At 59.5% G+C, this 56,232-nt stretch carries 56 protein-coding genes, 2 tRNA genes and 3 pseudogenes (2 of these 61 cut by a window edge); 35 read left to right on the top strand and 26 right to left on the bottom strand.

Features of this window, described 5'->3' with window-relative positions:
• Positions 1–545, top strand: the 3' portion of a protein-coding gene (locus LOY36_RS29090) for a methyl-accepting chemotaxis protein (protein ID WP_370695251.1). The gene continues 298 nt to the left of window position 1, outside the view; only the last 545 of its 843 coding nucleotides appear in the window; its start codon lies off the left edge, out of view; its stop codon occupies positions 543–545.
• A 22-nt stretch (positions 546–567) separates the two neighbouring features.
• Here the strand turns inward: LOY36_RS29090 and LOY36_RS04310 are convergent, their stop codons facing one another.
• From LOY36_RS04310 to LOY36_RS04300, 3 genes are read right to left on the bottom strand one after another with little or no spacing between them, the layout of a single operon-like run.
• Positions 568–1,191: an SOS response-associated peptidase gene (locus LOY36_RS04310; protein WP_007939796.1), complete on the bottom strand. Its 624-nt coding sequence runs from the start codon at positions 1,189–1,191 to the stop codon at positions 568–570.
• 35 nt (positions 1,192–1,226) lie between these two features.
• Positions 1,227–1,487, bottom strand: a complete 261-nt coding sequence (locus LOY36_RS04305) for a putative signal transducing protein (RefSeq protein ID WP_007939795.1) — start codon at positions 1,485–1,487, stop codon at positions 1,227–1,229.
• A 12-nt stretch (positions 1,488–1,499) separates the two neighbouring features.
• Entirely contained in the window at positions 1,500–1,682 is a 183-nt protein-coding gene (locus LOY36_RS04300) for a CPXCG motif-containing cysteine-rich protein (RefSeq protein WP_018929594.1), read from the bottom strand.
• 138 nt (positions 1,683–1,820) lie between these two features.
• Here LOY36_RS04300 and LOY36_RS04295 point away from each other — a divergent pair, with 138 nt between their 5' ends.
• Positions 1,821–2,987 carry a 1-acyl-sn-glycerol-3-phosphate acyltransferase gene (locus tag LOY36_RS04295; RefSeq protein ID WP_033047169.1) on the top strand — a complete coding sequence of 389 codons (1,167 nt, stop codon included), beginning with the start codon at positions 1,821–1,823 and terminating at the stop codon, positions 2,985–2,987.
• A 232-nt stretch (positions 2,988–3,219) separates the two neighbouring features.
• Here the strand turns inward: LOY36_RS04295 and LOY36_RS04290 are convergent, their stop codons facing one another.
• Positions 3,220–3,498, bottom strand: a complete 279-nt coding sequence (locus LOY36_RS04290; protein WP_007939791.1) for a hypothetical protein — start codon at positions 3,496–3,498, stop codon at positions 3,220–3,222.
• 194 nt (positions 3,499–3,692) lie between these two features.
• Between LOY36_RS04290 and LOY36_RS04285 the strand changes: the two genes are divergently transcribed.
• A complete protein-coding gene (locus tag LOY36_RS04285) occupies positions 3,693–3,899 on the top strand; it encodes a hypothetical protein (RefSeq protein ID WP_018929592.1) in 207 nt (68 codons plus the stop codon).
• Positions 3,900–3,978: 79 nt separating this feature from the next.
• Here the strand turns inward: LOY36_RS04285 and LOY36_RS04280 are convergent, their stop codons facing one another.
• Entirely contained in the window at positions 3,979–4,563 is a 585-nt protein-coding gene (locus LOY36_RS04280) for a YajG family lipoprotein (protein WP_007939787.1), read from the bottom strand.
• A 185-nt stretch (positions 4,564–4,748) separates the two neighbouring features.
• Between LOY36_RS04280 and LOY36_RS04275 the strand changes: the two genes are divergently transcribed.
• Both LOY36_RS04275 and mqo read left to right on the top strand, forming a co-directional pair.
• Positions 4,749–4,982, top strand: coding sequence for a hypothetical protein (locus LOY36_RS04275; protein WP_019651165.1), 234 nt, complete (start codon positions 4,749–4,751; stop codon positions 4,980–4,982).
• 741 nt (positions 4,983–5,723) lie between these two features.
• The gene (gene mqo, locus LOY36_RS04270) at positions 5,724–7,232 is read left to right on the top strand and encodes a malate dehydrogenase (quinone) (protein ID WP_018929589.1); all 1,509 of its coding nucleotides are present in this window, start codon (positions 5,724–5,726) and stop codon (positions 7,230–7,232) included.
• 155 nt (positions 7,233–7,387) lie between these two features.
• On the opposite strand, the gene LOY36_RS04265 is transcribed toward mqo, so the two are convergent.
• Complete coding sequence (locus LOY36_RS04265; RefSeq protein WP_019651164.1) at positions 7,388–7,675, bottom strand: PA4642 family protein; 288 nt, start codon at positions 7,673–7,675, stop codon at positions 7,388–7,390.
• A gap of 63 nt (positions 7,676–7,738) precedes the next feature.
• On the bottom strand, positions 7,739–8,224 hold the full coding sequence (locus tag LOY36_RS04260; protein WP_019651163.1) for a hypothetical protein: 486 nt from the start codon (positions 8,222–8,224) through the stop codon (positions 7,739–7,741).
• A gap of 151 nt (positions 8,225–8,375) precedes the next feature.
• Between LOY36_RS04260 and dauA the strand changes: the two genes are divergently transcribed.
• A complete protein-coding gene (gene dauA / locus LOY36_RS04255) occupies positions 8,376–10,097 on the top strand; it encodes a C4-dicarboxylic acid transporter DauA (protein WP_258672381.1) in 1,722 nt (573 codons plus the stop codon).
• Between the two features lie 101 nt (positions 10,098–10,198).
• Here dauA and LOY36_RS04250 read toward each other — a convergent pair whose 3' ends face one another.
• Positions 10,199–10,756 carry a hypoxanthine-guanine phosphoribosyltransferase gene (locus LOY36_RS04250; RefSeq protein WP_007939779.1) on the bottom strand — a complete coding sequence of 186 codons (558 nt, stop codon included), beginning with the start codon at positions 10,754–10,756 and terminating at the stop codon, positions 10,199–10,201.
• A gap of 176 nt (positions 10,757–10,932) precedes the next feature.
• On the opposite strand from LOY36_RS04250, the gene upp reads away from it, so the two are divergent.
• Positions 10,933–11,571: a uracil phosphoribosyltransferase gene (gene upp, locus LOY36_RS04245; RefSeq protein WP_007939777.1), complete on the top strand. Its 639-nt coding sequence runs from the start codon at positions 10,933–10,935 to the stop codon at positions 11,569–11,571.
• 2 nt (positions 11,572–11,573) lie between these two features.
• Complete coding sequence (locus LOY36_RS04240; RefSeq protein ID WP_018929585.1) at positions 11,574–12,848, top strand: uracil-xanthine permease family protein; 1,275 nt, start codon at positions 11,574–11,576, stop codon at positions 12,846–12,848.
• 177 nt (positions 12,849–13,025) lie between these two features.
• On the opposite strand, the gene hemH is transcribed toward LOY36_RS04240, so the two are convergent.
• Both hemH and LOY36_RS04230 read right to left on the bottom strand, forming a co-directional pair.
• Positions 13,026–14,048: a ferrochelatase gene (gene hemH / locus LOY36_RS04235; RefSeq protein WP_258672380.1), complete on the bottom strand. Its 1,023-nt coding sequence runs from the start codon at positions 14,046–14,048 to the stop codon at positions 13,026–13,028.
• A gap of 13 nt (positions 14,049–14,061) precedes the next feature.
• Entirely contained in the window at positions 14,062–14,964 is a 903-nt protein-coding gene (locus LOY36_RS04230; protein ID WP_026346026.1) for a TIGR01777 family oxidoreductase, read from the bottom strand.
• Positions 14,965–15,160: 196 nt separating this feature from the next.
• Here LOY36_RS04230 and LOY36_RS04225 point away from each other — a divergent pair, with 196 nt between their 5' ends.
• The 6 genes from LOY36_RS04225 (at position 15,161) to LOY36_RS04200 (ending at position 20,894) form a co-directional block, all read left to right on the top strand.
• On the top strand, positions 15,161–16,147 hold the full coding sequence (locus LOY36_RS04225; RefSeq protein WP_019582382.1) for an NAD(P)/FAD-dependent oxidoreductase: 987 nt from the start codon (positions 15,161–15,163) through the stop codon (positions 16,145–16,147).
• A gap of 154 nt (positions 16,148–16,301) precedes the next feature.
• Complete coding sequence (locus LOY36_RS04220) at positions 16,302–17,264, top strand: DUF523 and DUF1722 domain-containing protein (protein ID WP_019651158.1); 963 nt, start codon at positions 16,302–16,304, stop codon at positions 17,262–17,264.
• The gene (locus LOY36_RS04215; RefSeq protein ID WP_258613129.1) at positions 17,264–18,205 is read left to right on the top strand and encodes a MerR family transcriptional regulator; all 942 of its coding nucleotides are present in this window, start codon (positions 17,264–17,266) and stop codon (positions 18,203–18,205) included. Before LOY36_RS04220 ends, LOY36_RS04215 begins: the two co-directional genes overlap by 1 nt.
• Before the next feature lie 34 nt (positions 18,206–18,239).
• On the top strand, positions 18,240–19,688 hold the full coding sequence (gene phrB, locus LOY36_RS04210; RefSeq protein ID WP_258672378.1) for a deoxyribodipyrimidine photo-lyase: 1,449 nt from the start codon (positions 18,240–18,242) through the stop codon (positions 19,686–19,688).
• A 66-nt stretch (positions 19,689–19,754) separates the two neighbouring features.
• Positions 19,755–20,528 carry an SDR family oxidoreductase gene (locus tag LOY36_RS04205; protein WP_258672377.1) on the top strand — a complete coding sequence of 258 codons (774 nt, stop codon included), beginning with the start codon at positions 19,755–19,757 and terminating at the stop codon, positions 20,526–20,528.
• Positions 20,529–20,588: 60 nt separating this feature from the next.
• Complete coding sequence (locus LOY36_RS04200) at positions 20,589–20,894, top strand: YkgJ family cysteine cluster protein (RefSeq protein WP_018929577.1); 306 nt, start codon at positions 20,589–20,591, stop codon at positions 20,892–20,894.
• Between the two features lie 69 nt (positions 20,895–20,963).
• Here LOY36_RS04200 and LOY36_RS04195 read toward each other — a convergent pair whose 3' ends face one another.
• From LOY36_RS04195 to hemA, 6 genes are all read right to left on the bottom strand, one after another.
• On the bottom strand, positions 20,964–21,482 hold the full coding sequence (locus tag LOY36_RS04195; protein WP_258672376.1) for an acyloxyacyl hydrolase: 519 nt from the start codon (positions 21,480–21,482) through the stop codon (positions 20,964–20,966).
• A gap of 116 nt (positions 21,483–21,598) precedes the next feature.
• Entirely contained in the window at positions 21,599–22,390 is a 792-nt protein-coding gene (gene murI / locus LOY36_RS04190) for a glutamate racemase (RefSeq protein WP_019651153.1), read from the bottom strand.
• The gene (locus LOY36_RS04185) at positions 22,383–23,138 is read right to left on the bottom strand and encodes a molybdopterin-synthase adenylyltransferase MoeB (RefSeq protein ID WP_258672374.1); all 756 of its coding nucleotides are present in this window, start codon (positions 23,136–23,138) and stop codon (positions 22,383–22,385) included. Before LOY36_RS04185 ends, murI begins: the two co-directional genes overlap by 8 nt.
• Positions 23,132–23,962 (bottom strand): peptide chain release factor N(5)-glutamine methyltransferase, encoded by an 831-nt coding sequence (gene prmC / locus LOY36_RS04180; RefSeq protein ID WP_019651151.1) that lies wholly within the window; start codon positions 23,960–23,962, stop codon positions 23,132–23,134. The genes LOY36_RS04185 and prmC overlap by 7 nt, the downstream gene beginning before the upstream one ends.
• Positions 23,963–25,045 (bottom strand): peptide chain release factor 1, encoded by a 1,083-nt coding sequence (prfA, locus tag LOY36_RS04175; RefSeq protein WP_007939759.1) that lies wholly within the window; start codon positions 25,043–25,045, stop codon positions 23,963–23,965.
• Positions 25,042–26,331 carry a glutamyl-tRNA reductase gene (gene hemA, locus LOY36_RS04170; protein WP_026346024.1) on the bottom strand — a complete coding sequence of 430 codons (1,290 nt, stop codon included), beginning with the start codon at positions 26,329–26,331 and terminating at the stop codon, positions 25,042–25,044. The genes prfA and hemA overlap by 4 nt, the downstream gene beginning before the upstream one ends.
• Positions 26,332–26,565: 234 nt before the next feature.
• Here hemA and LOY36_RS04165 point away from each other — a divergent pair, with 234 nt between their 5' ends.
• The 9 genes and pseudogenes from LOY36_RS04165 to LOY36_RS04125 all read left to right on the top strand — a co-directional run.
• Positions 26,566–28,290 carry a tetratricopeptide repeat protein gene (locus tag LOY36_RS04165; protein ID WP_258672372.1) on the top strand — a complete coding sequence of 575 codons (1,725 nt, stop codon included), beginning with the start codon at positions 26,566–26,568 and terminating at the stop codon, positions 28,288–28,290.
• 4 nt (positions 28,291–28,294) lie between these two features.
• Positions 28,295–28,912, top strand: a complete 618-nt coding sequence (lolB, locus tag LOY36_RS04160) for a lipoprotein insertase outer membrane protein LolB (protein ID WP_018929569.1) — start codon at positions 28,295–28,297, stop codon at positions 28,910–28,912.
• A gap of 2 nt (positions 28,913–28,914) precedes the next feature.
• Positions 28,915–29,766: a 4-(cytidine 5'-diphospho)-2-C-methyl-D-erythritol kinase gene (ispE, locus tag LOY36_RS04155; RefSeq protein WP_258672371.1), complete on the top strand. Its 852-nt coding sequence runs from the start codon at positions 28,915–28,917 to the stop codon at positions 29,764–29,766.
• A 37-nt stretch (positions 29,767–29,803) separates the two neighbouring features.
• Positions 29,804–29,878: transfer RNA gene (locus LOY36_RS04150), tRNA-Gln, on the top strand.
• Between the two features lie 46 nt (positions 29,879–29,924).
• Positions 29,925–30,866 (top strand): ribose-phosphate pyrophosphokinase, encoded by a 942-nt coding sequence (locus tag LOY36_RS04145; RefSeq protein ID WP_003171603.1) that lies wholly within the window; start codon positions 29,925–29,927, stop codon positions 30,864–30,866.
• 142 nt (positions 30,867–31,008) lie between these two features.
• Positions 31,009–31,608 (top strand): 50S ribosomal protein L25/general stress protein Ctc, encoded by a 600-nt coding sequence (locus LOY36_RS04140; protein WP_018929567.1) that lies wholly within the window; start codon positions 31,009–31,011, stop codon positions 31,606–31,608.
• Positions 31,609–31,777: 169 nt separating this feature from the next.
• Positions 31,778–32,362, top strand: a complete 585-nt coding sequence (gene pth / locus LOY36_RS04135) for an aminoacyl-tRNA hydrolase (protein WP_019651146.1) — start codon at positions 31,778–31,780, stop codon at positions 32,360–32,362.
• 22 nt (positions 32,363–32,384) lie between these two features.
• Positions 32,385–33,485 (top strand): redox-regulated ATPase YchF, encoded by a 1,101-nt coding sequence (gene ychF / locus LOY36_RS04130; protein ID WP_018929566.1) that lies wholly within the window; start codon positions 32,385–32,387, stop codon positions 33,483–33,485.
• 159 nt (positions 33,486–33,644) lie between these two features.
• Positions 33,645–34,030 (top strand): annotated as a pseudogene (locus LOY36_RS04125) (pyridoxal-phosphate dependent enzyme); the annotation flags it as partial.
• 112 nt (positions 34,031–34,142) lie between these two features.
• On the opposite strand, the gene LOY36_RS04115 reads toward LOY36_RS04125, so the two are convergent.
• The 3 genes from LOY36_RS04115 to LOY36_RS04105 all read right to left on the bottom strand — a co-directional run bounded on the left by LOY36_RS04115 (position 34,143) and on the right by LOY36_RS04105 (position 36,192).
• A complete protein-coding gene (locus LOY36_RS04115; protein ID WP_019651144.1) occupies positions 34,143–34,376 on the bottom strand; it encodes a hypothetical protein in 234 nt (77 codons plus the stop codon).
• Between the two features lie 4 nt (positions 34,377–34,380).
• Complete coding sequence (locus LOY36_RS04110; protein WP_258672370.1) at positions 34,381–34,872, bottom strand: hypothetical protein; 492 nt, start codon at positions 34,870–34,872, stop codon at positions 34,381–34,383.
• 102 nt (positions 34,873–34,974) lie between these two features.
• Entirely contained in the window at positions 34,975–36,192 is a 1,218-nt protein-coding gene (locus LOY36_RS04105) for an MFS transporter (RefSeq protein ID WP_019651142.1), read from the bottom strand.
• A 319-nt stretch (positions 36,193–36,511) separates the two neighbouring features.
• Between LOY36_RS04105 and LOY36_RS04100 the strand changes: the two genes are divergently transcribed.
• The 5 genes from LOY36_RS04100 (at position 36,512) to LOY36_RS04080 (ending at position 41,690) form a co-directional block, all read left to right on the top strand.
• Complete coding sequence (locus tag LOY36_RS04100) at positions 36,512–38,569, top strand: methyl-accepting chemotaxis protein (RefSeq protein WP_019651141.1); 2,058 nt, start codon at positions 36,512–36,514, stop codon at positions 38,567–38,569.
• 116 nt (positions 38,570–38,685) lie between these two features.
• Positions 38,686–38,762, top strand: a tRNA-Met gene (locus LOY36_RS04095).
• 129 nt (positions 38,763–38,891) lie between these two features.
• Complete coding sequence (gene ggt / locus LOY36_RS04090) at positions 38,892–40,736, top strand: gamma-glutamyltransferase (RefSeq protein ID WP_258672369.1); 1,845 nt, start codon at positions 38,892–38,894, stop codon at positions 40,734–40,736.
• Between the two features lie 276 nt (positions 40,737–41,012).
• A complete protein-coding gene (locus LOY36_RS04085) occupies positions 41,013–41,315 on the top strand; it encodes a type II toxin-antitoxin system HigB family toxin (RefSeq protein ID WP_019651139.1) in 303 nt (100 codons plus the stop codon).
• Between the two features lie 3 nt (positions 41,316–41,318).
• Positions 41,319–41,690, top strand: coding sequence for a type II toxin-antitoxin system HigA family antitoxin (locus LOY36_RS04080; protein WP_026346021.1), 372 nt, complete (start codon positions 41,319–41,321; stop codon positions 41,688–41,690).
• 33 nt (positions 41,691–41,723) lie between these two features.
• Here LOY36_RS04080 and LOY36_RS29085 read toward each other — a convergent pair.
• The 3 genes and pseudogenes from LOY36_RS29085 to LOY36_RS04070 form a co-directional block, all read right to left on the bottom strand.
• A pseudogene (locus LOY36_RS29085) lies at positions 41,724–42,161 on the bottom strand (methyl-accepting chemotaxis protein); the annotation flags it as partial.
• A 102-nt stretch (positions 42,162–42,263) separates the two neighbouring features.
• A pseudogene (locus tag LOY36_RS29080) lies at positions 42,264–42,950 on the bottom strand (PAS domain-containing protein); the annotation flags it as partial.
• A gap of 208 nt (positions 42,951–43,158) precedes the next feature.
• Positions 43,159–44,472 carry an MFS transporter gene (locus tag LOY36_RS04070; protein WP_026346020.1) on the bottom strand — a complete coding sequence of 438 codons (1,314 nt, stop codon included), beginning with the start codon at positions 44,470–44,472 and terminating at the stop codon, positions 43,159–43,161.
• 335 nt (positions 44,473–44,807) lie between these two features.
• Here LOY36_RS04070 and LOY36_RS04065 point away from each other — a divergent pair, with 335 nt between their 5' ends.
• The 3 genes from LOY36_RS04065 to LOY36_RS04055 all read left to right on the top strand — a co-directional run bounded on the left by LOY36_RS04065 (position 44,808) and on the right by LOY36_RS04055 (position 48,500).
• The gene (locus LOY36_RS04065) at positions 44,808–46,505 is read left to right on the top strand and encodes an acid phosphatase (RefSeq protein ID WP_258672368.1); all 1,698 of its coding nucleotides are present in this window, start codon (positions 44,808–44,810) and stop codon (positions 46,503–46,505) included.
• Between the two features lie 116 nt (positions 46,506–46,621).
• Positions 46,622–47,794, top strand: a complete 1,173-nt coding sequence (locus tag LOY36_RS04060; protein ID WP_019651135.1) for a hypothetical protein — start codon at positions 46,622–46,624, stop codon at positions 47,792–47,794.
• A gap of 181 nt (positions 47,795–47,975) precedes the next feature.
• Positions 47,976–48,500 (top strand): SET domain-containing protein-lysine N-methyltransferase, encoded by a 525-nt coding sequence (locus LOY36_RS04055; protein ID WP_026346019.1) that lies wholly within the window; start codon positions 47,976–47,978, stop codon positions 48,498–48,500.
• 7 nt (positions 48,501–48,507) lie between these two features.
• Here LOY36_RS04055 and can read toward each other — a convergent pair whose 3' ends face one another.
• Positions 48,508–49,152, bottom strand: a complete 645-nt coding sequence (can, locus tag LOY36_RS04050) for a carbonate dehydratase (protein WP_007939732.1) — start codon at positions 49,150–49,152, stop codon at positions 48,508–48,510.
• Between the two features lie 183 nt (positions 49,153–49,335).
• Here can and LOY36_RS04045 point away from each other — a divergent pair, with 183 nt between their 5' ends.
• Entirely contained in the window at positions 49,336–49,737 is a 402-nt protein-coding gene (locus LOY36_RS04045) for a serine kinase/phosphatase (protein WP_258672367.1), read from the top strand.
• 119 nt (positions 49,738–49,856) lie between these two features.
• Here the strand turns inward: LOY36_RS04045 and rimI are convergent, their stop codons facing one another.
• Together rimI and LOY36_RS04035 are read right to left on the bottom strand one after the other, a co-directional pair.
• Positions 49,857–50,309, bottom strand: coding sequence for a ribosomal protein S18-alanine N-acetyltransferase (gene rimI / locus LOY36_RS04040; protein ID WP_018929537.1), 453 nt, complete (start codon positions 50,307–50,309; stop codon positions 49,857–49,859).
• Complete coding sequence (locus tag LOY36_RS04035) at positions 50,302–51,048, bottom strand: energy transducer TonB (RefSeq protein ID WP_258674136.1); 747 nt, start codon at positions 51,046–51,048, stop codon at positions 50,302–50,304. Before LOY36_RS04035 ends, rimI begins: the two co-directional genes overlap by 8 nt.
• A 220-nt stretch (positions 51,049–51,268) precedes the next feature.
• Here LOY36_RS04035 and mksB point away from each other — a divergent pair, with 220 nt between their 5' ends.
• From mksB to mksF, 3 genes are read left to right on the top strand one after another with little or no spacing between them, the layout of a single operon-like run.
• Positions 51,269–52,546, top strand: a complete 1,278-nt coding sequence (gene mksB, locus LOY36_RS04030; protein ID WP_026286675.1) for an Mks condensin complex protein MksB — start codon at positions 51,269–51,271, stop codon at positions 52,544–52,546.
• Positions 52,536–53,237 carry an Mks condensin complex protein MksE gene (gene mksE, locus LOY36_RS04025; protein WP_019651131.1) on the top strand — a complete coding sequence of 234 codons (702 nt, stop codon included), beginning with the start codon at positions 52,536–52,538 and terminating at the stop codon, positions 53,235–53,237. Before mksB ends, mksE begins: the two co-directional genes overlap by 11 nt.
• Positions 53,234–56,074, top strand: a complete 2,841-nt coding sequence (mksF, locus tag LOY36_RS04020) for an Mks condensin complex protein MksF (protein WP_019651130.1) — start codon at positions 53,234–53,236, stop codon at positions 56,072–56,074. Before mksE ends, mksF begins: the two co-directional genes overlap by 4 nt.
• 117 nt (positions 56,075–56,191) lie before the next feature.
• Here mksF and garD read toward each other — a convergent pair whose 3' ends face one another.
• Positions 56,192–56,232 carry the 3' portion of a galactarate dehydratase gene (gene garD / locus LOY36_RS04015; protein WP_018929532.1) on the bottom strand. It continues 1,513 nt past the right edge of the window, so 41 of the gene's 1,554 nt are visible here — the last part of the coding sequence; the start codon falls outside the window, past its right edge — the gene reads right to left on this strand; the stop codon is at positions 56,192–56,194.

The following is a 56,232-nucleotide window of genomic DNA, read 5'->3' as shown; positions in this document are numbered from 1 at the left end:
TGCAGACCCTGGCCAAGGACAGCGAAAACATCAACGCGATCCTGACGGCCATTCGCGGCATCGCCGAGCAGACCAACCTGCTGGCCTTGAACGCGGCCATCGAAGCGGCGCGCGCCGGTGAACAGGGTCGAGGATTTGCGGTGGTGGCCGATGAAGTGCGCAACCTGGCGCAGAAAACCCAGAAGGCCACGGAAGAAATCCAGACCATGATCCAGCAACTGCAACAAGGCACCCGCGATGTGGTGCGGGTCATGGAAGACAGTCAGAACCGCACCGATGAAAGCGTGCAGCACGCGGCGAAAGCGGCCGAAGCGCTGGAAACCATTACCCAAGCGGTGTCGGTGATCAACGACATGAACACCCAGATCGCCAGCGCCGCCGAAGAACAGAGCGCGGTGGCCGATGACATCAACCGCAACGTGATCAACATCGGGCAAGTAGCCAATGAAGTGGCTGGCGGTGCGGATGAATCGAGCGCAGCGAGTGCGGATTTGACCAAGTTGGCGGAACAGCAGCGGCGGTTGATCAATCAGTTCAAGGTTTAGGGCTAAAAAGCCAAGGCATCACTTAGCCCGGGGTCAAACACTCCGGCCCATTGAGCTTCGGATCATTCACCATGTTCGCCAGCACCCGCTCGCGCAGCGCCGCGGGTTCGCTGGCCAGCAACGCCTGCAAGGCATGTAGCGGGGTTTCAGGATTGAGCCAGGCTTCCTGCCCCGCTGCATCGAGTATCAACGGCCGACGCTGACTCGAAGCAGGTTGGGTGATCACCGCCGTACTCAGCCATACCTGCTCTTGTACTGGATACGCCTCCCAGATCGCCGCGAAGTACAGCGTCGAGCCCTCCCCCGGCGTCAGCCAGTACGGACGTTTGCGCGTAGTGCCGCGCCACTCGTAAAAACCATTGGCCGGCAGCAGACAACGGCGCAGGCGCAAGGCTTCGCGAAACATCGGCTGTTCGGCAACGGTTTCGGCACGGGCATGGGCCGGTGTGCGCGACAGGTCGGTCAGCCACGGCGGCGTCAGGCCCCAGCGGGCGCGGGCCAACTCACGCTGCCCGTCTGCACCGGCACGCAGCATCAACACCGAATCGTTGGGAGAAATATTCCACTGGGCCTGCTGATCGGCGGGAAATCCGGGCAGGGCTGCGAAGGCGGGGTTCCAGCGAAACAGGGCATAACGTCCACACATGGGGCAATACGACTCTTGATCAAACGAACGTCAGCCTAACAGACCAGCGTGCCGGGAAAGCTGTCCGGTTCATCGCCGGACAGCGGCAGCGCGGCATTGTACGCGGCGATCAGTTCCCGCGCGTATTGCGCCTGGTCGTTATCGACCGATACACCCAGCAGGCCGAATATCGGCAATTCCCCGGTACCGCCGATCAAATCCCGGCCCACCAGATGCGCCTCGATGCCTTCACTGGCCAGCATGCTCAACAGCAATTCGCCTTCCATCAGGTTTTCCGGCTCGTAGATACGCTGCATGGGCGAACCCCTTCATTCGTTTTCGCTGTAGACGTCGAGATGCCATTCCTCGCCGTGAACCTGCAAGACAAAGGTAATGGGACGACAACACACCGGACAGTCCTCGATATAGGTCTGATCACCGCCAGACAAATCCAGAACAGCCTCGACTTCTTCACCGCAATACGGACATTCATACTGCGCAGTTTCCAGCATCGCGGTCTCCCAGGTGACTTGTGCGTATAATCGCCGGTCTATTTGCAGGGCTATTTTTGTCTGACTACCTTTCAGACCGTGCCCCGTTGGTTTTCGATCAATACCTTTACTTACCCTAGCCGTTTCTAACAAGAGAGCATGATGGGCGAATTCGATGCCATCCGACCTTACGACGACAGCGAAGTCCCAGCGGTGCTGGCACGGCTGCTCGGCGACAAGGCGTTTCTAGATATCCTCACCCACTTCCGCTTCCCGCGTTTTGCCGGTGCATTCGGCTGGATGCTCAAACCTCTTATAGCGCATCGGCTGCGCCGTGAGTTCGCCGACGTCACGTCGGTGGCCACGTTGCAGGACAAAGTCGAGTTTTACGTCGACCACACCATCGAGCGCGCCACGGACGGGGTGACCTACACCGGCGTGGAGCAATTCAAGTCCGGCAGTGCCTACCTGTTCATCGCCAACCACCGCGACATCGTGATGGACCCGGCCTTCGTCAACTACGCCGTGTACCACGCCGGCCTGCCGACCCCACGCATCGCCATTGGCGATAACCTGCTGCAGAAGCCTTTTGTCAGCGACCTGATGCGCCTGAACAAGAGCTTCATCGTGCACCGTTCGATCACCGGTCGACGCGAGAAAATGGCGGCGTATCAATTGTTGTCGGCCTACATCAATCACTCGATCCGCAACGATTGCGCCTCGATCTGGATTGCTCAGGCTGAAGGCCGGGCCAAGGACGGCGACGACCGCACCGAGTCGGCGATCCTCAAGATGTTCCACATGAGCCGCAAGGACGAGCCGTTCGGCGAAGTCATCCGCTCGCTGAACCTCACCCCGGTGTCGATCAGCTACGAGTACGACCCCTGCGACCAGGCCAAGGCCCGCGAGCTGTACATTCGCGCCACTACCGGCACCTACACCAAGGCGCCGGGCGAGGATGACGTGAGCATCGCCAAGGGCATCACCGGTTACAAAGGCCGGGTCCACGTGAACTTCGCCGCGCCGATCACCGAACTGTTCGAAGACACCAAGCAATTGGCGATCGAAATGGACAGGCAGATTCTGGGCGGTTACCGGTTATTCCCGGTGCATTACCTGGCGTATGCGCAGTGGAAAGACGCCGACCCGCAATTGCAGGTGCCGAAAGCGGCCGAGCTGTTTGCGGCAGATGAACTGGCCAAGGCTCAGGAAGAATGGCAGCGTCGGCTGGAAGCTTGCCCTGAGGAACATCGCCCGTTCCTGGTGCTGCAATATGCGATGCCGGTGCGTAATCAGTATCGGGTCAAGGCCGGGTTACCTCTTTAGGGTAATGGCTGGATACGACAACGGCGCCCTCGGGCGCCGTTTTTTTGTCTTGATGCAGCAGGTCAGTCAGTCACTGTAACTGTGGCGAGGGAGCTTGCTCCCGCTGGGCTGCGAAGCGGCCCCAAATGCAGCCATCCCCACTGTATCAGACACACTGCGAGCATAGGCTTTACGACTGCTGCGCAGCCGAGCGGGAGCAAGCTCCCTCGCCACAGGGTCTTGTGTCAGGACTTCAGACCCGAGTACTGACCCACGACACCAGCAGCGCCATCCCAAGGCAGGCAAAACCGAAGCGATAGAAAAACCGGTTCATGCGCAAGGTCGCCCAATCGAGCGTCGGCTCTTCGCTGGGCCGGCTCTGGCGCTGGGCTTCGATACTGGCCATCGCGCGCTGTTCACGACGACGGGTGGCGTGCAGCAACCAGCCGCCCGGGCAGGCGAACAGCAAGGCCAGCAGGTTGATCAGTTTGGCGGGATGAGCGGTAAAGAGCGAAATCAATTGCAGCGACATCACAAACCTCAGGCAGAACCAGTGTGGCAGACGCCCAACCGACGACCGCGGCGCGAATTCTACCGAAAGCGCTCCGGCCTGCCCCGGCTTTCCGACAAATAACGAAACCATTTGACCGATAGCTGTCCTGTGTCACGGCGCCGTCATCTGAATCCGCCAGTCTGTCGCCCCTCGAAACCGACACGGACCGCGTCATGCTCCACGCCGAAAACCAGGATCGTCTTTACCTCATTGCCCAAAGCGACGAACAACAAACCTTAGTCGGCAGCCTCGCCTTCAATGTACAGGACCGGCATTGGCTGGTGTATTGCGCGTTGGGCGGGCATCAACATGCGGATTTGCCGGAGACGGATTTGCTGACCGGGGTGAGTGTTCTGGACTTCTATTCGCAAGCGGCTTGATTTCCCTTGCTGGAACGGCAGGCACAAAAAAACCCGGCGCCATCACTGGCGCCGGGTTCTTTAAACAAGCTACAAACCGTTACTCGCCAAGCACCTGACCAATCGTCGGGTCCTTGAACAAGCGGGTCAACGCATCACTCAGCACATCACTGACCAGCTTGGTATTGGTTTCCTGATTCGGCGCCATGCCAAAACGCTGATCCAGCGACGCGCCGTAGCGACCGCTGTAACGACGGTTGGCATTCTGCACATCGGAACGGAACGTCGCGCCAATTGTTGCTTCAGTCACATACAAACCTTCTTTGGGCGACTGATACTTCAGCTCGGCCAGGGTCACCGTCAATTGCGGCGCATTCAGCGCATTGGCCGTCGGCGTGAAGCCCAGCAACCGCACGGCTGCTTCAGCCTGAGCCTGCAGCTTCGGCAGAATCTGCGCGCCCTGCACCGTGATCGCACTGGTCTCCGGGTACAGACCGCCACGGGTCCCCAGGGTTGGCGATGGACGACCATCCACCACACGCACCACCACCGGCTGACCGTGGCCGATCGGCGCCAGCTGAGCCGTCAGCTTGGGTTCCGGGTTCAGTTGTTGCGGGCTGTGGGCGCAGCCGACGAGGGTCAAACTGGTCACAGTGATCAAACCGAACAACAGGCGTTGCAACATGCTCTTCTCTCCAGAATCAGGCAACTAACAATGCCCGCAGTATAGCGGTGCGCCACTGCGGCGAACTAGCTTCGCGCAACGATTACTGAAATCTCTGACAAACCCGGCGCAGCGCGGTTCCTGTCACACCTTTGTCACCGCCCGCTGGCAACCTTTATGGCAGTCATCCCAGTAGGTACGTTGCCATGCGTTTTCTCATCTCGCTGTTCGCGCCACGCCCGCTGCACCGCAGCTTCGCCCTGCTCGACCGCAATGGCCACTGCCAGGCCTTCAAGCAGTGCAGCCTCCAGCCTATGGGCGATGGCTGGGTCGAAATCGAAGAAATTCGCCTCAACTGGCTGCACCATCCCCTGCCCGCCAGCGCCCTTGTCAGCCAGCACCAACCACGTGCACGTGCGCAGCAACTGCTGACCACCTGACCGGACGCCTAATAAAAGTCATTAAACACGACCATTTCCCTGCGTTTCTTCGTTACAATCTCCCCCCGATTATAAGGACGTCTCCTGATCGGGCCTCGCAGCATCGTTCAATGCCTCGGTATTGACACCCCGAACCGCCCACAGAGAGCCGCCCACACAGATCGAGTGAAGCTGGCGCGCTTGCTGTTTCTCAAGCAAAACCCCCACTTTTCGCGAATCTGCAGAGCTGTCATAACGCTCGGTCACTGAGCTGTTTGCCCGTTTTTGCCGCCCATGCACCCCATGGCGGCAATCCATCCGGGCGCGGTGCCAGGCTGGGACAGCCCTTTTTTGAGGTTCACGTCTTCAAAAGAGCGTGAAAAAAACGGGTTTTCACAACTTCACAAGAGTGTGGCGAGCAAATGAATAGTTTTGCGTCTGAACATGCACCATTAGCGTCTACAACAGCCCAACGACACAGGACCGAGTACTCCTCGAACACCGGAGCCTGAAGCCTGTCCGCTACGGATTTGGTTGCACAAACGGATGTCTCGACCATAAGTCGAATTGCCAGCCGCGCGCCGAAATGAGTTCATGTGACTCTTGAAGCCAGGCCGCATGCATCCGTCGAAGTTGCGAAAAATTGCGAAGATTCGGACATGGCGATCCTGGCCATGGGTACCTGGGGCATCACTGACACGCCCCGTCACTCCTGGCAGCTATGCCGACAATTTGGTGCTGCAGATTTTGGAGACGCGTTAAATGGCGCATAACGAAGCAGTCGACGTAGTACTGGTTGGGGCCGGCATCATGAGTGCCACCCTTGCGGTACTGCTCAAAGAGCTCGACCCCGCGATCAAGCTGGAAGTCGTCGAGCTGATGGATTCCGGTGCCGCGGAGAGTTCCAATCCGTGGAACAACGCCGGTACCGGTCACGCCGGGCTGTGTGAGCTGAACTACACGCCGCAGGCCGCTGACGGCACCGTCGACATCAAGAAAGCCGTGCACATCAACACCCAGTTCGAGGTGTCGAAGCAGTTCTGGTCCTACCTGACCAAGAAAGGCACCTTCGGTTCGTGCAAATCGTTCATCAGCCCGGTGCCGCACCTGAGCTTCGTGCAGGGTGAGAATGGCGTGTCCTTCCTCAAGGAACGCTTCAAGACCCTGAGCAAGCACCATGCCTTCTCGGACATGGAATACACCGAAGACAAAGCCAAGATGGCCGAGTGGATGCCGCTGATGATGCCGGGCCGTCCGGCTGACGAGGTCCTCGCCGCCACCCGCGTGATGAACGGCACCGACGTCAACTTCGGCGCCCTGACCAACCAACTGCTCAAGCACCTGACCAGCGCGCCCGATGCCCAGGTCAAGTACTGCAAGCGCGTCACCGGCCTGAAGCGTAACAACGGCGGCTGGACCGTCAGCATCAAGGACGTCAACAGCGGCAATACCCGCGAAGTCGACGCCAAATTCGTCTTCCTTGGCGCCGGCGGCGCGGCACTGCCGCTGCTGCAAGCGTCGGGCATCGAAGAAAGCAAAGGCTTCGGCGGCTTCCCGATCAGCGGCCAGTGGCTGCGTTGCGACAACCCGGAAGTGGTCAAGCACCACCAGGCCAAGGTCTACAGCCAGGCCGCGGTCGGTTCGCCACCAATGTCCGTGCCGCACCTGGACACCCGTGTGGTCGATGGCAAAAAGTCCCTGCTGTTCGGACCTTATGCCGGTTTCACCACCAAGTTCCTCAAGCACGGTTCGTTCATGGACCTGCCGATGTCGGTCCGCGCCGGCAACATCGGTCCAATGCTGGCCGTGGCCAAAAACAACATGGACCTGACCAAGTATCTGGTCAGCGAAGTGATGCAGTCGATGGAGCAGCGCCTGGAATCCCTGCGTCGCTTCTACCCTGAAGCGAAAGCCGAAGACTGGCGCCTGGAAGTGGCCGGCCAACGGGTGCAGATCATCAAGAAAGACCCGAAGAAAGGCGGCGTTCTGCAGTTCGGTACCGAACTGGTCGCGGCCAAGGACGGTTCCCTTGCCGCTCTGCTCGGCGCCTCGCCAGGCGCCTCGGTGACCGTGTCGATCATGCTGGAATTGATCGAGAAATGCTTCCCGAACAAGGCCAAGGGCGAGTGGGCTGCCAAACTGGCGGAAATCTTCCCGGCTCGGGAGAAAGTCCTGGAAACCGACGCTGCGCTGTATCGCAAGATCAATGCGCAGAACAACGTCGCACTGGAACTGGTTGAAGCAAGCAGCGAAACCCAAAGCTACGCTTGATTCAGCCGCATAAAAAACGCCCCGTCCTCATTGAGGGCGGGGCGTTTTTTTATGCCGTTAAAGGATCGCAGCCTCGCTTCGCTCGACAGCTCCTACAAATGGATTGCTACACCTGTAGGAGCTGTCGAGCGAAGCGAGGCTGCGATCTTTTGATCTTAACCGCGAGCTTTTTCGATCAGCTCGATGTACTCGGCCGCGTTGCGCTGATCCTGGATCAGGGCCACGAAGTTATTGCCGTGCTCATCCTTGCCGTCCAGATCGTAGCCGGCTTCGACAAAGAACGTCAGAAAACGCTCGAAGTCATCGATGCGCAGGCCGCGGTACGCCTTGATCAGTTTGTGCAACGACGGTGAAGTGGCGTCGACCGGCTCGAAATCGAGGAACAGTTTGATCTGCGCATCGCCGATCTCGTCACCAATCACTTGCTTCTTATCTTTACGCATTGCCGACTCCAGCTCGCAGACATTTCACAGGGCGGGCAGTTTACCCCTGCCTTGATGCCGGGCTCAACGCGGACGAACGCTACCGGTGTGCAGATCGGCCCAGATATGGCCGTTGGCGTAACTCAGAAACTGGCAATACACCGTGTCGTTGCGCAGCAAGTCGATCACCACGCGGTACTGGGCCAGCGGGTAATAGAGGGTCAGGGTTTTGCTTTTGTTGTCGTAGATCGGCTTTTTCAGGCTTTTGCTTTCACCATCGAAGTTGACCAGCACCTGGCTGATGGTCGCGCCCTTGTTCAAGGGTTTGCCCTTGAGGCGGATCAGCAACGGTGAGGTGACCGGGATCGGTTGTTGGTTTGACTGACGCTGGCTGCCGAGGACCACCGAATACTCGGTGACCTGCAACAGTTGTTGCTGTTCGGGTTCGGCTTCACGCAGGGTCAGGTCGTCCGGGGGTAAAAACTGCACGTGCATCGGTGCCGGGGCAGCGGCCAGGGGTAGGCTGAAGACCAACATCAGGGCGGCGCAGCTGCGGATCAAAAGACTCATGACAGGCTCCAGGGACGAGGCCGAGCACTCTAGCATGATGATCAATCGGGCGAATAACCGATCCAGATCAATACTCTCAAAGACAACGCTGGGCATACTGAAAGAGCCTTCAGCCCTATCTCGACGGCGTGCCGTCTACTGTGGAGTTCCTATGCCATTCTCCATCCCCCCGTTATTCGCCGCCTGGCGTCAAACCCTGCGTGCAGGTTATAGCCTCAGACGATTGCGCGGCGACATCAGTGCCGGGGTGACGGTAGGGATTATCGCCATTCCCCTGGCCATGGCCCTGGCGATTGCGGTGGGAGTAGCGCCCCAGCAAGGTTTGTATACGGTGCTGATCGCGGCCCCGCTGATCGCCCTGACGGGAGGCTCGCGTTTCAATGTCAGCGGGCCGACAGCCGCGTTCGTGGTGATACTGCTGCCGATCACCCAACAATATGGCCTGGGTGGCCTGCTGCTTTGCACCATGCTCGCAGGGGCAATCCTGATTGCCTTGGGGCTGATTCGGGCCGGGCGGCTGATTCAGTACATTCCTTATCCGGTGACCCTGGGCTTTACCGCCGGGATCGGCATTGTCATCGCCACACTCCAACTAAAGGATTTGCTGGGCCTGAGTACCACCGGGCATGCCGAACATTACATCGAGCAATTAGGTGCGCTGCTCCAGGCATTGCCCAGCGCCCGTCTGGGGGACGGGATCATCGGTGTCATGTGCCTGGCAGTTCTGATCGTCTGGCCGCGGTTTGTGCCAAGGGTTCCGGGGCATCTGGTGGCGCTGGCCGTCGGCGCAATGTTGGGGCTGGCGCTGGAAAGCGGCGGGTTACCGATTGCGACGCTGGGCGAGCGCTTCAGCTATATCGTCGACGGCGTCAGCCACCCCGGCATTCCGCCGTTTCTGCCGAGCTTCGACTGGCCGTGGAATTTGCCGGGGCCCAATGGTCAGCCGCTGCATTTGTCTTATGACCTGATCCGCCAATTAATGGCGCCAGCGTTCGCCATTGCCATGCTCGGTGCCATCGAATCGCTGTTGTGCGCGGTGGTGGCCGATGGCATGACGGGCAGCAAACATGACCCCAACGCCGAACTCCTGGGTCAAGGCATTGGTAACCTGGTCGCACCGTTGTTCGGCGGTATTACCGCCACCGCGGCGATTGCCCGCAGCGCCACCAACGTACGCAGCGGGGCGTTTTCGCCATTGGCGGCAATTATCCACAGTGCGGTGGTGCTGCTGGCGATACTCGCCCTCGCCCCGCTGTTCAGCTACTTGCCGATGGCCGCACTGGCAGCATTGCTTGTGATGGTGGCGTGGAACATGAGCGAGGCCCGGCATGTCGTGCACACCTTGCGCATCGCACCACGCAGCGATGTGTTGGTCTTGCTGACCTGCCTGAGCCTGACAGTGCTGTTCGACATGGTGCTCGCCGTTGCCGTAGGGCTGTTGCTGGCCGCCGGGTTGTTCGTCAAGCGCATGAGCGACCTCACGGACACCGCCGAACTGCCTCGAGAGTTCCATCAAGCCTTACAGGATTTGCCGGAGCATGTTCGTTGCTATGCGATACGCGGGCCGTTGTTTTTCGGTGCGGCGGAAAAAGCCCTGGGCGTGCTGCGCAAATTCAGCCCGGAGGTCAAAGTGGTAATTGTCGAGATGAGTGCCGTGTCCATGCTGGACATGACGGCGTTGGCAGCCTTCGACAATATCCTCAGGGATTACCGCACCGACGGCATCGGCCTGATTCTGGTCGGGACGGCTGCGCGCGTGCGCCTGAAACTCAGGCGCGCGGGCATCCATCGGGAGCAGCGTCAGTTGGCTTACGTGAACAACCTGGAACAGGCTCGACGCAAAAGTGAATGCTGGCTCGTCGGGCAGGACTGAACGCGCGGTTCAAGCGAACTGCGCACGCATTCGGATGGGAGATCTGCCTTCAAGCATCAACGTGTCTGGCGGCTGAAGCCGCCCCCAGACAGTCACCCTGCTTACAGGCCTTTAACGGCAAAAATCCCGTTGGCGTTACGCCAGTAGCCTTTGTAGTCCATGCCATAACCGAAGATGTAACGGTCAATGCACGGCAGGCCGACGAAATCGGCCTTCAGGTCCGGGCGAGCCTTGCGGTCGTGGTCCTTGTCGATCAGCACGGCGGTGTGCACTTTGCGGGCGCCGGCGTGTTTGCAGAAATCGATGATCGCGCCCAGGGTGTGACCTTCGTCGAGGATGTCGTCGATGATCAGCACGTCACGGTCGATGAACGAAACTTCCGGCTTGGCTTTCCAGAACAGCTCGCCGCCGCTGGTTTCGTTGCGATAGCGGGTGGCGTGCAGGTAGGACGCTTCCAGCGGGAATTGCAGATGGGTGAGCAGCTTGCCGGCGAAAATCAGGCCGCCGTTCATCACACAGAACACCACCGGATTGCTTTCAGCCAGTTGTTCGTTGATATGTGCACCGACGCGGGCGATGGCCGCCTCGACTTCAGCTTCGGTGTACAGGCAGTCAGCCTCTCGCATGATTTGACGGATATGCTCGAGATCAGCGGACATGGCGCTCTCCAAGGGGTTTGAGGGGGAGGGACGGATTCGGAAAAGCGGGCAAAGGTACGCATCCCGCACGGCCAGATCAAGCGTTTGTGGACTAACGTACTGTATGTCTATAGGACAACACCCTCGGATAGATTAATCTAGGCCGGTTTTTTTGCCCGCCGCCGGAGCCTTTCCCCATGCCCATCCGTGAGATCCGCCATCCGCTGATCCGTCATAAACTTGGCCTTATGCGCCGCGCCGACATCAGCACGAAGAATTTCCGTGAGCTCGCTCAGGAAGTCGGCGCCCTGCTGACCTATGAAGCCACCAAAGACCTGCCGCTGGAAAGCTACGACATCGAAGGCTGGTGCGGCACGGTGTCGGTGGAGAAAATCGCCGGCAAGAAAATTACCGTGGTGCCGATCCTGCGTGCCGGTATCGGCATGCTCGAAGGCGTGCTGAGCCTGATCCCGGGCGCCAAAGTCAGCGCCGTGGGCGTGGCCCGTAACGAGGAAACCCTCGAAGCCCACACCTATCTGGAAAAACTGGTGCCGGAAATCGACGAGCGCCTGGCGATGATCATCGACCCGATGCTGGCCACCGGCGGCTCGATGGTCGCCACCATCGATTTGCTGAAGAAGGCCGGCTGCAAGGACATCCGCGCGATGGTCCTGGTGGCCGCTCCCGAAGGTATCGCCGCAGTGGAGAAGGCTCACCCGGACGTGACCATCTACACCGCTTCCATTGACCAGAAACTGAACGAACACGGTTACATCATCCCAGGCTTGGGCGATGCCGGTGACAAGATCTTCGGCACCAAGCAGAAGGACGCGTGACCATGCAGCAAGAGTTCAACGATCCGCTCTGGCGCACGGTACTGTCCGGCGCGCAGATGCTGTTCGTGGCCTTCGGCGCCCTGGTGTTGATGCCGCTGATTACCGGCCTCGATCCGAACGTGGCGCTGTTCACCGCAGGCTTAGGGACGATCCTGTTCCAGATCGTCACCGGGCGTCAGGTGCCGGTGTTCCTGGCGTCGAGCTTCGCCTTCATCACCCCGATCATTCTCGCCAAGGGCCAATTTGGCCTGGCGGCGACCATGGGCGGTGTGATGGCGGCCGGGTTCGTCTACACCTTCCTCGGCCTTGCGGTGAAGATCAAAGGCACCGGGTTTATCGACCGTTTGCTGCCTCCGGTGGTGATTGGCCCGGTGATCATCTCCATCGGCCTGGCCATGGCGCCGATTGCCGCCAACATGGCGATGGGCAAGGCGGGCGACGGCACTGAGCTGATTCATTACCAAACGGCGATGATGATTTCGATGCCGGCGCTGCTGACCACCCTGATCGTCGCGGTGTTCGGCAGAGGTATTTTCCGCCTGGTGCCGATTATCTCCGGTGTGCTGGTGGGTTTTGCCATGGCGTTTTATTTCGGCGTGGTCGATACCGCGAAGATTGCCGTGGCACCGTGGTTCGCGATTCCACACTTCACCGCGCCGGAATTCAACTGGCAGGCGATTCTGTTCATCGTTCCGGTGGCCCTGGCCCCGGCCATCGAGCACATCGGTGGCGTGATTGCCGTGGGTAGCGTGACCGGTCGCGACTACCTGAAAAAGCCCGGTCTGCACCGCACCCTGCTCGGCGATGGCATTGCCACCACCGCGGCCGGTCTGTTCGGCGGCCCACCCAACACCACTTACGCCGAAGTGACTGGTGCGGTGATGCTGACCAAGAACTACAACCCGAAAATCATGACCTGGGCGGCGATCTTCGCCATCAGCCTGGCGTTCATCGGCAAATTCGGCGCGCTGCTGCAAAGCATCCCGGTGCCAGTGATGGGCGGGATTCTCTGCCTGTTGTTCGGTTCGATTGCCGCGGTGGGCATGAACACCATGATCCGCCACAAGATCGACCTGGGCGAAGCACGCAACCTGGTAATTGTCTCGGTGACGCTGGTGTTCGGGATTGGCGGCATGCTGGTCGGCACCGGTACCGGCCAGAACGATTTCGGCCTCAAAGGCATCGCGCTGTGCGCGGTGGTGGCGATTGCACTGAACCTGTTGCTGCCGGGCAATGACAGCTGGAAGCACAAGAAGGCGGATGAGCCGCTGTTGTAAGCAGGCGACTCAATCCCCTGTGGCGAGGGAGCTTGCTCCCGCTTGACCGGGCTGGCGCACCAGTGCGCAGCACTCACAAAATCTTCATTGACTGCAAAGATTTTGGGGCCGCTTCGCGACCCAGCGGGAGCGAGCTCCCTCGCCACAACCAGCCCGCCTTCACTTCAATGTATGCTCCTACAAAACCAATGGCGCCCTTTCGCACAAGGCGCTCAGCGCCCGCGCCCACTGTGGCTCATCGTTGAGGCAAGGCACCAGCACCAACTCCTCCCCTCCCGCCTCGCGGAATTGCTCCTTCCCGCGATCACCGATCTCCTCCAGCGTCTCGATGCAATCGGCAACGAACGCCGGGCACATCACCAGGACTTTCTTCACGCCGCTTTTGGCCAACTCGTCGAGGCGAGCTTCAGTGTAGGGTTCTATCCACTTGGCCCGACCCAGACGCGACTGAAACGATACCGACCACTTGCCGTCCGGTAGGCCCACACGCTTGGCAAACTCTGCGGCCGTGCGCAGGCACTGACCGCGGTAGCAGGTCGCGACCACTTCCGGTGGCGCACCGGCGCAGCAATCGCCGCCACCCTCGAAGCTGTGCCCGGGATTGAGCTTTTTCAGGTGACGTTCCGGCAAACCGTGGAAGCTCAGCAGCAGATGATCGAAATCCTGTTGCAGATAAGGCCTGACACTAGCCACCAACGCATCGAGGTATTCCGGTTGATCGTAGAACGGCTGAAGAACCGAGAACTGCATGTCGAGCTTTTTGTCGCGCACCACGCGCTTGGCTTCTTCGATCACCGTGGTCACGGTGCTGTCGGCGAATTGCGGATAGAGCGGTGCCAGGGTCACTTTCTTATGCCCCTGGGCAGCCAGCCGCAGCAGCGCGGACTCAATGGACGGCTCGCCGTACCGCATCGCCAGCTCAACAGGCCCGTGAGTCCACTGCCGGGTCATGGCCTGCTGCAGGCGACGGCTGAGCACCACCAGTGGCGAGCCCTCCTCCCACCAGATCGACGCGTAAGCGTGAGCCGATTGTTCCGGGCGCTTGATCAGAATCAACGACACCAGCAAACGCCGCACCGGCCAAGGCAGGTCGATCACGTACGGGTCCATCAGAAATTGATTGAGGTAACTGCGCACATCCGCCACCGAGGTGGAGGCAGGTGAACCCAGGTTGACCAGAAGCAACGCGTGATCGGTCATGCAACGTCCTATTTCAGAGGCGGCCGGACAGATCGTCCAATGCCGCGCGCAAATCAGTGAACCGGAAAGTGAAACCCGCTTCCAGCAAGCGAGCCGGCATCGCCTTCTGCCCCCCCAGCAACAACAATGACAACTCGCCCAGGCCGACCTTCAAGACGAGAGTCGGCATGGGCATGAACGCGGGACGATGCAACACGTCACCCAACGTTTTGGCGAACTCGCGATTGCGCACCGGTTTGGGCGCGCAGGCATTATAGGGACCGCTGGCCCCATTACGATGCAGAAGAAAATCAATCAGGGCGATTTGATCTTCGATATGAATCCACGACATCCACTGCCGACCGCTGCCGATCGGCCCGCCCAGCCCCAGCTTGAACGGCAACAACAGCCGCGACAAAAAGCCGCCCTCGGCGGACAACACCAACCCGGTACGGATGAGAACCACGCGAATGCCCAAGGCCTCGGCACGTTGCGCGGTTTCTTCCCAGGCGATGCACAACTGGCTGGCGAAATCATCGATGACCGGTGGCGATTGCTCAGTCAACTCCCGCTCGCCGCCGTCGCCGTACCAACCGATCGCTGAGCCGGAGATCAGCACCTGCGGTTTCTGCTCCCGACTTTCGAGCCAGGCCAACAGGGTTTCAGTCAGGGTGATCCGGCTACTCCACAACAGCGCTTTGCGTTTGTGGGTCCAGAGCCGATCGGCGATCGGCGCCCCCGCAAGGTTGACAATTGCATCCACCGGTTCTGGCCCAAAATCCTCAAGCCGTGCGATTCCCCGTACCTGAGTGCCGCAGATTTTGGCGACTTTAGCGGGCGTGCGACTCCAGACCGTGAGGTGATGTCCCTGACTCAACCAGTGTCGGCAGAGCTGACGTCCTATCAAACCAGTACCGCCGGTCAGCAATATGTGCATGACATCTTCCTCGCGTGGCGTTTTACCCGGATCACTAGTCTATTTTTATAAGCAGGGATCTTTGGTATCGGGCAGGTTCTGTGTTTAACAATAGGCCAAGCTCTCAGAACGAGAACGCTAAAAGTTATACCAAAAAACAATATTGTACAGGTTTGAACCACGGCGTAGTCTGTACAGAAAGGCAAACGAGGCCCCTATGACTGTACCTATCGCAATCATCGGCACCGGCATCGCCGGACTCTCAGCCGCCCAGGCCCTTACGGAGGCCGGGCATGTCGTTCATCTGTTCGATAAAAGCCGCGGCAGTGGCGGACGCATGTCAAGCAAGCGCAGCGATGCGGGTGCTCTGGACATGGGCGCGCAATATTTCACTGCCCGCGACCGTCGCTTCGTTACCGAAGTCCAGCGCTGGCAAGCCAACGGTTGGGTTGCCGTGTGGACACCGCAGCTCTATACCTACCACGGCGGCCAACTCAGCCCCTCGCCGGACGAACAGACACGCTGGGTTGGCACGCCGCGCATGAGCGCCATCACCCGTGCGCTGCTCGGTGACCTGGAAGTGCAGTTCAGCTGCCGGATCACCGAGGTCTATCGCGGTGAAGAGCACTGGCATCTGCAAGACGCCGAAGGCTTCACCCACGGGCCGTTCAGTCATGTGGTGATTGCCACGCCAGCCCCTCAGGCGACCGCGCTGCTGCCCGCCGCGCCGAAACTCGCCGGGGCCGCCGCCGGGGTAAAAATGGAGCCGACCTGGGCGGTCGCCCTGGCTTTCGACACGCCACTGGATACCCCGATCGAAGGCTGCTTCGTGCAGGACAGCCCCCTCGACTGGCTGGCGCGCAATCGTAGCAAACCGGGACGCGACAACACCCTCGACACGTGGGTGCTGCACGCCACCAGCGCCTGGAGCCGGCAACATATCGATCTGTCCAAGGAAGCGGTGATCGAGCAATTGCATGGTGCCTTTGCCGAACTGCTGCACGACGCCATGCCTGCACCGACTTTCAGCCTCGCTCACCGCTGGCTTTACGCTCGTCCGGCCAGCAGCCATGAGTGGGGTGCCCTGGCTGATGCTGATCTGGGCTTGTATGTATGCGGCGACTGGTGCCTGTCCGGCCGTGTCGAAGGCGCCTGGCTCAGTGGCCAGGAAGCGGCCCGCCGTCTGCACGAACACCTGCAGTGAACCGCCTCGATTCGAGCACATTGCTGCTGTCGACACGGACAGCAGCCCTGAAAAAACCTATACAAAAAAATTGACTTGTACACCTTTGAATCTATGCTGAGCAGATGTTGTACAGATTTAGTAATCCGTACAGGTCTGGATTCGAGGTGCTCCGATGCCTGCACAATCAGCGACCCCACCCAAAATCGCCATCAGCGCCTGCCTGATGGGGGCCGAGGTGCGCTATAACGGCGGGCACAAGACGTCACGGCTGTGCAGCAGCATCCTTTCCGATTATTTCGATTTCGTCCCGGTGTGCCCGGAAGTTGCCATCGGCCTGGGAATCCCTCGCGAACCGATCCGACTGGTCGGCAACCCTGAACATCCGCAGGCGGTCGGCACGGTCAATCCTGAAAACAACGTCACCCGGCCGCTGGCCGAATATGCTCGGAAAATGGCTTTGGAACTGGGCGACATCTGCGGCTATATCTTCATGCAGAAATCCCCTTCGTGCGGTCTGGAGCGGGTCAAGGTCTACCACGCCAACGGCGCGCCGGTGGACGGCGGTAGCCGTGGCATTTACGCCCGGACCTTCTGCGCGCTGCATCCCGATTTGCCGGTGGAGGAAGAAGGCCGGCTCAACGATCCGGTGCTGCGGGAAAACTTCCTTACCCGCGTATTCGCCTACAGCGCCTGGCAGCAGTTGCTGCAAACCGGCCTGACCCGGCGCGGCCTCACGGATTTTCACTCGCGCTACAAATACCTGTTAATGGCCCACAACCCGGTGCAATACAAAACCCTGGGAAACCTGCTCGGCAACATGGGCCGGACCGCTCCTGAAGTCATCGGCCCGCGCTATTTCAGCGAACTGATGGCGGCCTTGAAAAAATGCGCCACGCGCCGCACCCACACCAACGTCCTGCAACACCTCAGCGGCTATCTCAAACAGGCCATCAGCACTGAAGACAAACAGGAAGTGCAGCATGTGATCAGCCAGTATCGTCACGGCATCGTGCCGCTGGTGGTACCGCTGACGTTGCTCAAACACTACTTTCGCCAGCACCCGGATCCATACATTGCGCAACAGGTTTACCTGCAACCGCACCCGGAAAACCTCAGCCTGCGAAACGCAATCTAATGAAAACCCCACCGGACACCAGCGCCAGCGAAGACCTCGGCACCGACTTCAAAAAGGCCCTGGACGCAGGCTGGCTGCCCATCCGTGAAGTGGCCCGGCAGACCGGAGTCAACGCCGTCACCTTGCGCGCCTGGGAACGGCGCTATGGGCTGATCGTGCCTCAGCGTACTCCCAAGGGGCATCGGCTGTTCTGTGCCGAACACGTTCAACGCATCCTGACGATCCTCACTTGGCTCAATCGCGGCGTGGCGGTCGGTCAGGTCAAGCAACTGCTCGACACGCCTCAGGTACTTGCCGAGCCCGTCGGAAACGATTGGCTGGTGTTGCGCCAGACACTGCTACAAGCCGTTACCCAACTGGCCGAACGCACCCTCGATGACACCGTAAACCAGGCGATGGCGCTGTATCCGCCACGCACCTTGTGTGAACACCTGTTGATGCCGTGGCTGGCGGAACTGGAACAACGCTGGCAAGGTCAGTTCGGCGCGCAGATGGAGCGGGTGTTTGTCTATTCCTGGTTGCGCAGCAAATTCGGCGCGAGGATTTACCACAACAACCGCCAGTTACGTACTGCGCCGCTGTTGCTGATCAATCAATCGGACCTGCCTCTGGAACCTCATCTATGGCTCACCGCCTGGCTGATCAGCAGCACCGATTGCCCGGTGGAAGTTTTCGACTGGCCACTCCCGGCCGGCGAACTGACGCTGGCGGTCGATCACCTGCAAGCCCGCGGCGTCCTGCTGTATTCCAGCAAAGCCATGAATCTTGCAAAATTGTCGAAACTTTTGAATGGCGTCAGTTGCCCAAAAATGATCGCCGGACCAACGGTGTGCATCCACCACGCCGATTTGTCCGCAAAAAACACCGCCATTGCTGATTTGATCCTGGCCGATAACCCGTTATCGGCCCATCTGGACCTGATACAGCGCGGGCTCATTTAATGGCGCTTTTTTGATGAATCGTACGGATACGACCATGCAATTGATCTGGCTGCGCAGCGACCTGCGTCTACACGACAACACCGCCCTCTCGGCCGCCGCAGCCCGTGGCCCGTGTGTGGCGGTGTATTTGCCGAGCCCGCAGCAGTGGCTTGCGCACGACGACGCGCCGTGCAAAGTGGACTTCTGGTTGCGCAACCTCGCCGAATTACGACGCGCGCTGGACGCCCTGAACATCCCGCTACTGATTCGCCAGGCGTCCCGCTGGGATGAAGCGCCCAAGGTTCTGCTCGAACTGTGCCAGCAGTTGAAGATCGACGCGGTGCACGTCAACGAGGAATACGGCATACATGAGACTCGCCGTGATGCGGCGGTGGCCCACGCGCTGAAAGCCCGGGGCATCGACTTTTACAGCCACCTCGATCAGCTGCTGTTCAAGCCAGGCACCGTGCTCACCAGAACCGGAACCTACTTCCAGGTCTTCAGCCAGTTTCGCAAGGTCTGCTACGAACGCCTGCACGCTTCATTACCCGGATTGGTCGCTGCACCCGCCCTTCAGGCTCCATTGCATATCAGCAGCGACGAACCGCCCTCCCGTGTCGAGGGTTTCGCTTCTCCCAACGACAGCTTGCGCGCCCTCTGGCCAGCCGGTGAAACCGAAGCCCGGCGCCGCCTCGACACCTTTGTCGACGCCCAGATCGACTATTACCACAGCGAACGCGACTTCCCGGCAAAACCCGGCACCAGCCAGCTCTCGGCCTATCTCACCGCCGGGGTGATTTCCCCTCGTCAGTGCCTGCACGCCGCGTTGCGAAGCAATCAGGGCGAGTTCGAAAGCGGCAAGGTCGGCGCCGTCACCTGGATCAACGAGCTGCTGTGGCGCGAGTTCTACAAACACATATTGGTGGGCTACCCACGTGTATCCCGGCACCGCGCCTTCCGTCCGGAAACCGAAGCCCTGGTCTGGCGTGACGCCCCGCAAGAACTCGAGGCCTGGCAGCAAGGCCGCACCGGCCTGCCGATCATCGATGCCGCCATGCGCCAATTGCTGGAAACCGGCTGGATGCACAACCGCCTGCGCATGGTGGTGGCGATGTTCCTGACCAAGAACCTGCTGATCGACTGGCGTGAAGGCGAGCGCTTCTTCATGCGGCACCTGATTGATGGCGACCTGGCGGCGAACAATGGTGGCTGGCAGTGGAGTTCGTCCACCGGCACCGATTCGGCGCCCTACTTCCGGATTTTCAACCCGCTGAGCCAGTCGGAAAAGTTCGATGCCGAAGGGGTGTTCATCAAGCACTGGGTGCCGGAGCTCAACGAATTGAATAGAGAAGACCTGCACAACCCGGCAAATCTCGACGGACTGTTCGGCGTGAGGAATTATCCGTCGCCCATCGTCAATCTGAGTGCTTCCCGTGAACGGGCCCTGGCCGCGTTCAAGAACCTGCCATCACGACAGGGTTTATCGCCACCGTCATTAAATTGATGCTGAGCGTTGCGTCATGAACACGGAATTGAGCCAGGGAAATATTGGGTAAATAAGGGGATTGGGATGAGTCGTACACCTCCAAGGCGATACTGGTTGACCGGCGCCAGCAACGGTATTGGCGCTGCGCTGGCTGAAGAAATACTGAAAAGCGGTGCCCATCTGGCGGTCAGCTCCCGCTCGGTGGCGTCACTGAAAGACCTGTCTGAGCGCTATCCCGGTCAGGTGCTGGTGGTCGCGGGCGATTTGACCAACGGGCAAAGAGTGCGTGAAATCGGCGAGCATATTGCGCAGGAATGGGATTCTCTGGACACCATGATCCTTAACGCCGGCACCTGCGAATACGTCGACGCCAATCAGTTAGACTCGTCAATCATCGAGCACATCGTGCGTACCAACTTGCTTGCCAGCAGCTATTGCATCGCAGCCGCCCGGCCTTTGCTGCAGGCGGGCACTGCGCCGCATCTAGTGGGCATTGCCAGTTCGGTGACCTGGTTACCCCTGCCGTGGACCGAATCCTATGGCGATTCAAAGGCCGGGTTGCGTCATCTATTCGAGTCATTGCGCATCGACATGGCGCCGGAAAACATCGAAATGACCGTGGTCAGCCCAGGACTTATCAATACGCCTCTGAACAACGGCGTCCCGATACATCTCGACTGGTCGGCAGGCCAAGCCGCGCGATACCTCCTCGACATGATCAAGAATCGTCCACTGGAATTCTCCTTGCCGGAGCTGCTCATGCCTGTTCTTTGGCCCCTGCCGCAACAACCCGACCGGGCGGGACTGGCAATCGACGAACAAGCGCGAAACAAGCCGCCGATCGAGGGTCTGCCGTGAAGCCTGAGCGTCTGTCAGGCCTTTTACACAGCGTGGGCTCACTGCCTTACACTGCGCGCCATGAAAACCATTCCCCACACGCAAGTCGCCGAGCCTGCGGTCACCTGCTCGACCTGCGCAGCCTGCTGCTGCCAGCTTGAAGTGATGCTGATCACTGACACCGGCGTGCCCGAACGTTTTATCGATACCGATGATTGGGGTGGTGAAGTCATGCTGCGACTGGATGACGGCTGGTGCGCCGCACTGGATCGCAACAGCATGATGTGCACCATCTATGAAAAGCGTCCGCTGATCTGCCGGGAGTTCGAAATGGGCGCACCGGAATGCATCACCGAACGCCAGGGGATTGCGACAGCGTATCGGTGAGATCGAAGTCACCCGGTGCCATGTGAGAGCCCCCGCCACAGGTAGCTCCCACATCCAAACATTGCAGGCTTACAACGGCATCGTGTAATGCAATGCGTAGCTTTCTACACCGTCGTTCGGGTTACTGATCCCGGCATTGGAGTAGTGGGTGGCGCGAATCCCGACTTCATGTCCGCCGGCAAAGCGCAGACCAAACCCGAAACGGTCTTCGAACTGAAAGGCACTGCCGAGCTTGTTATCTTCGTATTCGGTGTTGGCAAACACCGCGATACCGATACCCGCTTCGACGTAGGGCTTGATGTTCTGACCGGCAAACTCGTACACCAGTACCGGCGAGAACGACAAACTGTGATTGCTCGCCGTTTTGTCGCCATCCCAGTAGGTGTAAGCGCCGCTCCAGTAGCCGGTCAAGCGGCCAACATCACTCTGCAACCAGCTCTTGTCCCAATCGAACTGCATGCCCAGTCGGTAGGTCATGGTCGAATCGCTGGTCTGGCCGACCCCGAACTCCACCCCTGCCGCCTGCGCGGAAAAACTGTGCCCCATCAATGCGGTCGCAATCGCGGCCAAACAGAATAGTCGCTTCATTAGAAACATCCTTTTCCGAACAATTTAGTATGATTTTTATGCTGCAAAACAAACAAAGCTATAGAAGTCACCGTTTAATCAGAAGCTCACCCCAATTATTCGTTTGCTACGCGTCTCTATCTTTCGAAGCTTCGCACAACCCCAGACATATTCCACAGGATCGGCAAGATATTTCTGAAATGCTCTGGGTCCGCACTCGACCAGAACTGTGCGGGGCGAGCAGGCCCCTCGGCCAGCAATTCTCGCTCGGCCAGCAGACGCTGGAGCTGCCGCGCCACAGCGGCGCCGGTATCAATCAAGCTGATGTTTTGCGGGAGCATCTGCTTTAGCAGCGGCTTTAAAAAGGGATAATGCGTACAGCCCAGAATGATCGTATCTGCACCTGCAGCCAGCAGCGGCTCGACATACCCTCGCAGCAACTGACGCAATGTCTCGCTGTGCAGATCGCCATTTTCAATCAGCTCCACCAGCCCGGGGCACGGCTGAGTAATCACCCGTACATCGGTGGCGAAACGATCGAGCAAGGCAGCAAACTTGGCACTCTGCAAAGTACCGGTGGTGGCGAGCACGCCGACCACACCGCTACGCGTCGCCGCAGCGGCCGGTTTGACCGCAGGCTCCATGCCGACGATAGGCCACTCGGGGTAATCGCGCCGCAAGTCCGCAACGCCGGCCACCGTCGCGGTGTTGCAAGCCAGCACCAGCGCCTTGGCGCCTTGCTGCTGAAAGAACCGCGCCATGACACTGCAACGCTGGCGGATGAATGCCGGGGTTTTCTCGCCGTAGGGAATATTCCCGCAATCGCCGAAGTACAACAGAGACTCGTTTGGCAGCAACTGCTGGATCTCGGCCAGCACGGAGAGTCCACCGACGCCGGAATCGAACACAGCAATCGGCGCTTCACGCATGGCGCGACCCGCAGACGCTGCAGCCTGGATCACGCTTGACCCGCAATTCACGGAAGCGTGAGCCCAAGGCATCAATCAATAACAGGCGCCCCACCAGCGGCTCGCCGAACCCCACCAGCAGTTTCAGCGCTTCCAGTGCCTGGAGGCTGCCGACCAACCCGACCAAAGGACCGACGACGCCCGCCTCGCTGCAGGTCAACTCGGCCTCGCTGCCGTGCCCGTATAAACAGTGGTAGCACGGGCTCTCTGGACGACGCGGGTCGAACACCGACAATTGCCCTTCCAGGCGAATCGCCGCACCGCTGACCAGCGGCTTGCGCGCGGCCACACACGCAGCGTTGACCGCCTCGCGGGTGGAAAAATTGTCGGAACAGTCCAGCACCAGATCCACCGTGGCAACAGCGGCGGCCAGCGAATCCTCGTCCAATGCAGTGCGATGGGCGATCAGCTGAATCTCTGGATTGATCGCGGTCAGGCGACGGATCGCCGAATCGACCTTGCTCAGGCCGACGCTGTCGGTGTCGTGAACGATCTGGCGTTGCAGATTGGTCAGGTCGACCGTGTCGAAGTCCGCCAGATGCAACTCACCGACACCAGCCGCGGCCAGGTACAGCGCAACCGGCGACCCGAGGCCACCGAGACCGATAATCAGCACACGGCTTTCCTTGAGCCGTAACTGGCCGTCGATGTCGACGTGTTGCAGCAGAATCTGCCGGCTGTATCGCAGCAATTCCTGATCATTCAGCACGGCAAGCGCCCCAGACTGATGCGTTGGTGACCGCCCAGATCGGTGCGGCTATGGACTTCTTCAAAGCCACGGGTCAGCAGCAAATCGCACACTGAGCAGGCTTGATCGTAACCGTGTTCGAGCATCAACCAACCACCCGCTTCAAGATAATCCGGTGCCTGGGCGACGATCAGACGCAAATCGTCGAGCCCATCGACACCCGCCACCAAGGCACTGGCCGGCTCAAAGCGTACGTCGCCCTCCACCAGATGCGGATCGGTCGAAGCGATGTAGGGCGGATTGCTGATGATCAGTTGAAAACGCTGGCCTTCCAGGGCACTGAACCAATGACTGCTCAACACCGTGGCATTGTTCAGGTTCAAGCGCTGACGATTGCGCTCGGCCAGGGCCACGGCTTCCAGCACGCGATCCACGGCGGTGACCTTCCAGGCAGGACGCTCGCTGGCCAGCGCCAGGGCGATGGCACCACTGCCGGTACCCAGATCGAGCACCTTGGCTGGGGTGGCCGGCAACAGTTCCAACGCTGCTTCCACCAGCAATTCAGTGTCGGGACGCGGAATCAACGTGTGGGGCGCGACTTCCAGGTCGAGCTTCCAGAAGCCTTGCTGACCCAGAATATAGGCCACTGGCTCACCGCTGCGGCGGCGCTGCAAATACTCGGCAAACTTCAGTGCCGCTTCGCTCGGGACGATACGCTCAGGCCAGGTGTGCAGAAAGCTGCGGGACTTGCCCAAGGCCGCCGCCAGCAGCAATTCGGCATCCAGGCGCGCGGTGGGCGAATCAGGCAAATCGGCGGCGCGCAGCAAACTGGCAATGATCGTCATTTACTCACCTATCGCTGCCAATTGATCGGCCTGGTATTCGGCCAGCAACGGTTCGATCACCGCATCCACGCCGCCCGCGAGAATTTCGTCGAGCGAATACAGCGTCAGGTTGACCCGATGGTCGGTGACCCGGCCCTGGGCGAAGTTGTAGGTACGGATCCGCTCGGAGCGGTCACCGGAACCGACCAGCAATTTACGCTCGCTGGCGATGGCATTGGCCGCGGCACTGGTCTGCTGGTCGTTGAGTTTGGCCGACAGCCAGGACATCGCCCGGGCGCGGTTCTTGTGCTGGGAACGTTCTTCCTGGCACTCGACGACAATACCGGACGGCAAGTGCGTGATACGAATCGCCGAGTCGGTCTTGTTGACGTGCTGACCACCGGCACCGGAGGAGCGATAGGTGTCGACCCGCAGATCCGCCGGGTTGATCTCGATGGCTTCCTGCTCGTCCGGCTCGGGCAATACCGCCACGGTGCAGGCCGAGGTGTGGATGCGACCTTGAGACTCAGTGGCCGGAACCCGCTGCACACGGTGCGCACCGGATTCGAACTTCAGTTTGCCGTAGACGTTCTCGCCTTCGACACGGGCGATAACTTCTTTATAGCCACCGTGTTCGCCTTCGTTCTCCGAGAGAATCTCTACCCGCCAGCCACGCCGCTCGGCGTAACGCGAATACATGCGGAACAGGTCGCCGGAGAAAATCGCCGCTTCATCACCGCCAGTGCCCGCGCGGATTTCCAGGAACACGTTACGACCGTCGTTCGGATCCTTGGGCAGCAGCATGCGTTGCAGGCTGGCTTCGAGCTCGATCAATCGCTCCTTGGCTTCGCGGACTTCTTCCACGGCCATTTCACGCATGTCCGGGTCGCTGTCCTTGAGCAGTGCCTGTGCGCCTTCGAGGTCGCCCTGCACTTTAAGCAGCTGTTTATAGGTGTCGACGATCGGCTCGACCTCCGCGTATTCCTTGGAATAGGTGCGGAATTTGTTCTGATCGGAAATGACTTCGCCATCGCCAAGCAGGGCGGTCAATTCCTCGAAACGGTCCTGGAGGATGTCCAGCTTATTGAGCAGTGACGCTTTCATTGCGGTTTCTTATCCGAAAAGCTATCCGATGAGCCCTCACCGAGGGCAAAGAGTTCCTGGGCCATGGCCAGCGCATCGAGGCGGCCTTCGGCAGAGAGCTTTTTCAATTGCACGCTCGGGGCATGCAAGAGTTTGTTGGTCAGGCCACGGGCCAGTTGCACCAGCACGTCCTCGGCGCTGCTGCCGTTGGCGAGCATGCGCTGGGCCTTCTGCAATTCTTCGTCGCGCAGGCGCTCGCTTTGTTGACGATAAGCCTTGAGCACATCCACCGCCGCCAGTTCGCGCAGGCGAACCATGAAATCTTCGGCTCCGACCGACACCATCTCCTCGGCAGCCTGGGCAGCGCCCTGACGGCTCTTGAGGTTTTCGGCGACCACTTCGTGGAGATCGTCGACGCTATACAGGTAAACGTCGTCCAACTCGCCGACTTCCGGTTCGATATCCCGAGGGACTGCGATATCCACCATGAAAATCGGCTTGTGCTTACGCAATTTCAAGGCACTTTCCACCGCGCCTTTACCGAGAATAGGCAACTGGCTGGCGGTGGAACTGATGACGATGTCGCTGCGCACCAGTTCTGTCGGGATGTCCGAGAGCAACACCGCATGGGCGCCAAACTGCTCGGCCAGGGTGCTTGCGCGCTCCAGGGTACGGTTGGCGACCACGATTCGCTTCACACCCAGCTCATGCAGATGGCGGGCGACCAGGGTGATGGTCTCGCCGGCGCCGATCAACAAGGCCTGGCTGCGTTGCAAATCACTGAAAATCTGTTTCGCCAGGCTGACCGCGGCAAACGCCACTGACACCGGGTTTTCACCGATGGCGGTGTCGGTTCGCACCTGTTTGGCCGCATTGAACGTGGCCTGGAACAAACGCCCGAGTAGCGGACCAATGGTGCCCGCCTCGCGAGCCACGGCGTAGGCCGATTTCATCTGGCCAAGAATCTGTGGTTCACCCAACACCAGCGAATCGAGCCCGGAGGCGACCCGCATCATGTGACGAACTGCCGCATCATCTTCATGCACATAAGCGCTTGCACGCAGTTCTTCGAGGCTCAAATGATGATAATCGGCCAGCCAGCGCAGCACGATGTCAGCCGAAAGGTGATCCTGTTCTATATACAGTTCACTGCGATTGCAGGTGGAGAGGATCGCAGCTTCGCGGCTGTCGGTGAGTCGGCAGAGCTGCTGCAAGGCCTCAACCAGCTGCTCAGGGGTAAAGGCCACGCGCTCGCGGACGTCTACTGAAGCAGTCTTGTGGTTAATACCGAGTGCAAGGAAGGCCATTCAAGGTCGCTGATGGTGACGTGAAGCCGACAATTGTCCTACTTCGACAGAGCCAGAACAACCACTCGATATCTATCGTCCCGGTTGACGCCGCCGAAGCTGCGATCCGTTCTCGTTTACACCAGCGCCGGGCCTGCAGGGATTGCGTGCGCGGGTAAATTGGCCGGGCGGTTATGTTTGACCGAAGGCTTGTGTCATGATGATCCGACCGCAGGTTAGTCGTCCTCTTCCTATATGAATAGATCTTCCGCGTTGCTCCTCGCTTTTGTCTTCCTCAGCGGCTGCCAGGCCTTGGCACCCGTTTCGTCGGACGGTACGCCGCCGGTCGAAGACAGCACCCCGGCGCCTGAAAAGCCCAAGGTTTACAGCTCGTTCAGCGAAGAAACCGTCTTCAGCCTGTTGAGCGCCGAAGTGGCTGGCCAGCGCAATCGTTACGACATTGCCCTGGACAACTACGTGACCCAGGCCATCAATACCCAGGATCCGGGCATCTCCGAGCGGGCATTTCGCATTGCCGAATACCTGGGCGCCGATCAAGCGGCCCTCGACACCTCGCTGATCTGGGCAAAAAACGCCCCGAACGATCTCGAGGCGCAACGGGCGGCGGCCGTGCAACTCGCCCGCGCCGGGCGTTACGACGACTCCATGGCTTATATGGAAAAAGTCCTGCAAGGCAAAGGCGACACTCATTTTGACTTCCTCGCCCTGTCTGCGGCCGATACTGACCAGGAAACCCGCAACGGCCTGATGAAAGGTTTTGACCGTTTGTTGCAGCGCCACCCGCACAACAACCAGCTGATTTTCGGCAAGGCCTTGCTGTTGCAACAGGATGGCGACGCCAAAGGCGCGCTGACCCTGCTCGAAGACAACCCGCCGGAAGAAGGCGAAATAGCGCCGATTCTGCTGCGCGCGCGCCTGCTGCAAGGGCTCAGCCGTGGCGGTGAAGCCTTGCCGTTACTGCAAAAAAGCATCAAGAAATACCCGGACGACAAACGCCTGCGCCTGACCTACGCGCGCATGCTGGTCGAACAGGACCGCATGGACGACGCCAAGGTCGAGTTCTCGAGCCTGGTGCAGCAATACCCGGAAGACGACGAACTGCGTTATTCGTTGGCTCTGGTCTGCCTGGAAGCCAAGGCCTGGAACGAAGCAAAAGGTTATCTGGAAGACTTGATCGCCAGGGAAAGCCATGTCGACTCAGCTCACCTGAACCTTGGGCGTATCGCTGAAGAGCGTAACGACCCCCAGGGCGCGCTGATCGAGTACGCCCAGGTCGGGCCGGGCAACGATTACCTGCCAGCGCAATTGCGTCAGGCCGATATTCTGATGAACAACGGCAGGACCGCCGAAGCCCAAAAACGTCTTGCGGCCCAGCGCGACGAGCAACCCGATTACGCCATCCAGTTGTACCTGATCGAAGTCGAAACCTTGTCGGCCAACAAACAGGGCGACAAGGCCTGGAACGTCTTGCAGCAAGCCCTGCAGAAATTCCCGGATGATTTGAATCTGCTGTATACCCGAGCCATGCAGGCGGAAAAGCGTAATGACCTGGCGCAGATGGAAAAAGACCTGCGACTGATCATCAAACGCGACCCGGACAATGCGATGGCGTTGAATGCCCTCGGCTACACCCTGTCCGACCGCACCACGCGCTACGCCGAAGCCAAGGCCCTGATCGAACAGGCGCACCAGTTGAACCCGGAAGACCCGGCCGTTCTCGACAGCCTCGGCTGGGTGAATTTCCGCCTGGGCAACCTCGACGAAGCCGAGCGCTATTTGCGCCAGGCGCTGGAGCGCTTCCCCGATCAGGAAGTTGCCGCTCATCTGGGCGAGGTCCTGTGGGCCAATGGCAAACAACGCGAAGCCAAACAAGTCTGGAGCAAGTTCCTCAAGGAGCAGCCCGACAGCCCTACCCTGCGCAGCACCATCAAGCGCCTGACCGGATCAGAGACTCTTTAAGATTATGTTTTTGCGCCACATCATCGTTTTCAGCTTCATCGCCCTGCTCGCCGGTTGCGCGGGCTTCAGCGCCCGTGAATCGGTCGGGGGACACGGTAACCCGGCCCAATGGCGCGAGCACAAACAACAACTGAGCAGCCTCGACGGCTGGCAGATCAACGGCAAGATCGGTATCCGCGCGCCAAAAGATTCGGGCAGCGGCACCCTGTTCTGGCTGCAACGCCAGGATTACTACGACATCCGCCTCTCCGGCCCACTGGGTCGTGGCGCAGCCCGCTTGACCGGGCGCCCCGGCAAAGTCTCGCTGGAAGTGGCCAATCAGGGCCGTTATGACGCGTCGACCCCGGAAGCCCTGGTCGAAGAACAACTGGGCTGGAAATTGCCGGTGTCCCATCTGGCGTGGTGGGTTCGCGGTCTCCCGGCCCCGGACAGCAAAAGTCGTCTGACCCTGGACGTCGACAGCCGCCTGGCCAATCTTGAACAGGATGGCTGGCAGGTCGAGTACCTCAGTTATGCCGAGCAAAACGGCTATTGGCTGCCCGAGCGGATCAAACTGCACGGCACCGACCTTGATGTCACGCTGGTGATCAAGGACTGGCAACCGCGCAAACTGGGGCAGTGAAGATGACTACCCCACGCCTGACACTGCCCTCGCCCGCCAAACTCAACCTGATGCTGCATATCCTCGGTCGCCGTGAAGACGGTTACCACGAGTTGCAGACGATTTTTCAGTTTCTCGATTACGGCGATGAAATCACCTTCGCCGTTCGCGACGATGGCGTTATTCGATTGCACACCGAATTCGCCGACGTCCCTCACGACAGCAACCTGATCGTCAAAGCCGCGAAAAAACTCCAGGAGCAATCCGGTTGCTCGCTGGGCATCGACATCTGGATCGAAAAAATCCTGCCCATGGGCGGCGGAATCGGTGGCGGCAGTTCGAACGCGGCGACCACGTTGCTGGGCCTCAATCATCTTTGGCAACTGGGCTGGGATGACGACAGGCTGGCCGCGCTGGGCCTGACGCTTGGCGCCGACGTCCCGGTTTTCGTGCGTGGCCACGCGGCTTTCGCCGAGGGCGTGGGGGAGAAACTCACGCCTGTAGAACCCGAGGAACCGTGGTATCTGGTGCTTGTGCCGCAAGTATCTGTAAGTACAGCAGAAATTTTTTCAGATCCGCTGTTGACACGTAACACTCCTCCCATTAAAGTGCGCCCCGTTCCCAAGGGAAACAGTCGAAATGACTGCTTGTCGGTGGTAGCAAGACGTTATCCAGAGGTACGTAACGCCTTGAATTTGCTAGGTAAATTTACCGAAGCAAAACTCACCGGAACTGGAAGTTGTGTGTTTGGGGGCTTCCCAAGCAAAGCTGAAGCTGATAAAGTCTCGGCCCTTCTTACAGAGACCCTTACAGGGTTTGTAGCAAAAGGAAGCAACGTTTCGATGTTGCATCGCAAGCTGCAAAGTCTGCTCTAAAAGGAATCGGGTACTGGGTACTCGTAGCAACAGATACAGGGGCGTCGCCAAGCGGTAAGGCAGCAGGTTTTGATCCTGCCATGCGTTGGTTCGAATCCAGCCGCCCCTGCCATTTTCCTATACTCATCCAGGTTACCCTCAGCCTTCAGGTACTGCGCGTGTCCAAGATGATGGTCTTTACGGGGAACGCTAACCCCGATCTGGCTCGGCGTGTCGTACGTCAGCTGCATATCCCTCTCGGTGACATCTCTGTCGGTAAGTTTTCCGACGGCGAAATTACAGCCGAGATCAATGAAAACGTCCGCGGTAAGGATGTCTTCATTATTCAGCCGACTTGCGCTCCGACCAACGATAACCTGATGGAACTGGTAGTGATGGCTGATGCCTTCCGCCGCTCCTCGGCTACTCGTATCACTGCTGTTATTCCTTACTTTGGTTATGCCCGTCAGGATCGCCGTCCGCGTTCCGCACGTGTGGCTATCAGCGCGAAAGTCGTTGCTGACATGCTTACCGTAGTCGGCATCGACCGTGTTCTCACGGTTGATCTGCATGCTGACCAAATCCAGGGTTTCTTCGATATTCCGGTAGATAACATCTACGGCTCCCCGGTACTGGTGGATGACATTGAAGATCAGCGCTTCGAAAACCTGATGATCGTGTCCCCGGACATTGGCGGCGTCGTGCGTGCACGGGCTGTTGCCAAATCCCTGGGCGTGGATCTCGGGATCATCGACAAACGCCGTGAGAAAGCCAATCACTCTGAAGTGATGCATATCATCGGTGATGTCGAAGGGCGTACCTGTATTCTGGTCGATGACATGGTCGATACCGCCGGCACTCTGTGTCACGCGGCCAAGGCCTTGAAAGAGCATGGCGCTGCCAAGGTTTTCGCCTACTGCACGCACCCTGTGCTGTCGGGTCGGGCGATCGAAAACATTGAAAATTCCGTGCTGGACGAGCTGGTGGTGACGAACACCATCCCGCTGTCCGCTGCAGCACAAGCCTGTGCGCGTATCCGCCAACTGGATATCGCACCGGTAGTTGCCGAGGCGGTCCGCCGCATCAGCAATGAAGAATCGATCAGCGCGATGTTCCGTTAAGGGCCCTGCCCTTTTCATTACATCCTGTTGACGAAAAGCGCCCCGCCCCGGCATTCATGTCGGGGCGGGGCTTTTTTGCCCATATCGCCTTTAGCGCTGGTCGCAAACGCTGGGGCGAATGTGGTTATTTTGGAGATACAACATGAACGATTTTACTCTGAATGCTGAAGTGCGTTCCGACCTGGGGAAAGGTGCGAGCCGCCGCCTGCGTCGTCTCGCAAGCCTGGTTCCAGCTGTAGTTTACGGTGGCGAAAAAGCCCCTGAATCCATCAGCATGCTGGCTAAAGAAGTTGCCAAACTGCTCGAAAACGAAGCGGCTTACAGCCACATCATCGAGCTGAACGTTGGCGGCACCAAGCAAAACGTAATCATCAAGGCTCTGCAGCGTCACCCGGCCAAAGGCCACGTGATGCACGCTGACTTCGTACGCGTAGTTGCTGGCCAAAAGCTGACCGCTATCGTTCCAGTGCACTTCATCAACGAAGCTGCTCCGGTGAAGAAAGGCGGCGAGATTTCGCACGTTGTTGCTGAAATCGAAGTGTCCTGCCTGCCAAAAGACCTGCCTGAATTCATCGAAGTTGACCTGGCTAACGCCGAAGTCGGCTCGATCATTCACCTGTCCGACATCAGCGCTCCTAAAGGCGTTGAATTTGTTGCTCTGGCTCACGGTAACGACCTGGCTGTTGCCAACGTTCACGCTCCACGTGTTGCTCCAGAAGCTGCAGAAGGCGCTGCAGAGTAAATTCACTCTGTACGCCGGAGTGACCGGTAACATCGCGGACTAGAGCGTAGCGAGAAAGCGGGCGAGAACGCGGAGTTTACATAATGGTAAATGAGCACTTGTCGTCCACTTTCGCCGCACTCCCTGATGGCGGCGATGTTATCCACCACTTCAAGGAAGGGCCCCTATCGTGACTGCCATCAAACTGATCGTTGGCCTGGGAAATCCAGGCGCTGAATACGAACAGACCCGGCATAACGCAGGGGCCCTTTTTGTTGAGCGCATCGCGCAGGCACAGGGTGTCAATCTTGTGGCCGATCGCAAATATTTCGGCCTGACCGGGCGCTATTCGCATCAGGGTCAGGATGTTCGTCTACTGATTCCCACCACCTACATGAACCGCAGCGGCCAGGCCGTAGCGGCACTTGCCGGCTTCTTTCGCATTACGCCTGAAGAGATTCTGGTGGCGCATGACGAACTCGACCTGCCTCCGGGCGTTGCCAAGCTCAAACAGGGCGGCGGCCATGGCGGTCATAACGGGTTGCGCGACATCATTGCGCAACTGGGCAATCAGAATACCTTTCACCGCCTGCGGCTTGGCATTGGCCACCCGGGCGTTGCCAGTATGGTTTCAAACTTCGTCCTGGGTCGTGCGCCACGCGCCGAACAGGAAAAACTCGATGCCAGCATCGACTTTGCCCTCGGCGTGCTGCCGGATATCCTCGCCGGGGAATGGAACCGCGCGATGAAAAACCTGCACAGCCAGAAGGCCTGACTCTTACCCGAGGGGAAACACCATGGGATTCAATTGCGGCATCGTCGGCCTGCCTAACGTCGGCAAGTCCACCCTGTTCAACGCCCTGACCAAATCCGGTATCGCGGCCGAGAACTTCCCCTTCTGCACCATCGAGCCCAACAGCGGTATCGTGCCGATGCCGGATCCGCGCCTGGAAGCCTTGGCGGCCATCGTCAAGCCCAAGCGTATCCTGCCGACCACCATGGAATTCGTCGATATCGCAGGCCTGGTGGCCGGCGCCTCGAAAGGTGAAGGCCTGGGCAACAAGTTCCTCGCCAACATCCGCGAGACCGATGCCATCGCCCACGTGGTCCGCTGCTTCGAAGACGAGAACGTGATTCACGTCTCCAACAGCGTCGACCCGAAACGCGACATCGAGATCATCGACCTGGAACTGATCTTTGCCGACCTCGACAGCTGCGAGAAGCAACTGCAGAAAGTCGCTCGTAACGCCAAGGGCGGTGACAAGGATGCAGTGGTCCAGAAAGGCCTGCTTGAGCAGCTGATCGCTCACTTCACCCTGGGCAAGCCTGCGCGCAGCCTGATGAAGAACATGAGCACCGACGAGAAGCAGGTGATTCGCGGTTTCCACCTGCTGACCACCAAGCCGGTCATGTACATCGCCAACGTCGCTGAAGACGGTTTCGAGAACAACCCGCTGCTGGACGTGGTCAAGGCCATCGCCGAAGAAGAAGGCGCCGTGGTGGTTCCGGTCTGCAACAAGATCGAAGCCGAGATCGCCGAACTGGAAGACGGCGAAGAGAAAGACATGTTCCTCGAAGCCCTGGGCCTCGAAGAGCCTGGCCTGAACCGCGTAATCCGCGCCGGCTACGAAATGCTGCACCTGCAGACCTACTTCACCGCCGGTGTCGAAGAAGTCCGTGCCTGGACCGTCCGCGTCGGTGCTACCGCACCGCAAGCCGCCGGCGTGATCCACACCGACTTCGAAAAAGGCTTCATCCGCGCCGAAGTTATCGCCTATGACGACTTCATCCAGTACAAAGGCGAAGCCGGCACCAAAGAAGCCGGTAAATGGCGCCTGGAAGGCAAGGACTACATCGTTAAAGACGGCGACGTGATGCACTTCCGTTTCAACGTGTAAAGAGGAACCGTGGTTTTCCACGGACCTCGATAGACACAAAATCCCCGTAATCACTCGCTGATACGGGGATTTTGCTTTTTGGGATCCTGGTAGCGCGCAACCCTCTTACATGTGCTCTGCTAGATTGAAAACGGCTCATCCGTGATCTGGAGAACCGTCATGCTGGAGAAATTTGAACGCTATCCACTCATGTTCGGCCCTACGCCGATCGAGAAACTGAATCGCCTATCGGCGTGTCTCGGGGGCAATATCGAGCTCTATGCCAAACGAGAGGATTGCAACTCCGGGCTTGCGTTTGGCGGTAACAAGATCCGAAAGCTGGAATACATCATTCCCGATGCCAGTGCCTCGCAGGCGGATACGCTGGTGTCCAGTCAAACCACACGCGCCAGGTCGCGGCTGTCGCTGCCAAACTCGGCATGAAGTGCAGTCTCGTTCAAGAAAGCTGGGTTCCATTCCCGGATGCGGTCTACGACCGGGTTGGGAATATCCTGATGAGCCGCGTGCTGGGAGCGGAAATTGACGAAACGGCTGAATATTTTGAGGATCCTGAAACAGGTATAAACCTCATTCAGTACGCGACATCTTTTTTCGTGGATAAAACCAGCACAACAAAGGCTACGGCGGCTCCTTTATCAGGAACCGCCACCGCGATGTTCACACTCGGTACTTACTCCGATTGAAGAACATCGAAGACCCCGCCCCCACTACCGCGATTGCAAAGATCCCGACATCAATGCTGCCAATGTAGGGTGGCAGCACAAACATCACGCCAAAGCCCAGACCGACCAGAGCAATACCGAGCCATTTCCTGAGTACGTAGCTCCTTACGCAAGTGTACAGCAGCACCATCCCCACACAGGCCAACGCATACTGACTGTAGAGATTCATGGGCCTATGTTCCTTGGGACTTGATGATCATGGAAGACACCGAGCGCTGCGGTCCGATGCCGCCGCTGACTTGAGCGTCCAGACTGACGATGATATCGCCAGCGTGATAGGTCGGTAGCTTGCTCTTCACCAACTCTCGGCCAAAATAGCCGGCCGCTGGCCCGACAGCGATGCCAATAACCGGTACTTTAGAGCCAGCCGCCATAAAGATCCCGGCGGTAACGTTGGCAATACTCATGCGCTGGTCGTTAAGCAGGTCACCCTGCTTGCGGGTCAGCGGGCTGGAGATACCTACCATCATTTCGCAGGGCAGGTCCTTGGCGAGCATCTTGTCATACAGCTCGACCAGCAAACTGCTGACCTCAAAATGGGCCGATTTCGCCTCCCCGAAATGGAGCGTCCTGAGGCCACTCCGGTCACTGGGGGTGATGCTGAAACGGGTGACGCTGAAGACAATGCCGTGATTGGCAATAAATTGATTCCTGTCAAACTCCACTGCTCGCGTCCTTATCGAGTCCAGAAAGGCGCGAAGTGTCCACCAGGATAGTGATTTGCGCAAATTGCAATCACGGCTGCAGGTGCCCGCAGGCGCTCCGGGTCAGACTTTTTTGGTCCGTGGCAGAAAGATCGCCAACACCCCAAACAGCGGCAAGAACGAACACAGGAAGTACACATACTCGATGCCGCGAATATCCGCCAAATGCCCGAGCAACGCCGCGCCAATCCCGCCGAAGCCGAACATCAAGCCGAAGAACACTCCCGCAATCATCCCGACATTTCCCGGCACCAGCTCTTGCGCATACACCACGATAGCGGAGAACGCCGAGGCCAGAATGAAACCGATCACCACGCTCAACACACTGGTCCAGAACAGGTCCACATGGGGCAGCAGCAGCGTGAACGGCGCCACACCGAGGATCGAGAACCAGATCACCGCCTTGCGCCCGATCCTGTCGCCGATCGGCCCGCCGAAGAAGGTCCCTGCCGCTACCGCGCCGAGAAACAGGAACAGATGCAACTGCGAGCTGGCCACCGACAGGTCGAACTTCTCGATCAGGTAGAACGTGAAGTAACTGGTGAGACTGGCCATGTAGAAATACTTGGAGAACACCAGCAACCCCAGCACCACCAACGCACTGATCACCCGGCCTTTTGATAAACCGTGCGTCGCTGCCTGACCTTGTTTGAGTTTGAACAGGTTCAAGTGATTGGCGTACCAGCGGCTGATCCGGTACAGCACGAACAACGCAAACAGCGCGAACAAGCCGAACCAGGCCACATTGCCCTGACCATAGGGAATGATGATCGCTGCCGCCAACAACGGCCCGAAGGCCGAGCCCGCATTACCGCCGACCTGAAACGTCGATTGCGCCAGCCCGAAACGCCCACCCGAGGCCAGTCGCGCGACGCGAGAAGCTTCCGGGTGAAAGGTCGACGAGCCGATGCCGATCAACCCTGCCGCCAGCAGGATCATCGGGAAGCTGCCGACCACCGACATCATCAAAATGCCGATCAATGTGCAAACGGTGCCGGCCGGCAACAGCCAGGGCTTGGGATGGCGATCGGTGTGGTAACCAACCCACGGCTGCAACAGCGAGGCCGTCAGTTGAAAAGTCAGGGTAATCAGGCCGACCTGAGTGAAAGTCAGGCCATAGTTGGCCTTGAGCATCGGATAGATCGACGGCAACACCGCCTGAATCAAGTCGTTGATCAAATGCGCCAGCGCCACTGCGCCGATGATGCGCATGACCAGCGGACTGCTTTGTGAAGGAGCGGGCGCCGATGTCACGGCGGACTGGACGTTGCTGATGGCCATGGGAGTTTCCGTACTGCGGATGGGTGCGCACTGGCAGGTCGGTCAATGTGCCATTTTTCGGTGCAGTCACGCCATCCCCTTAGCTTGCTAACGACCTCAAAAAGGTGATAGCGCAAAGCCATGGTCTGAATCTTGCCTTGCTTATCCGCTTCAACGCGGCCCCTTACAAAGGGGACCGAGAATGGGAAGTTTCGCTACAGAGTCGGCCTACAGAGCGGACCAAGGTGAACTTTCGAGGCCTTTTAGAAGGACATCAGTCGCGGTCGCAATGGCCTCGACGCACGCCAATGGTGCGTGGTGTCCAGAGGAGTCATGGGGCATGCAGGCTTTTTTATCACCGGGGATCGGGCTGCTGGGGCGTTTCGGCTTCGCGCGCAAATTTCAGCTGCTGTTTCTGCTGTTTATCCTGCCGCTGGCAGGCAGCTTGTGGATGATCGGCCAAGACTATCGTGACAAGTTGAACCTGATCTCCGGCGAACGCGCCGGGGTCCGGCAATTGATAGCCCTGGATGCGCTCGACAACTTGCTCTCCGCCCAGCGTGACCGCGCCGCGCGCTGGCGCGCCACCGAAACCAATCGCCAGCCGACGCCAGCAACCATCGCGGCGATGGCAGCGTTCGACACGGTTCAGCCGGCCGTGGCCCAAGCAATCACAGACTTGGGCAATGCCTTGAAAACCGAAGGCGCCGAGGGCGAGACCCTCACCCGCTATCAAGCCCTGCAAAGCGCCCTCACCGGCCTGGATTCGAAAAGCCTGAGCAGCGTTGGATGGTGGCCGGACGGCTACGATCGCTTTACCAATGCCTTGAGCGCCCTGCAAGCCTTGCGCGAACAAATCGCCATGGACAATCGCCTGACCCTCGCGCCATGGCTGGAAACTTATCTGCTGACGCAGATCTCCACTCAACACGCACCGGACCTGATCGAACGGGTCGGTCGCCTCGCCGCGGTTGGTCAAGCTTCGGTGGTGTCCGGGCAGTTCACTCTGCAAAGCCGTCTGCAATTGCGTGACTTGCGCAGCCGCATCGGCGATGCTCGGGAACAGCTGGTGAAAACTGGTGGCCTGCTGGAAGCGCGCCTGCCCAGTGCCCTGCAAACCTGGGCCGGGCAGTACCATGACAGCCTCAAGCAGCTGGATACCGGCTTGAAAGTGCTGGACGACGGCGTCTTCGGTGGCAGCATCAACCTCAAGCCCGAAGACTTCGAACGCAGTCTCGACGCCCTCCTCGGTAACCTTGCCTCGCTGCGCCAGCAATCGTTGGTTTCTCTGGATCAACGGCTGGATTATTACCACGGCTCGGCCATCCGCCAGTTCATCCTGGTGGCGACAATTTTTGGCTGCCTGCTGCTGGCCGCGCTGTACCTGTTCATCTGTCTACAGGCCTCGATCCGTCGCAGCGCCAGCGGCATCACACTGTTGGCCGAAGCACTGCGCGACGGCAACCTGAGCCTGCAAGTACCAGTACAGGGCCGCGACGAATTGGCAGCGATCAGCACCTCGCTTAACGTCGCGGTGGTACAACTGCGCAACAGTTTGTTGGGGGTCGATCACGAAACCCTGCAGTTGAGCAACGCGGTGCGCACGCTCAACGATCACTCCAGCGGTGCCCTTGGCGAAGTCGAAGCCCAGCAGTTGCAAATCAGCCAGATCGCCGCTGCGGCCACGCAATTGGCCGCCACCTCACAAGGGGTCGCCCAGAGTTGCGAACAGGCGTCTGGCAGCGCTCAGCACACCCAGCGCATCGCCGCCGACAGCAGCCGCGACAGTCAACGCACGACAGCGAGTATTCAGCAGCTCAATCAGCGGTTGAACGAAACGGCGGCGGCACTGGGTCGGGTCAGCGAGCAAGGACAGCAGATTCAATTGGTGGTCGATACCATTCGCGGCGTGGCCGAGCAGACCAACCTGCTGGCCCTCAACGCCGCCATCGAGGCCGCACGGGCTGGCGAGCAAGGTCGCGGCTTTGCGGTGGTGGCCGATGAAGTGCGCAGCCTGTCGCAACGCACCCAGTCCTCCACCGCGCAGATCGCCGGCACCGTCGACAGCCTGCGCAGCACCGTGAACGAAGCGGTAAGCCTGATGGAAGCCGCCTGCGGCCAGGCGCAATCGGATGCGCAAGCCGTCACCGGTCTTGGCGAACGCCTGGGGGAAATCGCCAGCGCGGTGCAAAGCGTCACCGACACCCTGGCACAAATCGCCACTGCCGTTGAAGAGCAAGCGAGTACCGCCGATGAAGTCAGCGGCAACATCCAGCAAGTCGATCAGGCGGCGGTACGCTTGCTCGAAGGCGCGCGGGCGGTGAACCTCGCCGCGGACACCTTGAGCCAGGGCAGCAAGGCCTTGAGTGCGAATACCGGGAGATTTCAGCTCGGTTGATGCCCTCCGCTGACCCGATTTTTCGGGTCAGCGGGATAAGCGGTTGAAAGTGTGGAGAAATATTTTAGATTTACGCTTGACGCATCGTCGTTCCAGGTGAATAATGCGCGCCACTTGGCTACATAGCTCAGTTGGTTAGAGCATAGCATTCATAATGCTGGGGTCCGGGGTTCAAGTCCCTGTGTAGCCACCAAGTACTAAAAACGGCTTACCGAAAGGTAGGCCGTTTTTTTATGCCTCGAGAAAAGTGGCGGAATTTGCGTAGCACTCCTTCGACCGATAAAGTCCCCGGACCTTTTATCCCATGGACGGAGTGCCTCGCGTGTTCTCAGCCTTCCACTTGAACCGCTATCGCCTGTCAGCCTTTTCGCTGATCGCCACCGCTTTAACCCTCGCCGCGTGTAACGCCCCGCCCTCTTCGCCTTCGGTCTCGACCTTACCGGCTGCGCCGGAAATCACCTCTGGTTATCGCACCGACCTGCAGACGCGGCACGCCTCCAGACACATGGCCGCAGCCGCCAACCCGTTGGCGGCCGAAGCCGGGCGGGAGATGCTACGCGAGGGTGGCTCGGCGATTGATGCGGTCATTGCCATGCAAGCGGTGTTGACGCTGGTCGAACCGCAATCGTCGGGTATCGGCGGTGGCGCATTGATTGTGCTGTGGGATGGCAAGGCCGTGCGCACCTACGACGGTCGCGAAACCGCACCGGCTGGCGCCACCGAGAAACTGTTCCTGCAAGCCGACGGCAAACCGATGCCTTTCACCCAGGCGCAGATCGGCGGGCGCTCGGTGGGTACGCCGGGTGTGTTGCGGGCGTTGGAGCTGGCCCATCAAAAGCACGGTCGGCTGCCGTGGGCGAGGTTGTTCGAACCCGCCATCAAACTCGCCGAGCAAGGTTTCGCCATCTCGCCACGCCTGCATCAGTTGATCGCGGCCGACGCGTTTATCCAGCGCTCACCGGACATGGCCGCCTACTTTCTGACTGCCGATGGCCATCCGAAAGCCGTCGGTACACAGCTGAAAAACCCGGCACTCGCCGCAGTGTTCAAGCGCATCGCCAAGGAAGGTCCCGACGCGCTATACACAGGCACCATCGCAAAAGAGATCGTCGCCAAGGTTCAGGGCCATACCAACCCCGGCAGCCTGTCGCTGAGCGATCTCCAGGGCTACCAGGCCAAGGAACGCGCGCCGCTGTGCACCGACTACAAACGCTGGCAAGTGTGCGGCATGCCGCCGCCGTCATCGGGCGGAATCGCCGTGGCGCAAATCCTCGGCACCTTGCAGGCCCTGGAAACCCGCGACCCACGCTTTGCCCTGGCACCACTCAAACCGGTCAAGACCAGCAAACCAGCGGGCATAGAGCCAGCCCCTGAAGCCGTGCACCTGATCGCCGAAGCCGAGCGCCTGGCTTATGCCGATCGCGCGCAGTACGTCGCTGACACCGACTTCGTACCCGTGCCGGTCAAAGGATTGGTCGACCCGACTTATCTGGCGACACGCGCGACCTTGATTGGCGAGCGCAGCATGGGTCAGGCCAAACCCGGCACCCCGCCGGGTATTCAGGTCGCCTACGCACCGGACCGCTCGCCGCTGCGCATCTCCACCTCGCAGGTGGTGGCGGTCGACGACGAGGGCGATGCCGTGTCCATGACCACCACCGTGGAAGCGGCATTCGGCTCACACTTGATGGTCCAGGGTTTTCTGCTCAACAACCAGATGACCGACTTTTCGTTCATCCCCGAAGAGCAAGGGCAAAAAGTCGCCAACCGCGTCGAACCCGGCAAACGCCCGCGCTCGTCCATGGCACCAACACTGATCTTCGACCGCCAGAGCGGTGAGTTCCTGGCCACCGTCGGCTCGCCCGGCGGCTCGCAGATCATCGAGTATGTGGCCAAATCCACTATTGGCCTGCTCGACTGGAGCCTGGACCCGCAAGCTGCCATCAACCTGCCCAACTTCGGCAGCCGCAACGGCCCGACCGAACTGGAACAAGGTCAATTCAGCCCGGCACTGATTCAGGCGCTGAAGGACAAGGGGCACAGCGTGAGCGAGATCGACATGACCAGCGGAACTCAGGCGATTGTTCGGGTCAAGGATGCGCAGGGAAAAGCGGCATTGGCCGGCGGGGCTGATCCGCGGCGCGAGGGGGAAGCATTGGGGGATTGAGTCGTACGCAGGAACGAGGAAAGGCTTACTGAGAGGTAGGCCTTTTTTGATTGGAGAAGAATCCTGATCAAGTGTCACGCGTAGCCTTTTCCTACCCTCAAATTGCTACCTCTTGGATAGAGTGTGGAAACCGTTTTTATCTCGAAAACCATGTTAACCCACCTCATCAAATCAGCTATCGGCAGTGCCTGTTTGCGGGAGTCGGATTTACTCCCCACATGTCGGCTACTCCGCCACATACTTGTACAAGTCCCACTACGGGACTAGGATCACTCCATGAGAATTATCGCCATCAGTCACCTGAAAAGTTTTTGGGAGAGATACCCGGATTCAGAACAACCTTTTCTGGCCTGGATTGACGAAGCAAGGAAAGCGGACTGGAAGACGCCTGCTGACATCAAGGCACACTTTGCCACCACCAGCATTCTCAAAAGCCGCAGAGTCGTGTTCAACATCAAGGGCAATGACTTTCGGTTAGTAGTCGCGGTGGCCTATCGTTTCGGCGCCGTATACATAAAATTTGTCGGCACCCACAAGCAATACGATGGGATCGACGCTGATACCATCGAAATGGAATAACCCATGAACATTCATCCGATTCACACCGACGAGGACTACCGTGTAGCCCTCAAAAACGTATCGGCACTATTCGACAATGAGCCTGAGCCGGGAACCCCCGAAGGCGATTACTTCGACATCATGATTACCCTCATCGAGGCCTATGAATCGAAGCAGTTTCCGGTCGACCTACCCACTCCGATCGACGCGATCAAATTTCGTATGGAGCAGTCCGGCCTGTCCCCCGCTGATCTGGCACCAGCCATTGGCCGGACAAACCGGGTTTATGAAGTACTCAACGGTAAGCGTGCGTTGACGCTTCCGATGATCTGGAAGCTTCATGATCTATTTGGGATACCAGCCGAAAGTCTGATAAAGCCGGTGAAGCAGGCCTGAACTTTTTAGGGTTACGACACCGGATTCAGGGCATCAAGTCGATAGTTGGTTGGCAAACTGCCCGACTGCGTTCACCACTTTCTGCGCACCGTCCTGGATCTCGACGATCACCGTGCCCGCCTCCGCCGCCAGCGCCAGACCTTGTTCAGCCTGGAGCTTGCCGTCAGTCATCAGGGCCACGGCGTTGCGCGCCATGTCCTGGTTCTGACGCACGACGCCGACAATTTCATCGGTCGCCTGACTGGTGCGCGAGGCCAATTGCCGGACTTCGTCCGCCACCACGGCAAACCCACGTCCCTGCTCACCGGCACGAGCCGCTTCGATGGCCGCGTTGAGCGCCAGCAGGTTGGTCTGCTCGGCGATGCCGCTGATGGTTTTGACGATGGTGCCGATCACCAGCGATTGCTCGTTCAGTGCTTCGATACCTTCGCCAGCGGTTTGCATGTGTTTGGCCAGGTCACGCATCACGTCTACAGCTTGGGTCACCACGGCAGTTCCGCGCTGCGCACTCTGGTCGGTTTGCTGAGAAGTGCTGTAGGCAATGTTGGCCGCCTCGGCGACAGCCTGCTCCTGATTGACCTGATCGGTAATCACCGTGGCGAACTTCACCACTTTGTAGAGTTTGTTGTTGGCATCGACCACCGGGTTGTAGGAAGCCTCCAGCCAGACCACGCGACCGTGGCTATCGACACGCTTGAAACGATCAGCGACGAACTCGCCAGCGTTCAGACGGCGCCAGAAGTTCTGATACTCGGCGCTGTTGTATTCCTCTGGCTCACAGAAGATGCGGTGATGTTTACCCTGGATCTGCGCCAGGCTGTAACCCATGCCACTGAGGAAACGCTCGTTGGCCATCAGCACGTTGCCATTGAGGTCGAACTCGATCACTGCCGTCGAACGCACCAGCGCGCCAATCAGGTTTTCATGCTCACGGGACGCCTCGATGGTACGGGTCAGGTCGCTGGAGTAAATCGAGAAGTTCTTGATACGGCCGTCCGAGGACCGCACCGGCTGCATGATCGAACGCAACCAGGCTTCGGCACCGTTGCCGCGTAGCAAACGGACCGCGCCGGCAAAGTGCTCGCCACGGGTCAGCGCCGCCTTGAAACGGTTATGGAATTCATCCGATTTCACATGGACCGGAACAAGGTCTTCGATGTGCCGGCCGATCAGATCATTGCTTTTGTAGAGCATCTCACTGACGAAGTTTTGGTTGACCGATTGAATTCGCCCATCGGAGTCGAGGGTCAGGACCAGCATCTCGCTTTCCAGACTCTCCTTGACTTGCAGAAGGCTGGAGAGTTCTTCGCGAAGAGCCGACAGCTCCTGCTTCAAGCGTTTATTGAACATGGGAAGCACCGATGGACAGAGATAAAAAGCGGCTTACAGCCTAGCCATCGGCTTTGCGGGTATTTTCTGAAGAGTGTTGCAGGGTTGTCCTACAAAAATAGTCGCGGCACAAACAGCCTCATGCTGCACCAGCCACCGAACAGCGTCCAACTCGCGGCATTCGCGCACCGAAATACACCGCGCTGCTGATGCCCACGGCCCCCATCACCGCGCAGAAAATCACACAAATCCACGGACTCCACGGCATCAGACCGATCAACAGCAGCGGTGTGACACTCGCCCAGGCGGCGTAGGCAATGTTGTAGGTGAAGGAAATCCCCGAGACGCGAATCCGCGCCGGAAACAGGCTGACCATCACTGACGGCACTGCGCCGACCACCCCACAACCAAGGCCGGCCACCGCATAGGCTAGACCGATCCACTGGCCTTCAATGATCAGACAGGTATAGAGCACGCCGATGCCCAGAGGCAGCAGCAGGCTATACAGCATCACCGTGCGCCAGGCGCCGATACGATCGACGAGCAGCCCGGCGAGCACACAGCCAATATTCAGAAAGACGATGCCCAAGGCACTCAGCGCGAAGGTATGGCTGGCGGTCATGCCGAAGGTTTTCTGCATCATGGTCGGGGTGATGACCACAAACACCACCACGGCCGAGGTCAGCACGCAGGTGAGGATCATCGCCGGCAGCATCGCCAGGCGGTGTTCACGCAGGACCGTGCGCAGCGGCAGTTCGACAGCGGCCTCGCGCTGGGCCTGCATCGCCATGAACACCGGCGTTTCACTGAGCCAGCGGCGCAGCCAGACACCGATCACGCCAAACACTCCGCCCAGCAGAAACGGGTAACGCCAGGCGTAATCGAGGATTTGCTCCGGGGTAAACGCCTGAGCCAGAAAAGTCGCCGTCAAGGCGCCGATCAGGTAACCGAAGGTCAGCCCCGCCTGCAGGAAACCAAGGGCATAGCCGCGATGCCCGACCGGCGCGTGCTCAGCGACGAACACCCAGGCACTCGGCACTTCACCGCCCACCGCCGCGCCTTGCAGGACCCTCAGGGCCAACAGCAACAGTGGTGCGAAATAGCCGATCTGGGCGTAGGTCGGCATGATCCCGATCAGCAAGCACGGCAACGCCATCATCAGAATGCTCAGGCTGAACACCTTCTTGCGTCCCAACCGGTCAGCGAAATGCGCCATCAGGATCCCGCCCAACGGACGCGCGAGGTAGCCAGTGACAAAGATCCCGAAGCTTTGCAGCAGACGCAGCCACTCGGGCATTTCCGGCGGGAAGAACAGCTGGCTGAGGGTCAGCGCGAAGAATACGAAAATAATGAAGTCGTAGATTTCCAGCGCACCGCCCAAGGCTGCAAGCCCCAGGGTCTTGTAGTCCGAGCGAGTGAAGGGCGCCGGGCGCGCATTGATGTTGGCAGTCATGTACAAGAACTCTGGCAGGCAAAAAACCAAGGCGCCCATGGTCTACGCAAATGCGCTTGTGGACAACCCGTGCTCGCCCTGGGCTGCGTAGCGGCCCAAAAGTCTGACAACCATCGCCTATTTTTGTGAGTGCTACGCACTCAAGCGGGAGCAAGCTCCCTCGCCACAGGTTTCCTTGACTCAAGACGCTCTTGAGTGAACAGCATTGAGTGTGTGAGCGGGCTTGCTCCCACACTGGCGACTCATTGCATTCAGAGCCGTCACCCCGCTGTCACACCTCGCTGCTAGCGTCCCGCTGAAATATATTGAAACATTTATGCAAGACAGGACTCGGCATGAACGACAAAAAAGACCGCAACGACGCCCCCTCCCCGCAAACAGATACGCCCACCGACACCAGTCGCCGCCGCTTCCTGGGTGGCGTGGCGGTACTCAGTGTCGGCGCGACCCTCAGCGCTTGTGGCAGTCATGGCGATGAGTCGGGTAAACCGGTCGAACGCCTGCTTTCACCTGTCGAATTGGACAAAGCCCTACGCGACCAGGTGAAAACCGTAGTGGTTATCTACGCCGAGAACCGTAGTTTCAATAACCTGTTCGGCGACTTCCCAGGTGTAGAGAAACCGCTCTCGGGCCTCAACCCTGTCGAATATCAGCAGCGCGATCGCGATGGCAGCCTATTGCAGACCCTGCCGCCAGTCTGGGGCGGCGTGCTGCAGATCGGCCCGCAAACCCTCGATGGCGTGACTTACCCCAGCGCAACCCAGTTCCAGGAACACCTGCCTAACGCGCCCTTTGCCCTCAAAGGTCCGAACGCCGAAGACTTGCCGTTCGGCCTGGTGACGCGCGACCTGTGGCATGCGTTCTATCAGAACCAGATGCAGATCAACGGTGGCAAAAATGACGGCTTTGTCGCCTGGGCCGACTCCGGTGGCCTGCCCATGGGGCATTACGCCCAGAGTCGATATTCCCTGCGGTTGTGGGACGTTGCCCAAGAGTTTGTGCTCTGCGATAACTTTTTCCAGGGGGCTTTCGGCGGCTCGTTTCTCAACCATCAATACCTGATCAGCGCCACCGCGCCGTTCTATCCGGACGCCGTCAACTCGGTAGCCAAGACACAAATCGCCACGCTGCAAAGCGGCGATCCGGCCGACCCACGCCTCAAGCCCCTGGAACAATCCCCGGCCAGTGCCATGACCGGCCCACCCCAATTCGGCCCCAGCGCGCTGACGCCGGACGGCTATGGGGTCAACACGCTCGCTCCGCCGTACTGGCCGACCTGGATTCGCGACCCCGAGCGTCCGGCGTACGCCAAACCAGACCTGCCGAACGTCATGGTCCCCCAGACCCACGAGCACATAGGCGACAAGCTCTCGAAGAAAAACATCGACTGGGCCTGGTATGCCGGAGGTTGGCAGGCGACGCTGGATCAGTACAAAGACTCTGGCGGCATTCCGAAAATCCCGAACTTCCAGTATCACCACCAGCCGTTCAACTACTTCAAGCAGCAGGGACCGGAAAACCCGCTGGAGCGCGGTAAACGTCTACGGGATGCGGGGTTGGGCGATGAATCGAATACCAACAAGTTCTTTGCCGATGCCGAGGCGGGCAAGCTGCCGGCGGTGAGTTTCTATAAACCCCAGGGCAACCTGAACATGCACGCCGGTTACGCCGATGTAGCGTCCGGCGACCGGCACATCGTCCGCGCCCTGAAAGTGCTGCGGGAAAGCCCGCAATGGAAAAACATGGTGGTCGTGGTCACGGTCGATGAGAACGGCGGTTGGTGGGATCACGTCGCACCGCCCAAGGGCGACCGCTGGGGGCCGGGCTCGCGGGTACCGACGCTAGTGGTTTCGCCGTTTGCGCGCAAGGGCATGGTGGATCACACGGTCTATGACACTGGCTCGATTCTGCGGTTGATCACCCGGGTGTTTCAGCTTGAAAAGCTCGATGGCCTCAGGCAGCGGGACGACGCAATGATTGCCCGTGGCCAGAACCCCATGGGCGATTTGAGCAATACACTGCACTTTGCCTGATGAAAAAGGGGCTCTGACTGGCGATCTTTTCACTTGTGTACTAGACCGTTCGACACAACTAGTTCCAGTATGTACCCACCCCTCCTCCGAGGGCTCACGCTGAAAAGGATCTGAGCATGTTCAAACTCGCAGGATTCACCCTCGCCGCGCTCACCCTGAGCGCCGCCGCTCACGCCGATGTCGATCTGAATCTGGGCAGTACCGAACGCGTCACCCGGCTGTTCGCCTACCCCAACAACTGTAATGTCATCTGCTTCCGCAACTGGACACTGGAGCAGACCGTCGAGCATTACCTGACCCAAAGCGTACAGCGCGATGGCTACAAAACCGCAAAAGTGCTGGTCAAAACCGAAAACAAGCAGCTCCACGCCCATATCAGCGGTGTGCCCAAAGGCTATGACAAGCCACTGACCGCGCTGCTCAATGCCGGGGATTTGGCCTACAACGGCGCCAACAAGCTGAGTGCCGATGGCAAATGGACCTATAACTGGTACCTGTTCCTGCCGCTGGGCATGGCGCTGGAAAACCGTAAAAGCGTCGAACTGCTGCACTTCCCGCCGGATTACTCCCTGACCCAGGCCCAGGACTATCTGGAGTCCAAGACCACCGACCGCTGGGCCGCGCTGCTGACCGCCAACAACATTCCCGCCGACCAGACGCCGGCCTATCAGACCATCATCGACATCGCGCCGATTGCCGCACCGTCCACCGCTGGCAAAGATCTGGAAGGCGTCTACAACTACTTCACGGACTACCAGACCACCATGGTCAAGGAAGTCAGCCAGAATGCCAAAGGTGCAGCATTGCCAATGGTCGCCTTTGGTTCACCGGTGCGTAACTGGATCAAGCAACAATACGGGCAGACCGTAGAAATATTGGGCCTGGCAACCATCAGCCCGAGCAAGGGGGTGACGGTACCCGTACTGGGTTCCAACCACCCGAGCTACATCTGGTACGCCGCCGACCCCGAAGCCTATAGCGGCGACGATGCGCAGGCCAAGGCCGACGCCGCGGGGCTGAAAGTCATGGGGCAGGATTTGAGTGCCGCGTGCTGGCAGGCCGGAATGGGCAGCAAACCGGGCACTGACCCTACCGCTCAGCTGAAAAGCTGCACTCAGACCTGGCAAGTGACCCAGAAAGAAAAAACCTGCGAACTGTTCTACACCTCGATTCGCAACCTGACGCCTGAGCAAGCGGTGGCCAAATGCTCGACAGCGCCGGTCAAATCCGAGCTGAAACAGCTGCAGACCCCGGCTCTTGTGACCTCCACTACTGCCCCACACCTGTAAAACGCTGAAAGTCTTTCCCGCGCGAGCCATGGCTGACGTGGGAAAGAGCTTTTTTCGCCTGTCATATCTGACAGTAGACCGGTTGCTTCATTTGCGAGAGGCTTGGGGTGTCCCCATGTGCTGCAGAGCTGACAGGAAGTCAGCTGAAGGACGTCGTAGCACCCAGCCGACAAGGATTGTTATGAGAACCCGTGCCGAACAAGAAACAACCCTACCGCCATCCAACGGCATCTATCCGTTTGTAGAGTTGCCCCTTCGCCTTGGATTCCCCTCCAAAGACGACTTTGAAATCATCCATAACGCTCAGGGCTCGGCAATGGCGGTCGCGGCACTGCGCGAGTTCCCCCGCATCAGCCGAATCTGCCGGGTTTCCGGACATCTATTGCCCTATCGCTGCCGACACACCCGGCAGTTGGCGCCGGGAATCCATGTCTACGATCCGTGCTTCAGTGGTCTACTGAGTCACTCCTGCGACCCCAACGTCTTTCTCGATATGAGCGAGCTGTGGTTATGGGCGCTCAAAGACATCAAAAAGGGTGACCGACTGACGATGGATTTCGCCGCGACAGAAGACAAGCTGCTGCGGCAGTTCGCCTGCCGCTGCGGTTGTCCCTGCTGCCGTGGCTGGATCATCGGCTACGACGAGTCACCGAATGCCAATGGTGAACAGTTCTTTCAACACTGGCGTCGGCGAAGTCTCGGCTGAAAGGCTTTTACAACGCCTCGACCGGGCGCAAACGGTACTGCGGTGGCAACTGCTCGAAACCGCTGATGGTGGCGTTCAGGCTCTTCCAGCGACCGTCCTTGATGCCATAGATGCAGCCGTGGATCGACAGGCTCTGCCCGCGGTGCCAGGCATTTTGCACAATGCTGGTGTGACCGACGTTGGCCACCTGCTGGATCACATTGAGCTCACAGAGGCGGTCGACCCGCTCTTCTTCGGTGGGCAACTTGGCCAGTTCGTCGCGTTTTTCATAGTAGAGATCACGAATCGAGCGCAGCCACCCGTCGATCAGGCCCAACTGACGATCCTGCATCGAGGCGCGTACACCGCCGCAGCCATAGTGGCCGGTCACCAGGATGTGTTTGACCTTGAGTACATCCACCGCATACTGAATCACCGACAGGCAGTTGAGGTCGGTGTGTAGCACCACGTTGGCCACGTTGCGGTGCACGAACAGATCACCCGGCAGCATGCCGACGATTTCGTTGGCTGGCACGCGTGCGTCTGAACAGCCGATCCACAGGTATTCCGGGGTTTGCTGACGGGCTAGCTTGGCAAAGAAATCAGGATCTTCGCGGGTGATCGCATCAGCCCAGCGCTCGTTGTTATCAATCAGATCTTGTAAGTCGTTCATGCAATGAAGCCTCGAGAATGATGCACTGCTTTGACAGACAACCGCCCGTCGGGGTCACGCACGAAATGCAGATCCCCCTGATGCCCTGATGTATGTAACGGCTAGCCGGCGCTCCATGCCCGCGGGAATTCTCGGCAGTCCAGTGGGTCAATTGTAGTAGGGCCTACAGTATGAGGAATAGCCATGACTGATTCACGACGTCCGTTCGATAAGGAGCAACCCGAGCCCATCGACGACGATGAAGACCGCATGGGCTCGGTGCATGAGCTGGATTTCGACGAGGAAGAACCCGGCACCAGAATCGGTGACCTGATCCCCGAACGCGAACTTGCGCAGAAGATTCCCGACCAGCGTGCCCGCAAAGCCGGTATGACCGGCGCGACCAATGACAATGACGCCACCGACGATGATTTGAGCCCGGAAACCCTGATCCGTGAAGACGGCGCACGGGATGCCCACGAAGCGGGTGAAGACGGCCAGGCGGATTGGGAGTTGCGCATTGTCGACGAGGACGACATCGGTGGGGGCGATGGGCTGGATGAAGCGGAACTGGCCCGGCAGGATCCATTGGACGGCAAGCCTTGATCTACAGGGCTGACCGTATGCCAATGTAGGAGCTGCCGAAGGCTGCGATCTTTTGATCTTCTATAGGCGCGCCATCGCAAAGATCAAAAGATCGCAGCCTTCGGCAGCTCCTAGCGGGATCAATCAACCAAGGTGCAGGCCATCACCACGGCATCTTCTCGCCCGCCAACCGCCGGGTAGTAATCCCGCCGACGCCCGATTTCGTTAAACCCATACCGCTCATACAACCGAAACGCCGCCCGGTTGCTGTCGCGCACTTCCAGGAAACATTCCCGCGCCTCAGCCTTGTAGGCAATCGACATCAAATGCTCCAGCAGCGTCAAACCCAGGCCGCGGCCCTGATTTTCCGGTTTGACGGTGATGTTCAGCAGATGCGCCTCATCAAGGATGATCTGCACGACGCCATGACCAACCTGCTGCTGCCCTTCGAACATCAGCCAGATCTGGTACTTGCCCAGGCCATCGAGAAAAATCCCGCGGGTCCAGGGATGGCTGTAGGCCGCATATTCGATTTTCAGTACAGCGTCCAGGTCCGCCTCGGTCATCGGGCGGAACGATACAGCGTCACTCATTCGATTCTTTCCAACGCGCCATCAGCCGACGCATGGCTTGCCAGACATCAGCCTTACGCTGTGGCTCTTCCATTAATAACTCCAGGCCCGGCAAGGCCCAGACCGAACCCAGGCCTTCGACCTGAAGTTCACGGTTGAAGGATTCGGCGTTGGCCTCACCGGCAAAACGCACCGCCGGCAGGCCGATCAGCCACAGGCAGACGCACGGTGCGTCTTCCAGGCGGGCCGACAGAAAACCTTGTACGAAATCTCGAGCCGCTTCCGGCCCTTGGTCCATGGTGCCGCGAGCCAGCAACGGCCAGCGCACCGGCTCGCCGACGATCTGCGGGCTGTCCGGCAGGCCGGCGGCGCGCAGCATGTCTTTGAGCAACAGATAAGCGGGGTCGCGGGCCTGGAAAGTTTCGCCTGTGGGTAACTCCACCAGCAACAGGCAGCGACCGGCTCGCAGCAATTGCAGGGCGAAACGCGGCGGCGGCACTGGCGCAGCCTTGGCGACGAGCGGTGCCTCTTCGCTCTCTTGCGTCGCTTTGCCTGCTGGTTTTCCAGCCGATGGCGTCGGCCGTGGCACCTCGATTTTCACCCGCTCGGCCGGTTTGGCCGCAGGCTCCACGGGCGTTTGCGCTACCGGAGCAGGTGCAACCGGGGCGACGACCAACGGTTCAGGCGTCTCCAGCAGCTCGGGCCGCGATGGCGCAGCAAAGGGCAATTCGGTGCGCGGCAGCCAGTTGACCACCTGCATGGCGGTCAAATAAGCGCGACGACGGGACTCGATAAGCAAAGGTCGGCCACTTGTGGATAACTAAAGTGCGGTGATTCTACCGCCCTTCGCTCAAGATCGCCCACGCTTGATCGATAGACTTCACCGATAGAAGAAGCGACAGCCCATCCCCAGAGTGAATCGACACGGCTGCGATGAAGTACAATCGCGGCTTTTAATTGCCAACCAGCCGGCCATTCCGATGATCGAACCCAAGCGCGTCTTGCGCGCCCTCGCTGAACACTGGGCACTTCTGGAGCCACTGTGCGAGCACTTCGACCAAGGCACCCTGAGCCTCAACGAACTGCGTTCACAGTTGGCCGCCCAGCAACTGGACAGCACACCGCAGGACATCACCAGCCTGCTGGACGTGTGGATCCGCCTCGACATTCTGGTTCCCGTGGCGAAAAGCCCGAACCGTTTCGAGCTCAACGCGCAGATTCACGACTTCCTCGCTTACCTGCGCCGTGAGCACCGTCTGGGTCTGTGCCTGGAAATCGAAGCCTATCTGCGCCACCTCGAGCGCCTGGCCGGTTACATCCAGGACGCCTTCGACATTCGCGACGGCAACGATCTGGCGCGCCAGTTGCGCCTGCTCGACATGCGTGTGCGGGACGTGCTGAAGAAACTCGCCAACGACGAACAGGCCCTGGTGGCCGTCGCCGAGCGGGCCAAGACCAGCGACCGGCAGATTCCGCTGCGTCAGCGTTATGCTGAAGTGCTGGCGACCTGGGACGAATACGTCGAACCGATGATCCAGTTGGTGAATGCCGACGGCGCCTTCGAACAAGGCGTGCGCAAGGTTGAGAACGTGTTGTTGCGCATGCTCACCGAACAGCAGCGCCTCGGCCATCTGGTCGACGACGACATGCTGCTGCGCACCCACGCACGCATCCTCGAAATGCAGACCAGCGCCCAGCTGACCCTGCGTCACGCCCGCGAACTGCTGCTGCCGCTGCGCGAAGAAGCGCGCCGGCATAACGCCGTGACCCGTGGCGCAGCCCTGGCGCTGTCGGCCATTCGTCGCAAAGGCATCGATGCGGTGCCGCAAGCCGCGATGCCGCTATTCACCCGCCCGCAAAGCACCTTCCTCGGCAGCGCCAGCCAAGTCGAAGCCTACGTGTACGCCCTGGCCCGTTTCGAGCCGAAACCGGCGCGTTTCCCCAAGGCCCACAAGACCCAGAAAGGCGAAGCCCCGCGCGCGCCACGCACGGTTCGGGAAATGCTCGAACGCTGCGAAGACGCCCTGCCGATGCCGGACCTGATGAGCTGGCTGCTGGAGCAGGAGCCGGACGGCGCCACCGACGAATTGCTCTACTGGTTCTCGCGCCTGTCGCGGGAAAAACGCTTCAAGCGCGAGCGTCTGGAACGCCGCGATTACCACACTCACGAGCACCAGGTCAGCCTGCGCTCCTTCGCCCTGCTCTCGGCCCGCGACACCGCCGCCGAGGATTCTGCGAGCACCCCACATGCATCTTGATCTATCCGAACTGTCCCAGCTGGCGCCGATCTTTCGCGAGCTGTTCAAGGGCTACCACGTCAGCCGCCGCGACCCGGAGCTGTACGCCCAACTGTCGAACTTCCAGGACCAGTACCGCACCCTGTTCAAGGCGCTGGGTTTTGAACTGGTGTGCGACACCCGTGGTTTCTACTACTTTGTGCCGGACCTGGCCGCGGCGGCGGTAAACAAGACGGCGCAACGTCTGGCGCTGTTCACCTTCATCCTCGTCGAACACCTGGCCGACCAGGGCCGCGACCCGATCGCCGTGCTCGACGGTGGCAGCCTCGGTCGCGATGAATTGCCATCGTTGCTGGAGAAGTACCGCGACCTGTTCATCCAGGCCGAAGTGCAGACCGTCGAAGAGCTCGAAGAAAAAATCATGCGCCGCATGACCCAGCTCGGCTTCGCCGGCGAAGAAAACGGTGTCTACCGTTTCCTGCCGCCGATGCACCGCTTCCTCGATGTCTGTTTGTCGGTCCAGCAGGACCGCGACCTGGCCGCCAGCCTGCACAGCGTGCTGCCGTTGCCGGCGCCGGTGCTGATCGACGAAGACAGCGACGAAAAACTGCTGCAGACCGACGACCCGCTCGATCTCACCGAGTTTGAAGAAGAGAGCGAAGAAGACGCCCTGGCCCGCGCCATTGCCGAAGAACAGGAGACCGACGCATGAGCAAGGAACGCTACGGCATTCGCCGCTTTGCCCTTTTGAACACCGCCGGTTACAGCCTCGGCCTGTTCCCGCTGGAAGAGCCGCTGTCGGTCTACGGCGCGAACAACCTTGGTAAGTCCGCCTCGATCAACGCCTTGCAGTTCCCGATCCTGGCGCGCATGTCGGACATGAGTTTCGGCAAGTACAGCCTGGAACAATCGCGGCGTTTCTACTTCGCCTCGGACACCAGTTACATCCTCGTCGAAGTCTCCCTGCCCCACGGCCCGCACGTGATTGGCGTGGTCGGTCGCGGCCCGGGTGGTGGTTTCGGTCACCAGTTCTTTGCCTACGCCGGCAAACTCGACCTGGCTCATTATCAGAAAGACGACACCTGCCTGCGGCAGAAAGAGCTGTTCACCAATCTTGAGCGCGAAGGCCTGAAAGCCTACGAACTCAAGCCGGATGAACTGCGTCGCTTGCTGGTGGGCGGCCACACCTCGATTCCGCTCGACCTGACGCTGATCCCGCTGCGCTCCACCAGTGAGCAGAGCCTGAAGACCTTCCGCGCCCTGTTCATCAACTTGCTGCACATGCGTGAAATCACCGCGGCCAAGCTCAAGCAGCTGTTCCTCGATGCCTTCGAACACAGCCTGCGTTCCGGCAGTGTCGATTACATCGCCGCGTGCGAAGAAGCGTTCCGCGATGTACGCCGCATGGAGCAGGACTACAACTCGCTGGTCGCGGCCGGTCCCTTGGTCGAAGCCTTGGCCAACGGCGTGAAACAGCGGGACATCCTGCGCGGCAAACTGCATCGCCTGTCGCCGCTGCTCGATTCCCTGCTCGGCACCTGGTCGGACTACGCCAGTGCGCGCAAGGAAGAACTGACGATTCAGGCCGAGCACTACCGCAACGAGCAGGATGCCCTGCAAAACGATCAACGCGGTGGCACTCAAGAGCTGATGCGCCTGGAACGGGAAATCACCGGCATCCAGCGCTGGCTCGGCGAATTGTCGGTGCTCAAGCATCGCTTCGCCCTGGTCGATGACGTCAAAGTCCTCGAACAGCAATTGCTCGCCGCCAAGGACGCGCACGACGAACTGGCCGGTGCGCTGGCCCAGTCGCGGCAGTTCTCTGCCGAAGATCTGGAAGAGCGCCTGCGCGATCTGGAAAAACGCCTGAAATCGGTGAAGCAGCAACTCGATCACGCCGACAACAACAGCTACGCCCGCCTGCGCGAAGAGTTCTCGCAACAGGACGTCGAGCGCCTGATGCGCCTGTTCAACAGCGCGCTGTTCAGCCTGCCGCTGGGCGAACATGGCATCACGCTGGACGAGGACGGTCAGTGGGTCAAATCCATGGAATTGATCCTCGACGGTTTCAAAGGCGAGCGCTTCGAAGTGCCGGGCCTGTCCATCGACATATCGCACATCGAGCCGCCAGCGCTGCAAGCCCTGGCCGACCGCGCCGCATTGCGCGATCAGAAAGAGCGTCTGGACAAAGAACTCAAGCAACTGAAAACCCAACAAGCCGTGGCGGCCGACCGCGCGGCCAGCAAGACTCAGACCGAAGCCCTGTATCAGCAAGTGCTGGATGCGCAGAAAGCCCTGGAAGACTTCCGCCGCGCGCAAACCCTGAGCGCCGAGGAAGGCGACAAGCTTGAGCAACTGGCGCAGATGGAAGCCGCCCAGGACGAGTTGAAACGCTCCAGCGATGCCTTCACCGAACGCGTCCAGCAGCTGTCGGCCAAGCTGCAATTGGTTGGCCGGCAGATCGGCGACATGGAAGCCAAGCAACGCACCCTCGACGATGCACTGCGCCGCCGTCAGCTGTTGCCGGCCGACCTGCCGTTCGGCACGCCGTTCATGGACCCGGTCGACGACTCCATGGACAACCTGCTGCCATTGCTCAATGACTATCAGGACAGCTGGCAAGGCCTGCTGCGGGCCGACGGGCAGATCGACGCGCTCTACGCGCAGGTTCGCCTCAAGGGCGTGGCCAAGTTCGACAGCGAAGACGATATGGAGCGTCGCCTGCAACTGCTGATCAACGCGTACGCACACCGCACCGATGAAGCCCTGACCCTCGGCAAGGCGCGCCGCGCGGCGGTTACCGACATCGCCCGGACCCTGCGCAACATCCGCAGTGACTACGACAGCCTCGAACATCAACTGGCGCTGTTCAACCGCGAGATCAACAAACGTCAGGTCTCCAACCTGCAGAGCTTCCGTATCGTGCTCGCGCCGAACAAGGAAGCGCTCAAGCACATTGACCAGATCATCCACAGCGCCGGTCAGTACGAAGAAGGCGAAACCCTCTCCGTCTTCGATCTGAGCCAAAGCGCCGAGCAGGACAACAAGAACGAAGAGGCCAAGGAATACCTGGCGCGGCTGGTGGCGGCCAACCACAACCAGCTCGGTCTCAAGGATCTGTTCGAGCTGGCGTTCGAGATCACCAAGGTCAATGGCCAACCGGTGATCCACACCGACATCGACGGCGCGGCGTCCAACGGCACCACCATGACCATCAAGGCGCTGACCAACATGTACTTGTTGCTGCACTTGATGGACCGCGACCAGGCCGGTCGCGTGCGCCTGCCGTACTACCTCGACGAGGCGGCGGACATCGACGAGAAGAACCAGGCAGCGCTGTTGGAAACCAGCCTGCAGCTGGGCTTCGTGCCGATCCTGGCAAGTGTGAAGCCGCAAGTCTGCGCCAGCGTCGCCATCGACCTGGAAGGCGGCAGCGGCCCGAACGGCATCTACATCGACGAGGCGGACTGGAAGTTCATCCGTCGTCACGATGAAGTGAAAGCAACCGTTAACATCCAGGCGGACGAACCGGAGCTGGATGCGGTCTGACGCCTGAATCGAAGCCAATAAAAAGGCCGCGATCCAATATGGATCGCGGCCTTTTTATTTATGGGTACATTCTTGAAACCTTCGGTGAGTTCCATGGCCCCTTCGCGGGACGCGGCCTTACGTGATCGGTGCCGGGTTGAACAAGGTGATGTCGTTAT

The sequence above is a fragment of the Pseudomonas sp. B21-019 genome (genome assembly GCF_024749225.1).
Lineage (GTDB): Bacteria > Pseudomonadota > Gammaproteobacteria > Pseudomonadales > Pseudomonadaceae > Aquipseudomonas.
This window is presented reverse-complemented; position numbering and strand designations above follow the sequence as displayed.

Bases quoted from the DNA above. Each gene is read 5' to 3' on its own strand.
- LOY36_RS04310 (WP_007939796.1), bottom strand. From the start codon at position 1,191: ATGTGTGGACGTTATGCCCTGTTTCGCTGGAACCCCGCCTTCGCAGCC.
- LOY36_RS04305 (WP_007939795.1), bottom strand. From the start codon at position 1,487: ATGCAGCGTATCTACGAGCCGGAAAACCTGATGGAAGGCGAATTGCTG.
- LOY36_RS04300 (WP_018929594.1), bottom strand. From the start codon at position 1,682: ATGCTGGAAACTGCGCAGTATGAATGTCCGTATTGCGGTGAAGAAGTC.
- LOY36_RS04295 (WP_033047169.1), top strand. From the start codon at position 1,821: ATGATGGGCGAATTCGATGCCATCCGACCTTACGACGACAGCGAAGTC.
- LOY36_RS04290 (WP_007939791.1), bottom strand. From the start codon at position 3,498: ATGTCGCTGCAATTGATTTCGCTCTTTACCGCTCATCCCGCCAAACTG.
- LOY36_RS04285 (WP_018929592.1), top strand. From the start codon at position 3,693: ATGCTCCACGCCGAAAACCAGGATCGTCTTTACCTCATTGCCCAAAGC.
- LOY36_RS04280 (WP_007939787.1), bottom strand. From the start codon at position 4,563: ATGTTGCAACGCCTGTTGTTCGGTTTGATCACTGTGACCAGTTTGACC.
- LOY36_RS04275 (WP_019651165.1), top strand. From the start codon at position 4,749: ATGCGTTTTCTCATCTCGCTGTTCGCGCCACGCCCGCTGCACCGCAGC.
- mqo (WP_018929589.1), top strand. From the start codon at position 5,724: ATGGCGCATAACGAAGCAGTCGACGTAGTACTGGTTGGGGCCGGCATC.
- LOY36_RS04265 (WP_019651164.1), bottom strand. From the start codon at position 7,675: ATGCGTAAAGATAAGAAGCAAGTGATTGGTGACGAGATCGGCGATGCG.
- LOY36_RS04260 (WP_019651163.1), bottom strand. From the start codon at position 8,224: ATGAGTCTTTTGATCCGCAGCTGCGCCGCCCTGATGTTGGTCTTCAGC.
- dauA (WP_258672381.1), top strand. From the start codon at position 8,376: ATGCCATTCTCCATCCCCCCGTTATTCGCCGCCTGGCGTCAAACCCTG.
- LOY36_RS04250 (WP_007939779.1), bottom strand. From the start codon at position 10,756: ATGTCCGCTGATCTCGAGCATATCCGTCAAATCATGCGAGAGGCTGAC.
- upp (WP_007939777.1), top strand. From the start codon at position 10,933: ATGCCCATCCGTGAGATCCGCCATCCGCTGATCCGTCATAAACTTGGC.
- LOY36_RS04240 (WP_018929585.1), top strand. From the start codon at position 11,574: ATGCAGCAAGAGTTCAACGATCCGCTCTGGCGCACGGTACTGTCCGGC.
- hemH (WP_258672380.1), bottom strand. From the start codon at position 14,048: ATGACCGATCACGCGTTGCTTCTGGTCAACCTGGGTTCACCTGCCTCC.
- LOY36_RS04230 (WP_026346026.1), bottom strand. From the start codon at position 14,964: ATGCACATATTGCTGACCGGCGGTACTGGTTTGATAGGACGTCAGCTC.
- LOY36_RS04225 (WP_019582382.1), top strand. From the start codon at position 15,161: ATGACTGTACCTATCGCAATCATCGGCACCGGCATCGCCGGACTCTCA.
- LOY36_RS04220 (WP_019651158.1), top strand. From the start codon at position 16,302: ATGCCTGCACAATCAGCGACCCCACCCAAAATCGCCATCAGCGCCTGC.
- LOY36_RS04215 (WP_258613129.1), top strand. From the start codon at position 17,264: ATGAAAACCCCACCGGACACCAGCGCCAGCGAAGACCTCGGCACCGAC.
- phrB (WP_258672378.1), top strand. From the start codon at position 18,240: ATGCAATTGATCTGGCTGCGCAGCGACCTGCGTCTACACGACAACACC.
- LOY36_RS04205 (WP_258672377.1), top strand. From the start codon at position 19,755: ATGAGTCGTACACCTCCAAGGCGATACTGGTTGACCGGCGCCAGCAAC.
- LOY36_RS04200 (WP_018929577.1), top strand. From the start codon at position 20,589: ATGAAAACCATTCCCCACACGCAAGTCGCCGAGCCTGCGGTCACCTGC.
- LOY36_RS04195 (WP_258672376.1), bottom strand. From the start codon at position 21,482: ATGAAGCGACTATTCTGTTTGGCCGCGATTGCGACCGCATTGATGGGG.
- murI (WP_019651153.1), bottom strand. From the start codon at position 22,390: ATGCGTGAAGCGCCGATTGCTGTGTTCGATTCCGGCGTCGGTGGACTC.
- prmC (WP_019651151.1), bottom strand. From the start codon at position 23,962: ATGACGATCATTGCCAGTTTGCTGCGCGCCGCCGATTTGCCTGATTCG.
- prfA (WP_007939759.1), bottom strand. From the start codon at position 25,045: ATGAAAGCGTCACTGCTCAATAAGCTGGACATCCTCCAGGACCGTTTC.
- hemA (WP_026346024.1), bottom strand. From the start codon at position 26,331: ATGGCCTTCCTTGCACTCGGTATTAACCACAAGACTGCTTCAGTAGAC.
- LOY36_RS04165 (WP_258672372.1), top strand. From the start codon at position 26,566: ATGAATAGATCTTCCGCGTTGCTCCTCGCTTTTGTCTTCCTCAGCGGC.
- lolB (WP_018929569.1), top strand. From the start codon at position 28,295: ATGTTTTTGCGCCACATCATCGTTTTCAGCTTCATCGCCCTGCTCGCC.
- ispE (WP_258672371.1), top strand. From the start codon at position 28,915: ATGACTACCCCACGCCTGACACTGCCCTCGCCCGCCAAACTCAACCTG.
- LOY36_RS04140 (WP_018929567.1), top strand. From the start codon at position 31,009: ATGAACGATTTTACTCTGAATGCTGAAGTGCGTTCCGACCTGGGGAAA.
- ychF (WP_018929566.1), top strand. From the start codon at position 32,385: ATGGGATTCAATTGCGGCATCGTCGGCCTGCCTAACGTCGGCAAGTCC.
- LOY36_RS04115 (WP_019651144.1), bottom strand. From the start codon at position 34,376: ATGAATCTCTACAGTCAGTATGCGTTGGCCTGTGTGGGGATGGTGCTG.
- LOY36_RS04105 (WP_019651142.1), bottom strand. From the start codon at position 36,192: ATGGCCATCAGCAACGTCCAGTCCGCCGTGACATCGGCGCCCGCTCCT.
- LOY36_RS04100 (WP_019651141.1), top strand. From the start codon at position 36,512: ATGCAGGCTTTTTTATCACCGGGGATCGGGCTGCTGGGGCGTTTCGGC.
- LOY36_RS04085 (WP_019651139.1), top strand. From the start codon at position 41,013: ATGAGAATTATCGCCATCAGTCACCTGAAAAGTTTTTGGGAGAGATAC.
- LOY36_RS04080 (WP_026346021.1), top strand. From the start codon at position 41,319: ATGAACATTCATCCGATTCACACCGACGAGGACTACCGTGTAGCCCTC.
- LOY36_RS04070 (WP_026346020.1), bottom strand. From the start codon at position 44,472: ATGACTGCCAACATCAATGCGCGCCCGGCGCCCTTCACTCGCTCGGAC.
- LOY36_RS04065 (WP_258672368.1), top strand. From the start codon at position 44,808: ATGAACGACAAAAAAGACCGCAACGACGCCCCCTCCCCGCAAACAGAT.
- LOY36_RS04060 (WP_019651135.1), top strand. From the start codon at position 46,622: ATGTTCAAACTCGCAGGATTCACCCTCGCCGCGCTCACCCTGAGCGCC.
- LOY36_RS04055 (WP_026346019.1), top strand. From the start codon at position 47,976: ATGAGAACCCGTGCCGAACAAGAAACAACCCTACCGCCATCCAACGGC.
- can (WP_007939732.1), bottom strand. From the start codon at position 49,152: ATGAACGACTTACAAGATCTGATTGATAACAACGAGCGCTGGGCTGAT.
- LOY36_RS04045 (WP_258672367.1), top strand. From the start codon at position 49,336: ATGACTGATTCACGACGTCCGTTCGATAAGGAGCAACCCGAGCCCATC.
- rimI (WP_018929537.1), bottom strand. From the start codon at position 50,309: ATGAGTGACGCTGTATCGTTCCGCCCGATGACCGAGGCGGACCTGGAC.
- LOY36_RS04035 (WP_258674136.1), bottom strand. From the start codon at position 51,048: ATGCAGGTGGTCAACTGGCTGCCGCGCACCGAATTGCCCTTTGCTGCG.
- mksB (WP_026286675.1), top strand. From the start codon at position 51,269: ATGATCGAACCCAAGCGCGTCTTGCGCGCCCTCGCTGAACACTGGGCA.
- mksE (WP_019651131.1), top strand. From the start codon at position 52,536: ATGCATCTTGATCTATCCGAACTGTCCCAGCTGGCGCCGATCTTTCGC.
- mksF (WP_019651130.1), top strand. From the start codon at position 53,234: ATGAGCAAGGAACGCTACGGCATTCGCCGCTTTGCCCTTTTGAACACC.